Origin of the sequence: Streptomyces sp. NPDC058812 (assembly GCF_042744565.1) — a bacterium.
Lineage (GTDB): Bacteria > Actinomycetota > Actinomycetes > Streptomycetales > Streptomycetaceae > Streptomyces > Streptomyces thinghirensis.
In genome coordinates this window covers 227,198-268,607 of sequence record NZ_JBHYOB010000006.1, presented here as the reverse complement: position 1 = coordinate 268,607, position 41,410 = coordinate 227,198, and the positions used below count along the sequence as shown (strand labels likewise).

Annotated in this window: 42 protein-coding genes (1 of these 42 only partly in view); 21 read left to right on the top strand and 21 right to left on the bottom strand. The window is 74.0% G+C overall.

Annotated elements, in window-relative coordinates; all coding sequences use genetic code 11:
- Positions 1–319 precede the first annotated feature (319 nt).
- Genes ACFW48_RS15110 through ACFW48_RS15100 form a run of 3 tightly spaced genes read left to right on the top strand, consistent with a single transcriptional unit; the run spans position 320 to position 2,536 of the window.
- Entirely contained in the window at positions 320–1,036 is a 717-nt protein-coding gene (locus ACFW48_RS15110) for a glycosyltransferase family 2 protein (RefSeq protein WP_386314554.1), read from the top strand.
- 7 nt (positions 1,037–1,043) lie between these two features.
- The gene (locus ACFW48_RS15105; protein ID WP_386314552.1) at positions 1,044–1,673 is read left to right on the top strand and encodes a DUF2064 domain-containing protein; all 630 of its coding nucleotides are present in this window, start codon (positions 1,044–1,046) and stop codon (positions 1,671–1,673) included.
- Positions 1,670–2,536 carry a class I SAM-dependent methyltransferase gene (locus ACFW48_RS15100; protein ID WP_386314549.1) on the top strand — a complete coding sequence of 289 codons (867 nt, stop codon included), beginning with the start codon at positions 1,670–1,672 and terminating at the stop codon, positions 2,534–2,536. The genes ACFW48_RS15105 and ACFW48_RS15100 overlap by 4 nt, the downstream gene beginning before the upstream one ends.
- A gap of 346 nt (positions 2,537–2,882) precedes the next feature.
- Here ACFW48_RS15100 and ACFW48_RS15095 read toward each other — a convergent pair whose 3' ends face one another.
- The gene (locus ACFW48_RS15095; protein WP_386314546.1) at positions 2,883–4,121 is read right to left on the bottom strand and encodes a molybdopterin-dependent oxidoreductase; all 1,239 of its coding nucleotides are present in this window, start codon (positions 4,119–4,121) and stop codon (positions 2,883–2,885) included.
- Positions 4,122–4,234: 113 nt separating this feature from the next.
- Between ACFW48_RS15095 and ACFW48_RS15090 the strand changes: the two genes are divergently transcribed.
- Positions 4,235–5,578, top strand: a complete 1,344-nt coding sequence (locus ACFW48_RS15090) for a hypothetical protein (protein ID WP_386314544.1) — start codon at positions 4,235–4,237, stop codon at positions 5,576–5,578.
- 75 nt (positions 5,579–5,653) lie between these two features.
- Here ACFW48_RS15090 and ACFW48_RS15085 read toward each other — a convergent pair whose 3' ends face one another.
- Entirely contained in the window at positions 5,654–5,857 is a 204-nt protein-coding gene (locus ACFW48_RS15085) for a cold-shock protein (protein WP_121748131.1), read from the bottom strand.
- Between the two features lie 238 nt (positions 5,858–6,095).
- Positions 6,096–6,476, bottom strand: coding sequence for a MerR family transcriptional regulator (locus tag ACFW48_RS15080; protein ID WP_386314541.1), 381 nt, complete (start codon positions 6,474–6,476; stop codon positions 6,096–6,098).
- A gap of 226 nt (positions 6,477–6,702) precedes the next feature.
- Between ACFW48_RS15080 and ACFW48_RS15075 the strand changes: the two genes are divergently transcribed.
- Entirely contained in the window at positions 6,703–8,457 is a 1,755-nt protein-coding gene (locus tag ACFW48_RS15075; RefSeq protein ID WP_386314538.1) for a SpoIIE family protein phosphatase, read from the top strand.
- A 36-nt stretch (positions 8,458–8,493) separates the two neighbouring features.
- Here the strand turns inward: ACFW48_RS15075 and ACFW48_RS15070 are convergent, their stop codons facing one another.
- From ACFW48_RS15070 to ACFW48_RS15060, 3 genes are all read right to left on the bottom strand, one after another.
- Positions 8,494–9,165 carry a hypothetical protein gene (locus tag ACFW48_RS15070; RefSeq protein ID WP_386314536.1) on the bottom strand — a complete coding sequence of 224 codons (672 nt, stop codon included), beginning with the start codon at positions 9,163–9,165 and terminating at the stop codon, positions 8,494–8,496.
- Positions 9,166–9,439: 274 nt separating this feature from the next.
- Positions 9,440–9,979, bottom strand: coding sequence for a GNAT family N-acetyltransferase (locus ACFW48_RS15065; protein ID WP_386314534.1), 540 nt, complete (start codon positions 9,977–9,979; stop codon positions 9,440–9,442).
- Positions 9,964–11,229 (bottom strand): XRE family transcriptional regulator, encoded by a 1,266-nt coding sequence (locus ACFW48_RS15060; protein WP_386314531.1) that lies wholly within the window; start codon positions 11,227–11,229, stop codon positions 9,964–9,966. Before ACFW48_RS15060 ends, ACFW48_RS15065 begins: the two co-directional genes overlap by 16 nt.
- Positions 11,230–11,450: 221 nt before the next feature.
- Here ACFW48_RS15060 and ACFW48_RS15055 point away from each other — a divergent pair, with 221 nt between their 5' ends.
- From ACFW48_RS15055 to tgmC, 5 genes are all read left to right on the top strand, one after another.
- Positions 11,451–11,810 (top strand): ATP-binding protein, encoded by a 360-nt coding sequence (locus ACFW48_RS15055; RefSeq protein WP_386314528.1) that lies wholly within the window; start codon positions 11,451–11,453, stop codon positions 11,808–11,810.
- Complete coding sequence (locus ACFW48_RS15050; RefSeq protein ID WP_386314525.1) at positions 11,807–12,016, top strand: hypothetical protein; 210 nt, start codon at positions 11,807–11,809, stop codon at positions 12,014–12,016. Before ACFW48_RS15055 ends, ACFW48_RS15050 begins: the two co-directional genes overlap by 4 nt.
- A gap of 166 nt (positions 12,017–12,182) precedes the next feature.
- The gene (gene tgmA / locus ACFW48_RS15045) at positions 12,183–12,455 is read left to right on the top strand and encodes a putative ATP-grasp-modified RiPP (RefSeq protein ID WP_386314522.1); all 273 of its coding nucleotides are present in this window, start codon (positions 12,183–12,185) and stop codon (positions 12,453–12,455) included.
- 10 nt (positions 12,456–12,465) lie between these two features.
- The gene (gene tgmB / locus ACFW48_RS15040) at positions 12,466–13,452 is read left to right on the top strand and encodes an ATP-grasp ribosomal peptide maturase (protein WP_386314520.1); all 987 of its coding nucleotides are present in this window, start codon (positions 12,466–12,468) and stop codon (positions 13,450–13,452) included.
- Complete coding sequence (gene tgmC, locus ACFW48_RS15035) at positions 13,445–14,566, top strand: ATP-grasp peptide maturase system methyltransferase (protein WP_386314518.1); 1,122 nt, start codon at positions 13,445–13,447, stop codon at positions 14,564–14,566. The genes tgmB and tgmC overlap by 8 nt, the downstream gene beginning before the upstream one ends.
- A gap of 129 nt (positions 14,567–14,695) precedes the next feature.
- On the opposite strand, the gene ACFW48_RS15030 is transcribed toward tgmC, so the two are convergent.
- The 3 genes from ACFW48_RS15030 to ACFW48_RS15020 all read right to left on the bottom strand — a co-directional run bounded on the left by ACFW48_RS15030 (position 14,696) and on the right by ACFW48_RS15020 (position 17,644).
- Positions 14,696–15,208: a hypothetical protein gene (locus ACFW48_RS15030; RefSeq protein ID WP_386314515.1), complete on the bottom strand. Its 513-nt coding sequence runs from the start codon at positions 15,206–15,208 to the stop codon at positions 14,696–14,698.
- A 76-nt stretch (positions 15,209–15,284) separates the two neighbouring features.
- Positions 15,285–16,307: a hemolysin family protein gene (locus ACFW48_RS15025; RefSeq protein WP_386314512.1), complete on the bottom strand. Its 1,023-nt coding sequence runs from the start codon at positions 16,305–16,307 to the stop codon at positions 15,285–15,287.
- Positions 16,304–17,644 carry a hemolysin family protein gene (locus ACFW48_RS15020; RefSeq protein WP_386314509.1) on the bottom strand — a complete coding sequence of 447 codons (1,341 nt, stop codon included), beginning with the start codon at positions 17,642–17,644 and terminating at the stop codon, positions 16,304–16,306. Before ACFW48_RS15020 ends, ACFW48_RS15025 begins: the two co-directional genes overlap by 4 nt.
- 306 nt (positions 17,645–17,950) lie before the next feature.
- Here ACFW48_RS15020 and ACFW48_RS15015 point away from each other — a divergent pair, with 306 nt between their 5' ends.
- The 3 genes from ACFW48_RS15015 (at position 17,951) to ACFW48_RS15005 (ending at position 19,804) form a co-directional block, all read left to right on the top strand.
- Entirely contained in the window at positions 17,951–18,958 is a 1,008-nt protein-coding gene (locus ACFW48_RS15015) for a sporulation protein (protein WP_386314506.1), read from the top strand.
- Positions 18,959–19,011: 53 nt separating this feature from the next.
- On the top strand, positions 19,012–19,467 hold the full coding sequence (locus tag ACFW48_RS15010; RefSeq protein WP_121748125.1) for a tellurite resistance TerB family protein: 456 nt from the start codon (positions 19,012–19,014) through the stop codon (positions 19,465–19,467).
- A gap of 85 nt (positions 19,468–19,552) precedes the next feature.
- Positions 19,553–19,804, top strand: a complete 252-nt coding sequence (locus ACFW48_RS15005) for a twin-arginine translocase TatA/TatE family subunit (RefSeq protein ID WP_386314503.1) — start codon at positions 19,553–19,555, stop codon at positions 19,802–19,804.
- An 11-nt stretch (positions 19,805–19,815) separates the two neighbouring features.
- Here ACFW48_RS15005 and ACFW48_RS15000 read toward each other — a convergent pair whose 3' ends face one another.
- Positions 19,816–20,511, bottom strand: coding sequence for a TetR/AcrR family transcriptional regulator (locus ACFW48_RS15000; RefSeq protein WP_386314501.1), 696 nt, complete (start codon positions 20,509–20,511; stop codon positions 19,816–19,818).
- Positions 20,512–20,681: 170 nt separating this feature from the next.
- Here ACFW48_RS15000 and ACFW48_RS14995 point away from each other — a divergent pair, with 170 nt between their 5' ends.
- Positions 20,682–21,821 carry a cytochrome P450 gene (locus tag ACFW48_RS14995; RefSeq protein ID WP_386314499.1) on the top strand — a complete coding sequence of 380 codons (1,140 nt, stop codon included), beginning with the start codon at positions 20,682–20,684 and terminating at the stop codon, positions 21,819–21,821.
- A gap of 24 nt (positions 21,822–21,845) precedes the next feature.
- Here ACFW48_RS14995 and ACFW48_RS14990 read toward each other — a convergent pair whose 3' ends face one another.
- Positions 21,846–23,489 carry a penicillin-binding transpeptidase domain-containing protein gene (locus ACFW48_RS14990; RefSeq protein WP_386314497.1) on the bottom strand — a complete coding sequence of 548 codons (1,644 nt, stop codon included), beginning with the start codon at positions 23,487–23,489 and terminating at the stop codon, positions 21,846–21,848.
- Between the two features lie 62 nt (positions 23,490–23,551).
- Positions 23,552–24,580: an alpha/beta hydrolase family esterase gene (locus ACFW48_RS14985; protein WP_386314494.1), complete on the bottom strand. Its 1,029-nt coding sequence runs from the start codon at positions 24,578–24,580 to the stop codon at positions 23,552–23,554.
- 115 nt (positions 24,581–24,695) lie between these two features.
- Between ACFW48_RS14985 and ACFW48_RS14980 the strand changes: the two genes are divergently transcribed.
- Positions 24,696–25,628 carry a LysR family transcriptional regulator gene (locus tag ACFW48_RS14980; RefSeq protein WP_386314491.1) on the top strand — a complete coding sequence of 311 codons (933 nt, stop codon included), beginning with the start codon at positions 24,696–24,698 and terminating at the stop codon, positions 25,626–25,628.
- Positions 25,625–26,500, top strand: a complete 876-nt coding sequence (locus ACFW48_RS14975; protein ID WP_386314488.1) for a serine hydrolase — start codon at positions 25,625–25,627, stop codon at positions 26,498–26,500. Before ACFW48_RS14980 ends, ACFW48_RS14975 begins: the two co-directional genes overlap by 4 nt.
- Before the next feature lie 35 nt (positions 26,501–26,535).
- On the opposite strand, the gene ACFW48_RS14970 is transcribed toward ACFW48_RS14975, so the two are convergent.
- Positions 26,536–28,200, bottom strand: coding sequence for a right-handed parallel beta-helix repeat-containing protein (locus tag ACFW48_RS14970; protein ID WP_386314485.1), 1,665 nt, complete (start codon positions 28,198–28,200; stop codon positions 26,536–26,538).
- Positions 28,201–28,376: 176 nt separating this feature from the next.
- On the opposite strand from ACFW48_RS14970, the gene ACFW48_RS14965 reads away from it, so the two are divergent.
- The 3 genes from ACFW48_RS14965 to ACFW48_RS14955 all read left to right on the top strand — a co-directional run bounded on the left by ACFW48_RS14965 (position 28,377) and on the right by ACFW48_RS14955 (position 30,562).
- Complete coding sequence (locus ACFW48_RS14965) at positions 28,377–28,748, top strand: DUF6479 family protein (protein ID WP_386314483.1); 372 nt, start codon at positions 28,377–28,379, stop codon at positions 28,746–28,748.
- Positions 28,749–28,913: 165 nt separating this feature from the next.
- Positions 28,914–29,414, top strand: a complete 501-nt coding sequence (locus ACFW48_RS14960; RefSeq protein WP_386314480.1) for an FxLYD domain-containing protein — start codon at positions 28,914–28,916, stop codon at positions 29,412–29,414.
- Between the two features lie 5 nt (positions 29,415–29,419).
- Positions 29,420–30,562 carry an aminopeptidase P family protein gene (locus tag ACFW48_RS14955; RefSeq protein ID WP_386314478.1) on the top strand — a complete coding sequence of 381 codons (1,143 nt, stop codon included), beginning with the start codon at positions 29,420–29,422 and terminating at the stop codon, positions 30,560–30,562.
- Between the two features lie 33 nt (positions 30,563–30,595).
- On the opposite strand, the gene ACFW48_RS14950 is transcribed toward ACFW48_RS14955, so the two are convergent.
- The 3 genes from ACFW48_RS14950 to thrS all read right to left on the bottom strand — a co-directional run bounded on the left by ACFW48_RS14950 (position 30,596) and on the right by thrS (position 34,649).
- Positions 30,596–32,266 carry a glycoside hydrolase family 13 protein gene (locus tag ACFW48_RS14950; protein ID WP_386314475.1) on the bottom strand — a complete coding sequence of 557 codons (1,671 nt, stop codon included), beginning with the start codon at positions 32,264–32,266 and terminating at the stop codon, positions 30,596–30,598.
- Positions 32,267–32,358: 92 nt separating this feature from the next.
- Positions 32,359–33,339: a nucleoside hydrolase gene (locus ACFW48_RS14945; RefSeq protein WP_386314473.1), complete on the bottom strand. Its 981-nt coding sequence runs from the start codon at positions 33,337–33,339 to the stop codon at positions 32,359–32,361.
- Positions 33,340–33,395: 56 nt separating this feature from the next.
- Positions 33,396–34,649: a threonine--tRNA ligase gene (gene thrS / locus ACFW48_RS14940; RefSeq protein ID WP_386314470.1), complete on the bottom strand. Its 1,254-nt coding sequence runs from the start codon at positions 34,647–34,649 to the stop codon at positions 33,396–33,398.
- A gap of 310 nt (positions 34,650–34,959) precedes the next feature.
- Here thrS and ACFW48_RS14935 point away from each other — a divergent pair, with 310 nt between their 5' ends.
- On the top strand, positions 34,960–35,727 hold the full coding sequence (locus tag ACFW48_RS14935) for a hypothetical protein (protein ID WP_386314468.1): 768 nt from the start codon (positions 34,960–34,962) through the stop codon (positions 35,725–35,727).
- 368 nt (positions 35,728–36,095) lie between these two features.
- On the opposite strand, the gene ACFW48_RS14930 is transcribed toward ACFW48_RS14935, so the two are convergent.
- The 4 genes from ACFW48_RS14930 to ACFW48_RS14915 form a co-directional block, all read right to left on the bottom strand.
- Complete coding sequence (locus ACFW48_RS14930; protein ID WP_386314465.1) at positions 36,096–36,815, bottom strand: GAF and ANTAR domain-containing protein; 720 nt, start codon at positions 36,813–36,815, stop codon at positions 36,096–36,098.
- 93 nt (positions 36,816–36,908) lie between these two features.
- Positions 36,909–37,631, bottom strand: coding sequence for a TIGR03943 family putative permease subunit (locus ACFW48_RS14925; protein ID WP_386314909.1), 723 nt, complete (start codon positions 37,629–37,631; stop codon positions 36,909–36,911).
- Positions 37,628–38,638, bottom strand: coding sequence for a permease (locus ACFW48_RS14920; protein WP_386314463.1), 1,011 nt, complete (start codon positions 38,636–38,638; stop codon positions 37,628–37,630). Before ACFW48_RS14920 ends, ACFW48_RS14925 begins: the two co-directional genes overlap by 4 nt.
- 73 nt (positions 38,639–38,711) lie before the next feature.
- Entirely contained in the window at positions 38,712–40,061 is a 1,350-nt protein-coding gene (locus tag ACFW48_RS14915) for a helix-turn-helix domain-containing protein (protein ID WP_386314461.1), read from the bottom strand.
- Between the two features lie 114 nt (positions 40,062–40,175).
- On the opposite strand from ACFW48_RS14915, the gene ACFW48_RS14910 reads away from it, so the two are divergent.
- Positions 40,176–40,370, top strand: coding sequence for a hypothetical protein (locus ACFW48_RS14910; RefSeq protein ID WP_386314459.1), 195 nt, complete (start codon positions 40,176–40,178; stop codon positions 40,368–40,370).
- A gap of 18 nt (positions 40,371–40,388) precedes the next feature.
- Here the strand turns inward: ACFW48_RS14910 and ACFW48_RS14905 are convergent, their stop codons facing one another.
- Positions 40,389–41,410, bottom strand: partial view of an extracellular solute-binding protein gene (locus ACFW48_RS14905; RefSeq protein WP_386314906.1) — the 3' portion only. Its footprint extends 337 nt past the window's final position; the window shows 1,022 of its 1,359 coding nt (coding positions 338–1,359); its start codon lies beyond the right edge, outside the window — the gene reads right to left on this strand; the stop codon is at positions 40,389–40,391.

The window sequence follows — 41,410 nt, the reverse complement described above, 5'->3', positions numbered from 1 at the left end:
CGGGCCGGGCCCCACCCGGAGACGCACCCGGAAGCGCGGCCGGGAACACGTCCGGGAGCGCGTCCCACGGCGCATCCGAAGACCCGACCGAAGACCCAGGCCGGGGCACGCCCAAAGACGCGGCCGGTGACCCGGCGCGGGGCCCGGCCGAAGGCCCGGCCGGTGGCCCGTTCCAGGGCGCGGACTCGTACGGCTGCTGCTGCATGCGCCCAGCCTCGCACCGTGCCCCCGTCGGCGGCGTCCCCCGGGGTCGCCGGACCCGCGACGTCCGCGTTTCGTAAGGAGCGGAAGTCCGATTCGCCCGATTCGGGTTCGTAGGGTGAAAGCCGTGACCACCTCGCCCGCTCCGGACGTCGACCTCGTGCTCCCGTGCCTGAACGAGGTCGGGGCCCTCCCCTGGGTCCTGGCCCGTGTCCCGGCCGGCTGGCGCGCGCTCGTCGTCGACAACGGCTCCACCGACGGCTCGGCGGACGTCGCCCGCGGGCTCGGCGCCACGGTCGTGACCGAGGCGCGCCGCGGTTTCGGCGCCGCCTGCCACGCCGGGCTGACCGCCGCCACCGCCGACGTCGTCTGCTTCTGCGACTGCGACGCCTCCCTCGACCCGGCCCTGCTGGCACCCTTCGTGCGCGAGATCCGCGCCGGCACGGCCGACCTGGTGCTCGGCCGCAGGCGTCCGCAGGGCCGGGGCGCGTGGCCCGTGCACGCCCGCGCGGGCAACCTCGCGCTCGCCCGGATGCTGCGCCGCCGCACCGGCCTCGGCCTGCACGACCTCGGGCCGCTGCGCGCCGCCCGCCGCGAGTCGCTGCTCGCCCTCGGTCTCACCGACCGGCGCAGCGGCTACCCGCTGCAGATGGTGGTGCGCGCCGCCGACGCGGGCTGGCGGATCACCGAGCACGACGTGCCCTACCTGCCCCGCACCGGCGCCTCGAAGGTGACGGGGACCTGGCGCGGCACCTGGGACGCGGTACGGGACATGCGCCGTGTCCTGGCCGAGGCGCCGGCCGACGGTCCGGCCCGCGAAGAGAGCCCGAGGTGAGCGGCACGTGACCACCCTTCTCGTCATCGCCAAGGAACCCCGTCCCGGCCGGGTCAAGACCCGGCTCACCCCGCCCTTCACGCCGGTTCAGGCGGCCGCGCTCGCCGAGGCGGCCCTCGCCGACACCCTGCGCGCCGTGGCCGCGACGCCCGCGCGGCGCCGGGTGCTGGTGCTCGACGGCGCCCCCGGCCCCTGGCTGCCGCCCGGCATCGATGTCGTACCGCAGTGCGCGGGCGGCCTCGACGAACGGCTCGCGGACGCCTTCGCCGGATGCGCCGGGCCCGCCCTGCTGATCGGGATGGACACCCCGCAGGTGACGCCGGAGCTGCTCACTGTGGACTTCACCGGCTGCGACGCGTACGTCGGTCCGGCCGAGGACGGCGGCTTCTGGGCTCTTGGCCTGGCCCGCCCCGACCCCGCGCTGCTGCGGGGCGTGCCCATGTCGACGCCGGTGACGGGGGAGGTGCAGCGGGCGCGGCTCCTCGCGGCGGGGCTGCGGGTGCGCGACCTGCCGCGCCTGCGCGACGTCGACACCGCCGCCGACGCGTCGGCCGTGGCCGCACTGGCCCCGCACGGCCGGTTCGCCGCCCGGCTGGCCGCGTGCACGGAGGTCACGGGCCGACGGGCGGGCCGATGAGCAGGGCTACGGGCGGGCGGGCGAGCGGCCGGTTGGGCAGCGCCTCCGGCCGTGTCGGGGTACCCGCCCCGCGAGGCACCGCGCCCGGCCCCTGGGCCGCCTCCGACCCCTACTCCGCCGCCCTGCGCGCCGGCCGCGGTCCGCTGTTCCTGCGCCGGGTGGACGGCTGGCTGCTGCCGCTGGAGGTCGAGCGCTGGTGTGCGCGGGCCGACGCGGTCGACCTGGAGGTGCTGGACCGGTGCGAGGGCGCCGTACTCGACGTGGGCTGCGGACCCGGTCGGCTGGTGGCGGAACTCGCCGCCCGGGGCCGGACCGTCCTCGGCATCGACGTCAGCGAGGCCGCCGTCGCCCGCACCCTGCGGCTCGGGGGCCAGTCGCTGCGGCGCTCGGTCTTCGAGCCCCTGCCGGGCGAGGGCCGGTGGGGCACCGCCCTCCTCATGGACGGCAACGTCGGCATCGGCGGCGACCCCCGTGCCCTGCTCGTCCGCGTCGCCGCCCTGCTCGCGCCCGGCGGCCTGCTGATCGCCGAGACGGCCCCGGTGGACGTCGACGAACGCACCCACGTGCAGGTCGTCGACGTCACCGACGCCCACGCCGCCGACCGCCCCTTTCCCTGGGCGCGGATCGGCACGCCCGCCCTGCTGCGCCACGCGGGTACCGCCGGCCTGCGGACCGTCGCTCAGTGGACGTCGGGGGAACGCCGCTTCGTCGCCCTGCGCAGTGACCGCCGCGACCGCCGCGAGCGCCGCGACCGCAGCGACCGCAGCGCCAGCAACAGCGCCGAGCCGCCGAACAGCGCGGCCGTGATCAGCAGCCAGCGGGCGAGGAACCCGTCCGCCGACAGCGCGGCGACCGACCGGTAACGCGCGTCCACCCGGCCGCTGATCAACGGGAACCAGACCAGCAGGAGCAGCCCGGAGAAGGCGGCGGGGACCCGCACGTACAGCGCCCAGGCGCGGTGTCCGGCCGCCCCCAGCCCGCGCAGGACCGCCCGGTCGGCCACCGCGTACAGGGGCAGCAGCACCAGGTCGTGCAGCAGCGCCGCCCCCACGAACCACAGCACCACGCCGAGCCAGTCGCCGGCGAGCAGCCGCACACCCGCGTAACCCGCGAGCGCGAACGAGCAGGCGAGCAGGAGAATCCGGAAGGGACCGTCGATCACGCCGAGCCTGCCGGTCGCGGGGCGCGGGAGCCCGCGCACAGGGTTCATCACAGGTCTCCGAACGTCATCCGGGCCACCCACTTGGTGTTCAGCACGCCGGGCGCGGCGGGCACGATGATCCGCGCCGGGTAGCCGTGGTCCGGGCTCAGCGCCTCGCCGTTGACGTACAGGGCGAGCAGCGAGCGCGAGTCGGCGACCTGGTTGGCGCGCAGCGCCCCGCTGCGGAAGGCGCCCCGGCGCTGGAGGGACTCGACGAACACGTCCGGCGGGTCGTCCTCGAAGCCCACGAGCGCGGCGAGGTCCCGCAGCCGCACCCCGCGCCACCACTGGTCGGACGTCGACCAGCCCTCGACACAGGCGATGGGCAGCGCCGCGCTGTACTGCTCCATGCGCAGCAGCTCGGCCCGGCCGAGCCGGACGTCCCCCGTGCGTCCCGTGACGACGAGCCGCCAGGCGTCCTCGCTCGTCTCGGCCGGGTCGATGCCCGCGTAGGCGGCCGTCTTGTTGATCTGGAAGCCGTTGGGCCCGTTCCCCGGTTCGGGGCCGCCGTGCGGCGAGAGCACGGCCGTCTCCCGCAGCGGCCCGTCGAAGCTGCGGCCGGCGTTCGTGGCGAACATCAGCAGCGAGCCGCCGCCCACCAGCCACAGCGCCCCGCGCCGCGAGACGGTGGGCGGGTCGGGCCGCGGGGCGACCAGGTCGTCGTCGCGCTCCTCGCGCATCGCCCGGAGGTTGCGCAGCGCCACCGGCACCTTGAGCGCGGCGTGCGCGACGAACGCGGCGAAGAAGACCCAGGCCCCGTAGAAGTGCAGCGGGTAGAAGGAGCCGGGGAAGACGTAGTCGAGCTGGATGTTGAGCACACCCGTCAGGAACGTGAACAGCGCGCCCCCGACCAGCAGCAGCAGCGAGATCCGCTCCAGCGCGTGCGCGAGCGAGCGGGCCGGCGGCAGCGTGAAGAGCCTCGGCACGACCGACCACAGCTTGGCCAGCAGCACCGGGATCAGGGTGAGGCCGAGGGTGACGTGGACGCCCTGGGTGAGGCGGTACAGCCAGTCCGGGTCGGTCGGCCACGCGAAGAGGTGGAAGCCGAGGAGTCCCTTGTCCGGGGTCTTGTCGTTGACCGGGTCCAGGTCGGGGTTGTACGCGGCGTACGAGAGCAGGCCCGTCACGAACAGCACGGTGATGCCGACGAGCAGGACGAGGCCGAGCACCGCCGTGAACCGGGGGCCGCGCAGGGGGCTGCGCCAGAAGCCCGGGGAGGACGGGAGCCGTGAGGCGAGGTCGCGCATGTCCCGACGGTAGGCCGGGACCGGCGCCGGAGACGGTCCCCGACCCATGACGAAACGCTGACGTCCGCCGCGTGCGGCATCCCGTGGGCGATCTCCCGGCCTACGGTGCCGACGTGACCCGCCTGCGCTCCCTCCCTCGCGACCTCTACGCCGTCGCGGCCGCCGTGCTGCTCGTCGCCGCCGCCATCCTGGTCGGCCGCAACGCGTACACCTACGACACCCTGATCGTCGGCTGGCCGCCGCTGCTCGGCCGCTGGGGTCCGCATCTGGGCCCCGGCACCCCGGCGGCCGTCCTGGTGGCCGCGGCGACCGCGGCGTACGGACCGGCCGTCGCCGCCCGCCTGCCGTGGCGCGCGCTGCTCCCCGCGGCCTGGGGCGCCGCGATGGCCTGGACCTGGTCGCTGGCCCTGATCGACGGCTGGCACCGGGGCATCGCCGGCCGGCTCACCACCAGTCAGGAGTACCTCTCGGTCATCGGCCGCTGGCACGACGTACCGGCGACCCTGCGCGATTTCAACGGGCACATCCTTCTCCACTCCCCCGACAACTGGCCCGCCCATGTCGCCGGTCACCCGCCGGGGGCCACGCTCACCTTCGTGCTGCTCGACCGGATCGGGCTGGGCGGCGGGGGCTGGGCCGGGGTCTGGTGCATCACGGTGGGCGCGACGGCGTGCGTGGCGGTGCTGGTGGCGGTGCGGGCGCTGGCCGGCGAGCGGCTCGCCCGGCGGGCGGCGCCCTTCCTGGTCCTGGCGCCGGCCGCGGTGTGGATGGGCACGTCGGCCGACGGCTACTTCGCGGCGGTCGCCGCGTGGGCGGTGGCGCTGCTGGCCCTCGCGGTCACCGGACGCTCGCTGTGGTGGGCGGCGGGGTCGGGGCTGCTGTTCGGCCTGACCTGCTATCTCTCGTACGGCCTGACACTGTTCGCGGTGATCGGGGCGGCGGTGCTGTGGCTCGGCCGGCGCGGGGTGCGGGAGCGTCCCGTGCTGTTCGTGCCGCTGCTGGCGGGGATGGCGGTGGTGCCGGTGGCGTTCACCGCGGCCGGGTTCGACTGGTGGGAGGCGTACCACCTGCTGGTCGAGCGGTACTACCAGGGCGCGGCCGGCGTCCGCCCCTACGGCTACTGGGTGTGGGCGAACCTCGCCTGCACGGTGCTCATCACGGGTCTGGCGACGGTGGCGGGCCTGCGGCGGACCGCGGGTGTGCTGGTCCGGCGGCGGCGTGACGACGCCGTGAGAGCCGAGGACGCCCGCCTGGCGTTCCTGGTGGCGGCCGGGCTGCTCGCCCTGCTGGTCGCCGACCTGTCCGGCATGAGCAAGGCGGAGACGGAACGCATCTGGCTCCCCTTCGCCCTGTGGCTGCTCCCGGCCTGCGCGTTCCTCGGCCGCCCGCGCGTGTGGCTGGCGGCGCAGGCCGTACTGGCCCTGCTCCTCAACCACCTGCTGGCGACCGGCTGGTGAGCGAACGGGCCGCCGGGCGCACGCATGAGGGCCCGCACCTTGCGGTGCGGGCCCTCATGAGCGGTTCGCGCGCGATTACTCGGGAACGATGTTCTCCGCCTGCGGGCCCTTCTGGCCCTGCGTGACGTCGAAGTTGACCCGCTGGCCCTCCTGGAGCTCGCGGAAGCCCTGGGTGGCGATGTTCGAGTAGTGGGCGAAGACGTCGGCGCCGCCGCCGTCCTGCGCGATGAAACCGAAGCCCTTTTCGGCGTTGAACCACTTCACGGTACCGGAAGCCATGTCTTTTACTCCTAGGCAGTGCTGGAGGCCCACACCGTGCGGACCTTCCCATCGCTGCGATGATCACCTGCCCGGAAAACCGGTAACACAAATGGCAACCACAACTGCAACTGATGCCCAGCCTAGCACGATAGGAATCGGCGCCACGCGAAATGAATCGCACGGAATGGCGCTCCGATTTACCGCAGAATTGTTTTTCCGGCGTTCGGCGAATATCTGCTTCACCGGAGGCAGTTTTTCACTCGCGGCGCCGTGCTCCGTTCCCTCCGTCGCCGGACGGCTCGGCCTCGCGGCGGAGCGCCTCGTTCATGCGCAGCGCCGCCTCCAGATCGTCCTCCAGGCGGACGATACGGCAGGCGGCCTCGATGGGCGTTCCCTGGCCGACCAGCTCGCGGGCGCGGGCGGCACGGCGCAGTTGCTGGCGCGAGTAGCGGCGGTGCCCGCCTTCCGAACGCTTCGGGCTGATCAGTCCCACCTCACCGAGGGCGCGGAGGAAACCGGGCGTGGCTCCGATCAGCTCGGCCGCCCTGCCCATGGTGTACGCCGGGTACTGATCGTCGTCGAGCCGGTCGGCGGCCTGCGGCCGACCTTCGGCGTTCAGCCTGCTCTCCGGGGGCATGCATACCTTCCTGCGAACCGCTGGGGACACGGCCCGCCGCAGGGGAATCCGGTTCCCCCGCACCTGAACTCTAGTCGCGCCTGTCGGATACCTGTCGCGGCGAACACATATCCGCAGGGTTCCGGCCACGGTGCCGGGGCAGTCGACGCGTGTCGGCGGGCGGCCGTGATCCCGTCCGGGGACGATCGGACCATCGGACCACTGATGGCGGAAGTGGAGGGGCGACGTGGCGAACGGTGTGGGGCCCGGTGCGCAGGACGCGGGACCGCGGTGGGCCGCGGAACCGGACTTCTGGCAGCGGGTCGCCGAGCAACTGGGCGCCGCCCTGACCGTGATCGACACGGCCGGGCGGATCGTCGCGGTCAACCCGGCCGCCGAACTGCTGCTGGACCGTGCGGCGGCGACGATGCTCGGCGCGGACGCCCATGACCTGCTCCACCGGGGCGCGGACGGTGGCAGGATCCCGCGGGACCAGTGCCCGCTCCTCCAGGCGCTGGCCCGAGGGACCGCCGCGCGCGGCGAGGGCGACTGCTATCTGCGCGGTGACGGCGGCCTGACCGCGGTGTCCTGGTCCGCGTCCCCCCTGACGGACGACGGATCCGCGAGGGGCACCGCCCTGCTGTTCACCGGCATCGCGTCGGACGCCGCCGCCGACCGCGGGGCGCGCCGGGAGCGCTCCGCCTACACCAGCGCCCTGGAGGATCTGACGGAGCGGCTGACGCTGGTCGCGGAGATCACTGACGTACTGGGGCAGACGCTGGAGACCGACGAGGCCCTGGCCCGGCTGGGCCGCCTTCTGGTGCCCCGCCTGGCGGACTGGGCGGCGGTGGACCTGCTGACCGGCTCCGGGCAGGTGCACCGGGTGGCGGTGACCGGACCCGCGGGCCGGGACACGGCGCGGGGGGACTGGCGCGGTCCGGTGCCGAAGACCGGAAGCGCGGCCCTGTCACCGCTGGCGCGGGTGCTGAACGAGGGCGAGCCCGTACTGCGGAAGGAGGGGCAGAGGCCTGAGAGGGACGAGGAAGCCGCCCGGCGCGATTCCCCCCTGGCCGCCGTGCACAGCGACTTCCTGCGGAGCGTGGGCGCGACCTCCGTCCTCACGGTGCCGCTGGGCGCCCACCGGCAGGTCACCGGCGCCCTGACCCTGGTGCGCACCAATCCGGCGCACCCCTTCGACGCGGGCGACCTGGAGGTGGTGAGCGACATCGGCCGCCGGGTCGGGCTGGTCATCGACAACGCGCGCCGGTACGGCCGCCAGCGCGCCGTCGCCGAAGCCATGCAGCGCAACCTGCTCGCTCCGCTGCCCCAGCCGGGCCCGCTGCGGCTGGCCGCCCGCTACCAGCCCGCCCCGGCCGGCTCCCAGGTCGGCGGCGACTGGTACGACGCGTTCGAGCTGAGGGACGGCGCGCTCGCGCTGGTCATCGGTGACGTGGTCGGGCACGACCTGGCGGCCGCCGGAGGCATGGCCCAGCTGCACGGGGTACTGCGCTCACTGGCCTGGGACCGCTCCGAACCGCCCGGCGCCATCGTCGACCGCCTCGACGACGCCATGCAGGCCGTCACGACCGTCTCCATGGCCACCCTCGTCCTCGCCCGCGTCGAAGGCCCGCGCGCCGGGCCGTGGACCCTGCGGTGGACGAGCGCCGGCCACCCACCGCCCCTCCTGCTGACCCCGGACGGAGGCGCGCGATACCTGGAGGCCGGGCAGGGACTGCTGCTCGGCGCCCGCCTGGGAGCGGGCGGCCGCCGGCCGGACGCCACGGTGCCGCTGCCACCGGGATCCACGCTGCTGCTCTACACGGACGGCCTGGTCGAGGTACCGGGCAGCGACCTGGACACCGGCCTCGGCCGACTGCGCCGCAACGCCCTCGCGCTCGTCCACGAGCCACTGGACGCCCTGTGCGACGAGGTGCTGGCCCGGATGCCGCCCGGCAGCAGCGACGACATCGCCCTGCTCGCCCTTCGCCTGCCGGCGCCCTGACGCGGGGCACGGCGGCACGAGACGGCGCGGGGCGGCTCAGGGCCCGAGCAGGAGGACGCCGTACGGGCCGAGCAGGGACGCCTGGAGCGTGTCGCCCTCGGCGTAGCGCCAGCCCCAGGAGCGCAACGCGTGGACGGTCGCGGCGTCGGTCCGGTCCACCAGCGTGACGCCGAGGGCGGCGTCGTGCTCGGTGAGCAGTCGCTTCTGCAGGCGCCGGGCGAGGTTCCAGGCGCGGTCCTGGTTCCGCCTGCGCACGCGGGCCGGGACGATGATCCCGGAGACCAGGAAGAGCCGTCCGGAGGCGGCGACGGGCAGCACGCTCCTCGGCAGACAGGCGTCCAGGCCCCGCACTCCCCCGGCACCACCGCCGGGTACGGGATAGCCGTAGGCGCAGCCGGTCAGGACGGTGCTCTCCGCTATCAGCAGCGAGAACCCCGGTCGCCGTACGTCGGCCGCCAGCTGCCGCAGGAAGGCGCCACGGGCCTCGTTCCACGCCCGCGGGCCGCCGCCGGAGGTCTGCGCGTACAGGTCGCCGAGGTCCCCGAAACGGTCCTCGATCTGGCGTCGGCTGAGCGGCCGGACGCGTTCCCCGGCCTGGGGCGAGGAGCCCCGTTCCGGCCGCTGCTCGCGCGAGCCCGGCCGGTCCGGCCCGGCGTGCCGCTCGTAGCGTTCTGTGGTCGTCGGCCGCACCGGCACGTTCACGGTCATGAGGCGAGTCCTGCCCCGGGCTCGGGCGGTCCGGCCCGGTGTCGTCGATCGCCGGGAGCGGCACCGGTGTCGGGGCCGGTGCACGGCGGGCCCCCGGTTCCTCCACGGTACTCCCGGGCCCCGGGCTGTCGGGCGCCGCCGGACGCCGGGGTCGGCCCATCGGCGGGTGCGGAGCCGGTCCCTTCGGCATGATTGGAGCGAATGTCCCGGCGACACGCCGCCTGTGCGCTGTGCTTCCGGAACGTTCGCTCCAATCTCGGCCACGGGGCGGGTGCTACTTCAGGGGCAAGTCGGCCAGCATCACGGCATACACCGGTGAGTCCGGGAAGGGCTGACGGTCTCCGACCTTCCGGAAACCCCAGGACTCGTACAGCGCTTCGACCCGGGGGTGTTCAAGGTCGACGAGCAGGACCGCGAGGTCTTCGTCCCTGCTCCCCAGGAGCGTCCGGCTCACCAGCTCGGCCGTCCCGGTCTTACGCCACTTCCTGCGAACGGCCAGCTCGGAGAAGGAGAACGTCCGGCTCTTCTCCGGAGCGGGCTTCAGGTGCTCGCGCCACCACTCCCGATCCGGGTTCGCCGGGGCGCCGTAGGCGAAGGCCACCGGCTCCTCGCCGTCGAAGGCGATCACGCAGGCGAACTCGGGGTGACCGCCCCAGTGGTCCACGAACCAGGGGAAGCGCTGGTTGAACTCGTCATGCATCGCATCGGCATAGGCGTCGGCGTGCACGTCGATCAGGGCCTGGCGGATCCGCGGGAGGTCCTTGTGCGCGAAGCGGCGGACGTCCAGATCGGCGGCGCTCAAGCTCGCCTCCATTCGGCTCGATAGCGGTCTCCCCACTCTCGTGCGAGTGCCGCGTCCGGCGCAAGAGTGATCAAGTCGCGGTAGTAGTCGCCGAGGAGTGACCGCATCCTTCCTGGCAGCGGCGAGCCCTCCATCAGCTCGAAGACACTGGAGGCCGTGGCACACGCCTGATCGATGTCCCGCTGGTGGAGCTGCGCCAGGGCGAGTCGTGCGGTGGCCAAGGCGCGGTTCCTGCGGAACTGCTCGGGAATCGTCCCCAGGGCCTTGTGCGAGGCGGCCTCGGCATCTGCGAAGTCCCCGATCCGGTCTCGGACGATCGCCGTCATGGCCGTCAGCTCAGCCTGCCCGAAGAAGGCCATCCAGCTCGGCCGAGCGTGATTCTGCTCCGCCTTGCCCAGGGCCTCCTGGGCATGCCCCAGGGAGCGGATGGCGGCTTGGCGATCACCGAGGTTCGAGTGGCTGACGGCCGTACGGGCGTGGGCCAGAGAGGCGAAGAGCGGGTCACGTTTGGTGATCGAGGCGGACTGCGCGGCCTGCGCGGAGTCGACAGCTTCCGTGTGCTCCCCACGCTGGTGGGCAAGCATGGCGTACGAGTTCCAGACTCGCAGCTCCGCCACAGGGTCTTGAGCCATCCCTGCCAAGTACAGCGCCTTTCCCAGCAGGGCGTGGGCGCGGTCCGACTGTCGGGCGTCGAGGGCACTCCAGGCGGCCGTAGCGGTGTAGTCGGCGGCGACGGAGAAGAGGCGAAAGCGGATGCGCTGGGTGGCCCCGAGCTTCTGCTTCTCCAGGGCCTCGGCGGCACCGGCCAACGCGGCCCGCTCCAGGTCTTCGTGGCCTCCTCGGGTGTCGTCCAAAGCCATCAGGGCATCCAGCCCGCTGCGCAGCCGGAGGACGTCGGAGGTGCCCACCCGGGGCGGTGCGCCGACGTAGGGAACCGCCACCGCGGTCGTCGCGCCACTGGCGGCTGTGAGGAAGTCGCGGCGCCTCACGGGATCCTCCGCAGGGTTCGGGATGTGTCGTCTTCGCGGCGGTGGGTTGAAGCCCAACTCTTCGGCAGTACAGCCGAATACTGCCTCCAAAGCCTCACGTTGTCTGCGATGGGGCCAGGTCGTTCTTCCGGTCAACCAGTTGCGGACTGTGCGGTCGCTGACCGTTCCCGCGTGTCCCTCACCGATCAGGTGAGCGTTCACCTTGTCGGCCAACTCGCCCTGCGCGAGGCCGCTCTCCTGCATGGCGCTGTTGAGGCTCTCGTTGCCCTGCACATACCCACGGTAGTGACTGACTGCCCATCAGCAGTAGTGAAGGCAGAGCAATTTCCGGTCGGTCCCGAAGCACACGCCCCGCGCTTTTCCTGCCCCTGCGCGGCCTGGAGCCGTTCACTCAAGTAGGGCCACACCGCAACCGCACCTACGAGGTTCTGATGACTGTGATGGCAACGCCACGCCCCACGGGGCACCCCGGATACTCCGAGACGCTCCCCCGCGTGGCGGAGAGTGCAGCCGTCGCCCGCAGGCTCGTGCGGACCGCTCTGGCCGCCTGGGACCTGGAAGACCGGATCGACGACGCCGTGGTGATCATCACCGAGTTGGTCTCCAACGCCGTGGACCACGGCCGCCTCGCCTCGATCCGCGTGGTCCTTTCGCGGCCCACCGAGGGCTGGGTGCGGCTCGGAGTGGTCGACCGCTCGACGGCCATCCCGATGTTGCGGACCGACTCCAACGGCGATCAGCTCCGGGGCCGTGGGCTTCTGCTGGTCGACCACCTGACTGAGCGCTGGGGGACCGATCTCTACCAGTGGGGCAAGCAGGTCTGGGCCGACCTGCAGTGCGAGTCGGCCCGATGACCGAGAAGGAGGCACCGTGGGTCGGTGACCAGGTCTATGACGCCGATACGGGCAAGGAATGCGTTGTCAGCGACGTGAGGAGGGACGGTACGTACATCCTGCGTGAGATGTACTCCTGGGCCCTTACCTGGACGGTCCCGAACGCGGAGAAGCTGTCGGTCACCGTGGCGCGCGAGGAGCGGATCGAGAGGGAGCGGAAGGCTTGAGCGTGCGGAGCGGCGCTTCCCACGTTCTCTCATGGAGTCAAGCAGTAGATGCGCTTCGCGGATTCACGGTCGGTCCCGCGATGTGGCCGCGCCCCCTGGGCAGGAAAGCGCCGGCCGGGGCGGATCCTGCAAGACCATCAACGTACGAAGCAACCAAGGAGGAGACTTGCAAACGAATCTCGCAGGTACGGAGACCGCCGCACCGACCCCGTGGGGGCTGCGCCGTATGACTCCGTTGCGCAACGGTTCTCCCTCGCCGTGGCGGTATGCGGGCATCGAACCGACCACGCAGACCGGCCGATGGATCGGGGAGGACGGGGCGGTGACACCGGCCGAACTCGGCAAGCACGGCACGAGCGTGAACACCTACCCGCCCACACAGGTCGGCAAGGACGGCAAGGTAGACGCCGACTCCGGCCACGACGCGACGCAGGACTAGGAGTAGCGCCATGGACGGACGCCCGGTGCTGGTCTGCACGGAGTACGAGGACGCAACCGCTGATCTGGTCATCGCGGAACTGAACCGACGCCGGGTGCCCGTCCTCCGATTCGACCCAGGGCGCGACTTTCCGGCGTCCATGGCGCTTGTCGCGCACATCGGTGCTGGGGGCACCTCCCGAACGAAGTCTGGGGAAGGCTGGAACGGGCGGCTGACGGTCGGGGACCGTACAGCCGAACTCTCCGCCGTACGCGCCCTGTATCACCGTCGGCCGAGCCCCTACCCGACGGAGGGAGGTGGGCAGGCGGACCGGTTCGCCGCACAGGAGAACCGGCGCGGCTTTGGCGGCGTGCTGGGTGCGCTGCCGGGGTGCCTGTATCTGAGCCACCCGCAGGCGATCGCGCGGGCGGAGTACAAGCCCGCGCAGTTGGACGCGGCGGCCCGGGCAGGGCTCACGGTCCCGGCCACCCTGATCTCGAACGATCCGGGGGAGGCCAGACAGTTCTGTACCGAACAGACCACCATCTACAAGCCGTTGCACGCCGGGGCGTACGACGTTGAGGGTGAACCTGCCGGAATCTGGGCAGCCCCGGTCGAGGCGGGCGAGGTCGACGGCGCGGTGCGCCACAGCGCGCACCTGTTCCAAGCCCGGGTGCCCAAGGTGGCGGACGTGCGGGCGGTCGTCGTCGGCGAGCAGGTGTTCAGCGCCCGGATTACCGCCCCTCCCGGGGTTGTGGACTGGAGATCCGAGTACCAGAGCCTCACCTATGAGCCGGTCGCCTGCCCGGACGAGATGCGCGGGGCGTTGGTGCGGTTCCTCGCCGCCTTCGGGCTGAACTTCGGCGCATTCGACTTCGCCGTGACAGCGGACGGCGCATGGTGGTTCCTGGAATGCAACCCCAATGGCCAGTGGGCGTGGCTCGAAGACGCGGCCGGACTGCCGATCACACACGCAATCGCAGACCTGTTGGAGAACGGAGCGAGCCGTCATGACTGACCCCCTGCACTCGGAACACCTACGGGCCGACCTCGCGCGGCGTCTGTCCAAGTCCGGCACCCTGCGCAGCCCCGAATGGGAGGCGGCCGTCATGTCGGTGCCCCGCGAGGCGTTCCTCTCGCGCGGCTGGTTCGAGTACGAAGACGGCGGCTGGTACCGGCCTGCGGCCGGGAACTCCGCGGAAGGACTCACGCGGATTTACGAAGACGACTCCCTCGTGACGCAGGTGGCGGGGGGCGTCTTTCCCGACCAGGTCGAGGGGCGCCTCGCCGCGGCCCCCTCGTCGTCGTCCACCCTCCCGAGCCTGGTCGTGCGGATGCTCGAAGACCTGCGGGCGACCGAGGGGACGCGCGTCCTGGAGATCGGCACGGGCACGGGTTACTCAACCGCGCTGCTCTGCCATGTCGTCGGCGAGGAGAACGTGACCACGGCCGAGGTCGACGCCGAGGTGTCCGCCCGTGCTGGAATGGCCCTCGCGGGCGCCGGGTACTGGCCTACCCGCGTGGTCGGTGACGGACTGGCCGGCTACAAGGCGGGCAGTCCGTACGACCGAGTGATCGCCACATGCGGTGTGCACACCGTGCCGACCGTCTGGCTCGCTCAGACGCGCCCCGGGGGTGAGGTCCTGGTCACGGTCGGCGGGTGGATGCACGCGTCCGAACTCGTACGGCTCACGGTCGCCGACGACGGCACGGCAAGCGGCCCGGTTCTCGGCGGACAGGTCTCATTCATGCTGGCCCGTCCCCACCTTCCGCCCCCGCTGGGCATCCTGCCGAACCTCAGTGAGGGCGACGCGGTGCCCGCGAAGCTGGGCGCGGATGCGCTCGATGACTGGACGGCCCGGTTCGTCGCACAGTTCGCCGTGCCGCGCGCACAACGGCTCATGCTGGAGCGTGAGGGGCGGACGGAACACGTCCTGATCGACGTGGACGCCGAGGCGTGGGCGGTCGTCTTCCAAGCCGACGGACGGTGGATGGCCCGGCAGGGCGGCACGGCGCGTCTGTGGGACGCGGTCACCCAGCGTGTCATGCAGTGGCAGGGGGACGGGCGCCCGTCGGCCGACCGTATGAGACTTCATGTCGGCCCCGACGGGCAACACCTCACCTGGGCGTGAGAGCGGATGACGGTCTCCGACACGTTTCTCGGCGGCCTCGGCGAGCAACGGGGCCACGTTCTCGCCGAAACGGTCCCGCGTGGCTGCCGGCCTGCGCCCGCATGAGCTAGCTGGGCGAAGTGTGGTGGGTCAGGCCGGGGGCGTCGTCCAATGCCGCAGGAGTGCCAGTTGTTCGTCCCTGGTCGGGGCGACGTCCTCGGGCTCGTCCCGGCGCCAGGCGAGGAGGTCCTCGACGGACGTGTCACCGGCGGCGAGGCGGGTGAGGAGGGTGCGGGAGAGGTCGTACTCCTCCGGGGTGTGGATGCCTCCGGGGGCGGCGGCCAGGGCGGTCGTCTCCACCGGGCCGTCGTTCTCGGTCTCCACCCGCACCGTGAAGGCCGGCGGGTGTTCGCCGTCGCCGGTGACCAGGACGACCAGCGAGTCGAACGCCATCGAGGCCAGCCGCCGCACCGTGGAGCGCACGGCCACGTCCCGTACGTCGATGCCGCCGACCGAGGCCCAGGGCCAGGAGCGGCCACCCTGGTCCGACCCCAGGGTCTCGACCCCGTCCTTGGTCAGCCGTACGCCGGGCGCCGTACCGGTGGGTTCGGCGCCCACGTACACGCAGTCCTCGGTGATCCAGAACAGGCCGACCATGGCCATGCGCGCCTCCCACAGCGGTACCGGTGTCGCTGTGGGAGACGGTCGTGGTCGTGCGGTAGTTCCCGCGTTCCCGGGGTCATGCCACCGGTGTCGTCGGGCCCACCAGTTCCGTCAGGACGTCCTCCATCGTCACGAAGCCCAGGACCGCGCCCGTCTCGCCGGTGACGGCGGCCAGGTGGCTGTCCTCGGTGCGCAGGGCGGTGAGGGTGTCGTCCAGGGGGGTGTCGATGCGGACGCGGGTGACGCGGTGCAGGGCCGCGCGCGGGAAGGGGCGGTCGCGGTCGGTCAGGCCCAGGGTGTCCTTGATGTGCAGGTAGCCGAGGACGGTGCCGCCCGGGCCGGTGACCGGGAAGCGGGAGTAGCCCGCCTCGGCGGCCATGCGCTCCAGCTCGGCCGGAGTGACCGTGTGGTCGACCGTGCGCATCTTCTGGGCCGGGACCAGGATCTCGCCGACCGGGCGGGTGCCCAGTTCCAGCGCGTCGCGCAGGCGCTCGCCGTCGGCCGGGGTGAGCAGTCCGGCCTCGCTCGCGTCGACGACCATGCGGGCCAGCTGGTCGTCGGTGAAGACCGCCTCGACCTCGTCCTTCGGCTCCACCCGCAGCAGCTTGAGGAGCGTGTTGGCGAAGGCGTTGATGCCGAAGATGACCGGCTTCAGCGCCCGGGTGAGGGCGACCAGCGGCGGGCCGAGGACCAGCGCGGTGGTCGCCGGGGCGGCCAGCGCGATGTTCTTCGGGATCATCTCGCCGATCAGCATGTGCAGGTACGTCGCCAGGGCCAGGGCGATCGCGAAGGCGATCGGGTGGACCAGCGCGTGCGGCATGTGGACCGCCTCGAACACCGGCTCCATCAGGTGCGCGATGGCCGGTTCCGCGACCGCGCCGAGGACGAGGGAGGAGACGGTGATGCCGAGCTGGGCCGTGGCCATCATCGCGGAGATGTGTTCCAGGCCCCACAGGGTCATCCGGGCGCGCTTGTCGCCCGTCTTCGCGCGCGGCTCGATCTGACTGCGGCGTACCGAGATCATGGCGAACTCGGCACCGACGAAGAACGCGTTGGTCAGCAGCGTCAGGGCGCCGATGAGGAGCTGTACGGCGGTCATCGGGCCACCTCCGGCGTCCGGTCGGCGGACGGGGCCGGCGCGGGTGCGGTGACCCGCAGGCGGTCGGCGCGGTGGTGGTCGACGTCGAGGACGTCCAGGCGCCAGCCGTCCAGGTCGATGACGTCGCCCTTGGCGGGGATGCGTGCCAGGTGGGTGGCGACCAGGCCGGCCAGGGTCTCGTACGGCCCGTCCGGTGCGGTCAGGCCGATGCGCGCGAGACGGTCCAGGCGGAGCGAGCCGTCGGCCTCCCAGGCCGTGCGGCCGTCCGTCTCGGCGGGGGCGGGCAGCAGGTCCGGTATCTCGACCGGGTCGTGCTCGTCGCGCACCTCGCCGACGACCTCCTCCACGATGTCCTCGACGGTCGCCACGCCCGCCGTACCGCCGTACTCGTCGATGACGACGGCCATGGTGCGGGTGGAGCGCATGCGCTCCAGGAGGCGGTCCGCGGGCAGGCTGTCCGGCACCAGGAGCGGCGCGGTGGCCAGCTCGGTGACGGGGGTGGCGGTGCGCCGCTCCGGCTCCAGGGCCAGGACGTCGCGGATGTGCACGGTGCCGATGACCTCGTCCAGGCTCTCCCGGTAGACCGGGAAGCGGGACAGGCCGGTGGCGTGCGAGAGGTTCGCGGCGTCGGCGGCGGTGGCGTGGGCCTCCAGGGCCTTGACGTCCACGCGCGGCGTCATGACGTTCTCCGCGGTCAGCTCGCCCAGGTGCAGGGTGCGCACGAACAGCTCGGCCGAGTCCGCCTCCAGGGCACCCTCGGCGGCCGAGTGCTGGGCCAGGGCGACCAGTTCCTCGGGGCTGCGGGCGGACGCCAGCTCCTCGGCCGGTTCCAGGCCGAAGCGGCGTACGCAGCGGTTCGCGGTGTCGTTCAGGTGCCGGATGAAGGGGCCGAACGCGGTGGTGAAGCCGCGCTGCGGACCCGCGACGACCTTGGCGACGGCCAGCGGGCGGGAGATCGCCCAGTTCTTGGGGACCAGCTCGCCGACGACCATCAGGACGACGGTGGAGACGACCACGCCGAGCACGGTCGCCACCGTCGAGGCGGCACCGCCCAGGCCGATCGCCCGCAGCGGGCCGCGCAGCAGCACCGCGAGGGACGGTTCGGCCAGCATGCCGATGACCAGCGAGGTCACGGTGATGCCGAGCTGGGCGCCGGAGAGCTGGAGGGTCAGGGACCGTACGGCCTTCAGGGCGCCGTCGGCGCCGCGCTCGCCGGACTCGGCGGCACGTTCCAGGTCACCGCGCTCGACGGTGGTGAGGGAGAACTCGGCCGCCACGAAGAGGGCGCAGGCCAGGGTGAGGAGGAGGGCCAGCAGGAGCAGCAGGACCTCGGTCACCGTGCCACCCCGCTTCCCTCACGCACATACGGCTCACGCACATACAGGAAGGACTGCGGGCCGGCCATGGCACGGCCGGTACTGGGAGGCTCCATTACGGAACGGGACTCCTTAACGGGTCGGCGGGCGCCGGTACCTGCCGGTCGCCCGAGGATTTCCCTCTCATGGTAAAGGACGAGCAAAAGCATGGGGAGTCCTCAATGTCCTCGGACCCCTATGCTTCTACTCGCCTGTAGAGAACGGCCGGACGGTTTCGGTTGTTCCCCGGACGAACGTGAGATCGAACGTGAAGGAGTGAACGCCTCGATGGTGTTCAAGCGGCTGCTCGGTTCCCTCGGCGTGGGCGGGCCCACGGTGGACACGGTCCTCGACCCGGGCGCCGCCCGGCCGGGGAGCGCGCTGCCGGGTCACGTCCATCTCGTCGGCGGCACCGCCGACCACGATGTCGAGCACGTCGCGCTGGAACTGGTGGCCCGTGTCGAGGCCGAGCGGGGCGACCACGGGGAGGGCGAGGGCGTCGTCTTCGGGCGGCACACCGTCGGCGGGGACTTCCGGCTCGCGGCGGGCGAGCGGCGCAGTGTGCCGTTCACGGTGCCGCTGCCCTGGGAGACACCGGTCACCGAACTCTACGGGCAGCCACTGGGCATCGTGCTCGGCGTGCGCACCGAGCTGGCGGTCGCCGACGCCAGGGACAAGGGCGACCTGGACCCGCTGACCGTGGCACCCCTGCCCGCGCAGGAGGCCGTCCTGGAGGCCTTCGGGCAGCTCGGCTTCGGCTTCCGCTCCGCCGACCTGGAGTACGGCCGCATCGGCGGCACCGGGCAGCAGCTGCCCTTCTACCAGGAGATCGAGCTCACCCCGCCCCCGCGCTACGCCGACCAGGTCAACGAGATCGAGCTGACCTTCCTGGCCGTGTCCGGCGCCCTTGAGGTGGTGCTGGAGGCGGACAAGCGCGGCGGCCCGTTCTCCGACGGCCACGACGCCCTCAGCCGCTTCACCGTCCCCCACGAGGGGCCGACCGGGCCGCAGGACTGGAACGCCCTCGTCGACGGCTGGGTCCAGGAGCTGGTCGAGCACCGGGCGTCCTACGGCTCCCACGCCGTGTACGGGCACGAGTCCGGGGCCCTGTCCGGCGGTTCCGGCACCGGCACCGACACCGCCGTCGCGGCGGGCGCGGCGAGCGCGGCGGGGCTCGCGGTGGGGGTCGCCGGCGGGATGGTGGCGGCCGAGGTCGTCGACGAGGTGGGGGACTTCTTCGAGGACGAGTCCGAGGACGGCTTCGAGGACGGCTTCGAGGGTGACGGGGACGCCTGATAACTTCTACACGGGTGTAGAACCTCGCCCCTCCCGACCCGTACGGAGTTCTCATGGCCCTGTGGGACCGCTTCAAGGAGTCCGCGTCGCAGATGCAGACGCAGCTCGTGGCGAAGAAGAACGACCTCAAGAGCGGCGCCTTCCGCGACGCGAGCATGGCGATGTGCGCGCTGGTCGCCGCCGCCGACGGCAGCGTCGACCCGTCCGAGCGGCAGCGCGTGGCCCAGCTGATCGGGACCAACGAGGTGCTGCAGAACTTCCCCGCCGACGACCTGCGCCGCCGCTTCGAGGCCAACCTGGACAAGCTGACCGCCGACTTCGCCTTCGGCAAGGTCGGCGTCCTCCAGGAGATCGCCAAGGCGAAGAAGAAGCCCGCCGAGGCACGGGCCGTGGTGCAGATCGGCATCGTGATCGGCGGCGCCGACGGGGACTTCGACAAGGACGAGCGGGCCGTGGTCCGCGAGGCGTGCTACGCCCTGGACCTGCCGCCGCACGAGTTCGACCTCTGAGGGGCCCTGGCCCCGCCGACTTTGCCGTAGATTCCGTGCGGGCCCGTGCCGCGGGCCCGCACCGTACGTCCACAGGGGAGCGCCGATGTTCGGACTGAGCGAGCTCGCGATCATTCTCATCGTCGTCATCGCCGTTCTCGCCGCCAAGAAACTCCCCGAGCTGACCCGCTCGGCGGGCAAGTCGGCCCGCATCCTCAAGGCCGAGGCCCGCGCGATGAAGGACGAGGAGCGGACGCCGGCGGAGGACCGGGAGGCGCCGCGCGTCATCCGGGGTGAGGCGGTCCGCCGCGAGGGCACCGGGGGCGGCGGGCCCGCGACGCCCACTTCCCGGGGCTGAACCGGCTCACCTCACGCGTCGGCCACGCGGCCGCCACCGCGTGTGCGGTGCGGGCCCATCTCCCGCAGGACGTCGCCGAGTTCGGCGGCGGTGAGCGCGGGGGCGGGCAGGGGCGGCGGGCCCGGCACCGTGCGCAGGCCGCCGAGGAGCAGGGCCAGGGGGCGGCGCCAGGCGTCCGGCGCGGTCGCGGCGGTCAGGGCCGGGACGGCACGGCCCAGTGCCGCGAGCGCGAACAGGACGTCCTCGGTGGTGACGTCGGCGCGGACGGTCCCCTCGTCGCGGCAGCGGGACAGCAGGGAGTCCACGGTCCGGCGGTTGTGCTCGTGCACGGCCTCCAGGCTGTCGACGCCCCGCAGGTGCGTGGTCATGAGGTCGTTGGTGCCGCGGTCGGCGGCCAGGGTCTCGAAGACGGCGTCGAGATAGGCGGTCAGGCCCGCCCACGCGTCCGTGGCGTTCCTGGCCCGTTCCCCGGCGTCCATCGTGCCCGTCAGCGAGTCGCGGAAGACGGCGTCCACGAGCGTGGCGCGGGTGGGGAAGTGGCGGTAGAGCGTCGCGTTGCCGACGCCCGCCCGGCGCGCGATCACGTCCAGCGGCGCGTCCAGGCCCTCCTCGGTGAACACCTCGTGGGCCGCCTCCAGCAGAAGCTCCCGGTTGCGCCGCGCGTCGCGTCGCTGCCGGGGCGCTCCGTCGCGTGCGCCGACGGTCATCCCTCACCCTCCGGGTCGTACGAACCGGGGAGTGCTCCCCGAGCCAGCGATGCCGATGCTATCGTCGGGACCACAAATGGGGAGCGCTCCCCGTTTAATTGACCCGCTGACCCACTGACCCGCTGATCCACCGTTTGACCGTTTGACCGTTTCCTGCGCCGGGAGGCCCCATGACCGCGCCCACCCTCGAGGAACTGGCCGCCCTGCGGGCCCGGGGCGCCGTGCACCGGGTGTTCGTGCCGGGCAGCGGGGAGAGCCGGCTGGTCGTGACGCGTGACGCGGCGCGGGCCGCGCTCACCGACCCGCGGCTGCGCAACGACATCCGGCACTCCGCGTCCTGGCGCACCGACGGCGGGCACGCCATCGGCCGCAACATGCTCCAGAGCGACCCGCCGCAGCACACCCGGCTCCGGCGACTCGTGGCCGGCCACTTCACGGCGGGACGGATCGCCGCACTGCGCCCGCGCGTCGAGCGCGTCGCGGGCGACCTGCTGGCGGCGCTGCCGCGGCAGGGCACGGCGGACCTGGTCGGCCGGTACGCGCTGCCGCTGCCGGTCACGGTGATCTGCGACCTGCTGGGCGTCCCGGAGACCGACCGCGAGGGCTTCCACACCTGGTCGAACGAGCTGGTGATGCCCACCTCCCCCGAGGCGGCGGCATCGGCGGCCGGCGCGCTGACCGGGTACCTCACCGAACTGACCGACCACAAGCGCCGCACCCCGGACGACACCCTGCTCAGCGACCTGGTCGCGGCCGCGGACGGCGGCGCCCTCACCGCCGAGGAACTGCTCGGCATGGCCTTCCTCATCCTCGTCGCCGGCCACGAGACGACCGTCAACCTGATCTCCGCCACCGTCCACAGCCTGCTCACCCATCCCGACCAGCTCGCCCGGCTGCGCGCCGAGCCGGAACTGACCGAGCGTGCCGTCGAGGAGTCGCTGCGGTACAACTCCCCCGTACACGCCACCGCGTTCCGCTTCGCGGCCGAGCCGCTGGAGCTGGCGGGCACCCGGATCGCCGCGGGCGACTCGGTACTCGTCTCCCTCGCCGCCGCCTCCCGCGACCCCGGCCACTTCCCCGACCCCGACCGCTTCGACATCGGCCGCCGGGCGCAGGGCCACCTCGGCTTCGGCCACGGCCTCCACCACTGTCTCGGCGCCCCGCTGGCCCGCGTCGAGGCCGCCGTCGCCGTACGGCTGCTCCTCGGGCGGCACCCCGCCCTCGCCCTCGCCGCCGACCCGGCGACGCTCACCTGGCGCACCAGCACCCTGCTGCGCGGCCTGGCGGAACTGCCGGTGCGCCTCGGCTGACCCGCCCGCCACGTCCCGGACGGCTCAGGACGGGTCCTCCGGGACGGCGGACAGCAGGCTGTGCACGACCGGTCCCGCCGAGCCGCCGCCCGTGACGCCCTCCTCGACCACCACGGCGACGGCCACGTTGCCGCGGTGGGCGACGAGCCAACCGTTGTTGTCCTGGTCCTCGGAGACTTCGGCGGTACCGGTCTTCGCGCCGATCTCGCCGGGCAGGTCGGCCAGGACGTGCGCGGTGCCGTCGGTGACGGTGGCCCGCATCAGCTCGCGCAGCCGGGTGACGACCTCGTCGGGGAGCGGCTCGGTGCGGGTCTCGTCCGTGTTTCCGGAGGTACCGGCGGTGACGGACGGCTGGTGGAACTCGCCGGAGACCGCGGTGGCCGTCACCGACGCCATGATCAGCGGGTTGGCCTGGACGCGGCCCTGCCCGATCATCGACGCGGCCTTCTCCGTCTCGTCCTTGGGCACCGGCACGGAGCCGTCGTACGTCGGGATGCCGATGTGCCACTCCTGGCCGACCCCGAAGTAGGTGCGGGCGACCTTGCCCAGTTCCCCGTCGTCCAGCTTGCCGCGCAGGCTGATGAACGCGGTGTTGCACGACTCCGTGAAGTCCTTGCGGAAGGTGGCGCCGGGGTACTCGGACGTCTCGACGTTGTGGAACTCCTTCCCGACGGTCAGGTACTTGGGGCAGTCCACCACGTCGTCGGGCTCGACGGCGCCCTTGAGCAGCAGGGCGCTGCTGGTGACGATCTTCCAGGTGGAGCCGGGCGCGTAGGTGCCGGAGGCGGCGCGGTTGAAGCCGGTGGAGGGGGAGTTGGCGAGGGCGAGGACCTCGCCGTTGTCGACGCGCAGGGCGACGAGGGCGGCGTTCTTGCCGTCGGCCTCGGTGAGGGCCTGCTCGGCGGCGGACTGCCAGGTGGCGTCCAGGGTGGTGCGGACGGGCCTGCCGTCCGTCGCCGGGTCGGGTTTCTTCCCGAAGGTCGCCTCGGTGCGCACGGTCTCGCCGGTGGCCCGGTCGATCAGCTCGACCGCGCCGCGCGGTCCGCCACCGGTGCTGTCGGCGAGCCGGCCGAGGAGCGGAGTCAGGGACGGGTACGCGCCGCCCGAGAGAGAGGTCCCGTCGCGGGCGGTGACGTTCGGCGGGGTCGTCTCCTCGCGCTCCAGCCGGAACTTCTCCGTGTCGCTCAGCCGCGGGTGCACCAGGGACAGCCGCCAGTCCACCTTCCAGCCGCCGTCGTCCTGTTCGCGCAGCGGCAGTCGCGACTCGTACGTCCAGGTGCCCAGGCCCGTGATCGGCATCTTCGCGGTGAAGGGGACGCCGAGGGTGCCGTCCTCGGCCTCCTTCGCCTCCCCTGCCGCCGTCAGCTTCGGCTTGCCGATGTCGAGGCCCGCGGTGAAGCTCTGCAGCACCTCCTGCGCCGTGCCGGGTCTGGTGGTGCGGCCGGCCGCGCTCGGCAGGCGCCCGGCGGCCCAGTCGGCGAGGAACGCGCGCGCCTGCTTCAGCGCGGCGGGGTCGGGACCGTCGTCGCCGCGTGCGAAGGGCCCGAGCCCGGCGGCGTACGAGCCGCCCGCGGCGACGGCGAGCACGACCCCCACCGCGGCGACGGCCCGCACACCGTTGCGCGGCCCGCGGCGGCGCGGAGGGGTGAAGTAGGGAGAGTCCGGCATCGGGGTTCCTGTCTGTGGGTCGGGTCTGTGGGTCGGCTCCGCGGGTCGGGCCGCGTCGTCGGTCAGCCGGCGGCGAAGAAGTCGAGGATCGTGTCGGTGGCGTTCAGGGCCTTGCTGGTGGGGCCGAACCCCTTGGGCGGGGTGACCGGCGAGCCCGGCCAGGTGTGACCGGCGTCGTCGACGACCAGGAGCTGGACGGTGGCCTCCCGGCCTTCGCCGGGGGATCCGGTGGCGCCGGGGGCGTCCTTCAGGCGCCAGACGGTTCGGTCGTAGCCCTTCCCGTTCTCCGTGACCGGCTCGCCCGCGCCGCCCGCCGCGGCGAACGCCTCCGCGCTGTCCCGGGCGGACAGGCTCGGGAGGATCGGCTCCTCGGGGTCCGGCGGCGGGGAGGGCCAGCCCGCGAGGGGGCGTACGGGGTCGTCGGCGCCGTAGACGACCATGACGGGGACGGGCCCCGTGGGCTCGACCGCGGCGGCGCCCGCGGGCAGTTGCCCGGAGACCGAGGCCGCTCCCGCCAGCAGGCCGGGACACTGGGCGGCCATGCGCAGCGCCATCGAGCCGCCGTTGGAGAATCCGGCGACGTAGACCCGCTCGGGGTCGGCCCGTTCGGTGCGCACCAGGTGCTTGATCAGTGCCTCGGTGAACCGCACGTCGAGGTCGGGATCCGGGCGCCGCTCGGTCGCCTGCTTGCCCGCGCCCCAGCCGTTGTCGAGTCCCTCGGGGTAGGCGACCAGCATGCCGCGGGCCCCGGCGGCCTTCTCCAGCCGGCTCTTCTCGCGCATCTCGGCGGCGTCGGCGCCGCGGCCGTGGAAGGCGATGACAAGGGGCCTCGGGCCGTCGGCGGCGGCGGGCCGGTGCAGGAGGTACCGACGGGTGTGGCCGTCGGCCCGCAGCTGTGCGCGGACCCCCTCCGGTGCCGATGCCGTGGCACCGGCCGGGGACGTGCTGCTCGCCGACGGCGCCGAGTCCGGGCGCCCGGGTTCGCGGCTCCCGGACTCGGTGGCGCAGCCGGCCAAGGGGAGAGTGAGGGCCAGGGCGAGCGCGGCGGGCCACCGGCACGGGCGGAGCGAGAGGTCGCGGAAGGAACGCATGTCCCGAGGACAGCAACACCACCGGGTCCCTGTCCAAGATTGATATGGATGTTGGATCGATCAATCCCCGATATGATTACTGCTCGTGGACCTGGTGCGGCACCTGGAGTGCTTTGTGGCTGTTGCAGAAGAGTCACACTTCGGGCGTGCCGCCGCCCGCCTCGGCATGGCCCAGCCGCCCCTGTCGCAGCGCATCCAGCGGCTGGAGAAGGAACTGGGCGTCCGGCTCTTCGAGCGCACCAGCCGCCAGGTGGCGATCACCGAGGCGGGCACGCTGCTGCTCGCCGAGGCCCGTGAGCTGCTCGCCCGCTCCGAGTCCTTCCGGGCCGCCGCGCGCCGTATCCGGGACGGCGAGACCGGCCTGCTGCGCGCCGCCCTGTCACCCGACATCTCCGGTGAGACCGTCGCCGCGCTCCTGGCGGACTTCCGGCGCCGGCACGCCGGCCTCGAGCTGGAGCTGCACGAGCTGTCCACCGCCCAGCAGCTCGCCGCCTTCGCGGCGCACGAGCTGGACGTCGGCCTCATCCACCACCCCTGCGACGTCACCGGCCTGGAGCTGGGCCCGGTCCTGCGCCGCGACCTCGGCGTGCTGCTGCCGCGCGGGGCCGCCCAGGCACGGCTCGACGAGGTGCCGCTCGCCTCCCTCACCGGCTACGACCTGGTCCTCTTCCCGCGCGCCGGCGCCCCCGCGGTCTACGACGACCTGCTCACCGCGTGCGCGCGGGGCGGCTACACGCCCGCCGCCGTACGGCACGGCCAGGGCGCCAGCTTCGTACGCGGCCTGGTGCTGTCGTCCGGGGCCGTGGCCCTGGGCCCCCGCGACACCCAGCTCGCCGCCCCCGCCGGCGGGGACCTGGTCTGGCGCCCCCTGGCCGGGGCGCCGCTGGCCTGGCGGCACTCCGTGGCCTGGCCCAAGGGGCGCGGCGACGCCGCCGTCGGCGCCTTCGCGGACGCGGCCACCCACGCCCTGCGCACCACGGCCGGCGCCCGCTCGGAGGCCCCCGCCCGGCCACTGCACCTTCGCCCGGCATCGGAGTTCTGGCTGTGACCGACATCGTGACCGGACGCCTCCAGGCCGCCTTCGCCGACGCCGGGGTCACCGGGTGGCTGCACGCCGTCGACATCGACTCCGGCGCACAGGTCGAGACCGGGGCGGACCAGCCGGTGTGCACGGCCAGTGTCCACAAGGTGTGTGTGCTGGTGACGCTGCACGAGCTGGCGGCGGCCGGGGCGCTGGACCTCACCGAGCAGGTCGAGTGCCCGCCGGCCGGACGCACCCCGGGGCCCACGGGGCTGGCGGCCATGCTGGACCCGGTCCGGCTGTCGCTGCGCGACGCGGCGTTCCTGATGATGTCCGTCAGCGACAACACCGCCGCCGACCTGCTGCTGCGCCGGGTCGGTCTGGACGCCGTCAACCGCACCACGGACCGGCTGGGCCTCACCCGCACGCGGGCGGTGCACGGCTTCGGCGAGATGCTCGCCACCATGCGCGAGGACGCCGGGCCGGCCGGTACCCGGGCGCTGACCGACCCGCACGTCATCACCCGGCTCCGCGCCCTGGACCCGGCCCGCACCAACCGCAGCACCCCCCGCGACATGACCCGCCTGCTCACCGCCCTCTGGCGGGACGAGGCCTGCCCGCCCGAGTACGGCGCCGCCGCGCGCCGCGTCATGGGCCTCCAGGTCTGGCCGCACCGCCTGGCCTCGGGGTTCCCCTTCGACGACGTCCACGTGGCCGGCAAGACCGGCAGCCTGCCGACCCTGCGCAACGAGGTCGGCGTCGTCGAATACCCCGACGGCGGCCGCTACGCGGTGGCCGTCTTCACCCGCACCGCCCACACGGCGGCCGTCCTCCCGGCGGCGGACGCGGTGATCGGCAGGGCGGCCCGGATCGCGGTGGACGCGCTGCGGGCACCGTAGGCGGCCGGTGAGGCTCTCGGCCCCGGCCGACCGCGTCAGCCGTCGTTGTCCCGCCAGCGACCGCCGCTCGGCGCCGAGTCGAAGCGGGTCGCCGCCGACGCGTTGCCGCTGAAATCGTTGCCGGAGACCCGGCCGCCGGTCCAGGTGGCCTCGTGCGCGATCCACACGGCGTGCGTCTGGGTGCGCGGGCGCCCGTCGTCCCGGACGCGGTTGCCGTGCACGTACGGGTGGGTCACGGCGGCGGCGGCGGCGGTGAGGCCGGTGCGCGGGGCCGGGGAGTCCGGGAGGCGGTAGGCGGCGCCGGGCCCGGGGGTGCCGCCCGGCCAGGCCGTCTCCGCGCCGGGTCGTTCGGGGGCGAGGGTGAGTTGGGTGGCGGTGTTGTCGGTGACCACGGCGGTGACCTGGGCGTCGGCCTCGGCGGTGACTTCGGCGCCGGCCTCGGCGTTTCGGGCGCCGACCGTCAGCCGCTTGCCGCGGTGGCCGCCCGGCAGCCAGTCGGCGTTCTCGTCGGTCAGGGACAGCGGCCCGCAGTGGACGCCCTCGCCGCCCCCGTGCGTCTGGGGCGCGGCGCGGCGGCCGTTGTTCCGGACCCGGTTGCCGAAGATCGCCGGTTCGTGCAGCGGGGCGTCGACGCGGATGCCGTCCAGGGCGTTGTCGTGGATGTCGTTCGACTCCAGGACGATGTCGGTGGCGGGCTCCTGGTCGCCGCCGGCCAGGTTGTGCTGCCAGTAGCCGTACCGCCCGTTGTTGCCGATCCGGTTGCCGCGGAAGGCGTACGGCCCCGGCGTGTTGCCGAGCGCTATCCCGTCCCCCGCGTTGCCGTCGATCACGCACCCGGTGACGATGCCGCCGCGCCCGCCGACGCTGGTGGTGCCCTGCGCCGACACGTCGAACCCGGCGACGTGGTTGCCGAGCATCGTGCAGCCGGTGACCAGCAGACCGTCGGCGCCCCAGTCGGAGATGCCGTAGCGGTTGCCCTCGGTGTGGCAGGCGGTGACGCGGATGCCGCGGGGCGGGACCCAGTCGTCCTGCTGGAGTTCGAGGAAGATGCCGTTGGTGCCGTTCCCGGTGGCCGTGCAGTCGGTCACCGCCAGCCGTTCGACCGGCCCCCAGCCGCCGACCCCGATCCCGATGCCCGCGCCGCCCATCTTCTCGCCGGGGTCCTGCCGCCCGCACCGTTCGGCGAGCACGCCCTCGACGACGGTGTCCTGGAGGAAGTCGCACCCGAAGCCGGTGGCGGCGGTGTCGTGGATGTACAGGTCGCTGAAGCGCCCGCGCAGCACGTACTGGAGGCCCAGCCCCTTGGCCAGCACCTCGTACTCCTCGGTCTCCACCCCGGAGCCGTCGATCTCGAAGTGGGCGAAGGTGACGTCGGCGATGTGGTTGTCCCGCCCGGCGCCGTGCTGGGCGGTGGTGAACCAGGCCAGCGGGACCGGCTGCGCCGGGGCGCCCGGGTTGGCGAGCGCGAAGCAGGTGGCACCGCGTCCGGCGCCGATCAGCGAGACGCCGCTGCGCCAGAGCACGGGCCGGTCCCGGATCAGGTACCGCCCGGCGGGCACGCGCACGGTGCGCGGCCGCCCGTCGGCGGCGGTGGCGTCGCCCAGCGCGTCCACCAGCTTCTGCAGGGCCGGCCGGTCGTCGGCGGTGCCGTCCCCGGCCAGGCCGTGGTCATGGGCGTCGGCCGTCAACGGCGCGGTCATGGGGCGCTCCTTCCACCGGCGGCGCGGGAGCGGCGGGCTCGGGGACGGCGCCGCCGCGGTGTGCCGGGTACCAGCCACCGGCCGCTCTCAATCACGGCGGGCGCTCCTGGAGCCCCCGGGAGACCACTCCGGACATTCCTGGCGCTTTATCTCATTTGGGGGTACATAATCAGAACATGAGTACGGCAACGTATGAACTGCTGGCCGCGTCCTCGCACGCGCTCAACCTGACGATCGCCTTCATCGGCGGGCTGGTGATCGCCGGCGCGCTGATCTGGGCCGTACGCATGGGCATGGGGGTCATGGAACGCGAATCCGAACGCCCGCACGCCGACGAGCACGGCAAACTCCCCGCGACCGGCGCCGTCCACGAGGAACGGGAGGCGCGGGAACCCGACGAGATCCCGCTCGCGGCGGACGGAAGCCCACGGCTCATGCCGTACCAGCTCCACCACTCGGGCAGCCGCCGGGGCGAGGACCAGAGCCGCCACCGCTGGCTGCCGGGATCGAGCGGATCCTTCGGCAGCGGCGGTCCGGGACACGTGTGACCCGGCCACCCGACGGGCTCCCGCCCCGGAGCGGGTAGCCCGCGGGCCGACGGGAGCCCCCCGTTCGGCCGAACGCCGGTGTGCGCGCAGGCCTCCGCGGACCTTCACTGGAGAGGTCCCGCGTGCTCACGCGGGACGTGTACTCACCAGGTCCCTGGAGGCGACATGGCCGGTCACCGGGTACGCGGGGCAGTCGGCGTGGTGGTGCTGGCGGGCGCCGTGCTGACCGGTTGCTCCGACGGCGGCGGCGACGGTGACGCACCCTCGGACGCCGGCAGCGCGGCGGCCAGCCGGGCCGCGTCGGCCGCCTCCTCGCTGGCCTCCCAGGGCGCGGACGCCGTGGCGTCGGCCACCGCGGAGGCCGGACGCTGGCTGGAGGACATCCGGGAGGGCGCCGACGTCGAGGGCGACGTGGAACTGGGCGGTCCGAAGACCGACGCCGACGGACGCACCACCGTCGAGGTCACCGTCCGCAACACCGCCGACTCGACGAAGTCCTTCGCGGTGCAGGTGAACTACACGGACCCCGGCGGCGCCCTGCTCGACACGGCCGTCGTCACCGTCCCCGACGTCCCCGCCGGAAAGACCGCCCGTGCCACCGCACGCAGCAGCCACGACCTGTCCGGGGACGTGCGCGCGGCGGTGGCCCGGGCGGTGCGCTACTGACGCCCATGAGCGACCCGGGCGCCGACGCCGGCACCCTCGGCGCCTTCACGGACCAGGACTACGCGGCCCGCATGGAACGGGCCGCGTACGAGGCCGCCGCCCTCGGGCTCGCCGGTGTGCTGGTCACCCCGGGTCCCGACCTGGAGTGGCTGTGCGGCTACCGGCCCGCCAACCCCGCCGAGCGCCTCACCCTCCTCGTCCTCACCGCCGACGCCCAGCCCCGGCTGCTGGTCCCCGGGCTGGAACGCCCGGACGCGGAGGCGGCACCCGGCGCGGGCGCGCTGCGGGTCTTCGAGTGGTGGGACGGCCAGAACCCGCACACCGCGGCGGCCGGGCTGCTGCGCCCGCACGGCCGGTACGGCGTCTCCGACGGAACCTGGGCGCTGCACCTGCTCTGCCTCCAGCAGGCGATGCCGCTCGCCACCTACCAGCCCCTGTCCGCCGTGCTGCCGATGCTGCGCGCGGTGAAGGACGAGCACGAGGTGGCCCGGCTGGCGGCCGCGGCCGCGGCGGCGGACGGCGTGTACGAGGAGGCCCTCGGGCTGCGCTTCGGCGGCCGCCGCGAACGCGACCTGGCCGCCGACCTGGCCCGGCTGCTGCGCGAGCACGGCCACAGCCACGTCGGCTTCACGGCCGTCGGCTCCGGACCCCGCGGCGCCGACCCGCACCACCGGGCCGGCGACCGGGTCATCGCGGACGGCGACATGGTGGTCCTGGACTTCGGCGGCCTCAAGAACGGCTACGGCTCCGACACCACCCGCACCGTCCACGTCGGCGCGCCGACCAGCGAGGAGCGCCGGGTCCACGAGACCGTCCGCAGGGCCCAGCAGGCGGCCTTCGAGGCGGTGCGGCCCGGGGTGTCCTGCCAGGAGATCGACCGGGCGGCCCGCGCGGTGATGGAGGAGGCCGGCCACGCCGAGCACTTCCCGCACCGCACCGGCCACGGTGTCGGCGTCACCAACCACGAGCCGCCCTACCTGGTGGAGGGCGAGGAGCAGCCGCTCGTACCGGGCATGTGCTTCTCCATCGCGCCCGGCATCTACCTCCCCGACCGCTACGGCGTCCGCATCGAGGACGTCGTGACCTGCACGGAGGACGGGGGCCGCCGGCTCAACACCACCTCGCACGAAATGGCGATCGTGGACTGACCGCCGCCGGCCCCGGACATCCCCGCGGACCGCCTACAGCGCCAGCCACACCGTCGTGTCGGGGCCCAGGCGGCCGTCGTCCAGCGGTGCGCTGCTCAGCAGCACCTCCCCGGCCGGCAGGTCGACCGTCGTGCCGGAGAGATTGGTGACGCAGCGCCACCTGTCCGAGCGGTCGAACCGGAGGACCCCGGCCGGGACGTCGTCCGCCCAGGTCAGCGACTCGCCGTCGAGCAGCTTGCGGCGCAGGCGCAGGGCCGTGCGGTACAGCTCCAGGGTCGAGCCCTCCACTCCGTCCTGTGCCTGGACGGAGTACGACGCGAAGTCCGGCGGCTGCGGCAGCCACGCCGCGCCCGCGCCGAAGCCGTACGACGGCCCGCCCGTCGTCCACGGCAGCGGCACCCGGCATCCGTCGCGGCCCTTGCGGACGTGCCCGGTCTGCTCCCAGATCGGGTCCTGGAGCACCTCGGTGGGCAGGTCGGCCACCTCGGGCAGGCCCAGCTCCTCGCCCTGGTAGACGTACGCCGAGCCGGGCAGCGCCAGCATCAGCAGCGTCGCCGCGCGGGCCCGGCGCAGACCCGCCCGCTCGTCGACGGCCGGGGCGCGGCCGCCGGACAGCAGCCAGGCGTCGGTGTCGGTGCCCGGCGGCAGGACCAGCCGGGTGGCGTGGCGGACCACGTCGTGGTTGGACAGCACCCAGGTCGCCGAGGCACCGGCGGCGTGCGCGTCGGCCAGGGAACCGGTGATGATCTCGCGCAGCTCCGCCGCGTCCCAGCCGCCCTGGAGGTATTCGAAGTTGAACGCCTGCCCCAGCTCGTCCGGGCGGGCGTACAGCGCGCGCCGGGCGCCCGGCACCCACGCCTCGGCCACCGCCATGCGGGGCGGGGAGTAGGCGTCGAGGATCTTGCGCCAGTCGCGGTAGACCTCGTGGACGTCGTCGCGGTCGTAGAACGGGTGGGTGCCGGGAGCGAACTCCGTGAGCGCCGCCTCGCTGCTCAGCTCGGGGGAGCCGAGGTCGCGCAGCGGCTCGGTCAGGTCCTTGACCAGCGCGTGCGCCACGTCGACGCGGAAGCCGTCGACGCCCCGGTCACACCAGAACTTCAGCGTGGTGCGGAAGTCGGCGCGGACCTGCTCGTTCTCCCAGTTCAGGTCCGGCTGCTCGGGTGTGAAGAGGTGGAGGTACCACTGCCCGTCGGGCACCCGCTTCCAGGCGCTGCCGCCGAAGACGGACTGCCAGTCGGTGGGCGGGAGTTCTCCCCGCTCGCCGCGGCCGTCCCGGAAGACGTAGCGGTCGCGGGCCGCGGAACCCGGGCCCGCGGCCAGGGCCTCCCGGAACCACGCGTGGCGGTGCGAGGTGTGGTTGGGGACCAGGTCGACGATCACCTTCAGGCCCAGCCGGTGGGCTTCGGCGGCCATCGCGTCGAAGTCGTCCAGGGAGCCCAGGCGCGGGTCGACGTCGCGGTAGTCGTCGACGTCGTAGCCGCCGTCGGCGAGTTCGGACGGGTAGAACGGGCTGAGCCACAGGGCGTCGACGCCCAGGGTCGCCAGATGGGTCAGGCGCTGGGTGATGCCGCGCAGGTCACCGAGCCCGTCGCCGTCGGCGTCGGCGAAGCTGCGGGGGTAGACCTGGTAGATGACGGCCTGCCGCCACCAGTTGGGGTCCTTGGACGACAGGTCGGGCGTGCGGGTGGTGCTGCGTACGGTCACGCGGTCTCCTTCGCGATGCGTGCGGGCGACACGAATAGATCTGTCCACATCACCCGAAAAGCGAACCCGCGCGCCCGCGACGCGCCGGTGCGCTACGCCCCGGTGCGCTCGACCGCCCCCAGGTACAGCCTCACGTACCGCGCCACGTCCACGTCCAACGCGACGTCCACCAGCGGCTGTTCGCGGGTTCCCTCGTGCAGCTCGGACTCCCCGGGGCGGACCCGGCGGTCGACGAGGGTCTGGCCGCGAGCCGGTCCCGGTGCCAGGGACACCTCGACGGGCAGCCGGTGCGTGCTCAGGCCCTCCGGGTCGAGCACCGCGCAGACCGCGCCCGCGTCGCCGAGGCCGCCGCCGGGGTCCGCCTCGTCGGTGGCGGGGCCGCGGTGGGCGAGCAGCTCACCGGCGAGCCGGGTGCCGGGCTCGGCGCTCGCCCGCAGACGGCGCACGTCCGGCCCCGGGACGATCACCCGCTGGAACACGTCCAGCCCGTACATGGTGATCGGTACCCCGGCGGTGAGCAGGATCGCGGCGGCCTCCGGGTCGTGCCACACGTTGAACTCGGCGACCGGCGTCGCGTTCCCGGTGGCCACCGCGCCGCCCATGAACACGATCCGCTCGATGTGGGCGGTGACCTCCGGGTGGGTGCGCAGCAGCAGCGCGATGTTGGTCGCCGGAGCGGTGGGGACCAGGGTGACCGGGCGCGGGGAGGCGAGGATCTCGCGGCGCAGCAGGGTCACCGCGTCGACGTCGACGGGGGCGCGGGTGGGGGCGGGCAGGCCGAGGTCGCCCATGCCGTCGTGGCCGTGCACGTGCCGGGCGGTGCGCACGCCCTCGATCAGCGGGCGCTCGGCGCCCCGGGCGACGGGGACGTCCGGGGCGCCGGCCTGCTCCAGCACGGTCAGCGTGTTCCGTACGACGCCCTCCACGTCGGTGTTCCCGGCCACGCAGGTGACAGCGCGCAGGTCGAGCCCCGGGTGGCGGACCGCCAGCAGCAGGGCCAGCGCGTCGTCGATGCCGGTGTCGCAGTCGATGATCACCGGGATGGGCTGCCGGTCGTCGGAGGCGGTCGTCACTGCGGGGGCTCCTCGGGCTCAGCGGAGGGATCGGGTCCCGGTGACCCTACGCGGGCTCACGCGGGCTCCCACAGCTCGGGGCCGCGCGCCCGCACCCGGCCGGCGATCCGCCGCAGCAGCTCCGCGCCGGACACCCGCCCGGGCCGGCGCCCGTCCCGCAGCCGCACGTCCGCCAGGTCGGCGCCCGCCGCCTCCCGCGCGCCGATCACCGCCTGGTACGGCACCTTCCGCGCCGCCCGGACGCGGGCGCCGAGGCTCCCCCGCTCCGGCCCGGCGACCTCGGCGCGCAGCCCCAGGTCACCGGCGCGCCGTACGAGGTCGTACGCCGGGTCCTGCTGCGCCTCACCGACCGGCAGCACCACCAGCTGCACCGGCGCCAGCCACGCCGGGAACGCCCCGCCGTGCGCCTCGATCAGGTGCGCGACCACCCGCTCCACGCTGCCGATGACGCTGCGGTGCACCATGACCGGGCGGTGCCGGGCGCCGTCGGGGCCGGTGTAGCGCAGGCCGAAGCGCTCGGGCTGGTGGAAGTCGATCTGGACGGTGGAGAGGGTGGACTCGCGCCCGGCGGCGTCCGCGACCTGCACGTCGATCTTCGGTCCGTAGAAGGCGGCCTCACCCTCCACCGCCTCGTACGGCAGCCCGTCCAGGGCCTCCTCCAGCAGTGCGGTGGCCCGCCGCCACAGCTCCGGGTCGGCCACGTACTTGCCGCCCGGGCCGGGCAGCGAGAGGCGGTAGCGGGCGGCCCGGACGCCGAGGTCGGCGTGGGCGCGGCGGATGAGGCCGAGGGCGGCGCGGGCCTCGGCGGCGGCCTGGTCCGGGGTGCAGAAGATGTGCGCGTCGTTGAGGTGGATGGCCCGCACGCGGGTCAGGCCGCCCAGCACGCCGGAAGGTTCGGAGCGGTACATGGCGCCCAGCTCGGCGATCCGCAGGGGCAGTTCCCGGTAGCTGTGGGAGCGGGAGCGGTAGACCAGGGCGTGGTGGGGGCACAGGCTCGGGCGGAGCACGACCTCCTCCGCGCCCAGCTCCATCGGCGGGAACATGTCGTCCCGGTAGTGCTCCCAGTGACCCGAGATCTCGTACAGCTCGCGTTTGCCGAGGACGGGCGAGTACACGTGCCGGTAGCCGGCCCGGCGCTCCGCCTCGCGGACGTACTCCTCCAGGGTGTGGCGGACGATCGCCCCGTCGGGCAGCCAGTACGGCAGGCCCGCGCCCATCAGGGGATCGGTGTCGAACAGCCCGAGTTCGCGGCCGAGCCGCCGGTGGTCGTGGTCCGGGCCGGGGATTCGGTCCTGCTCCTGGTCGTGCACGGTGGTCTCCTCTGGACGGAGGACGAGCACCACGCGAAGAAGCCCCGGGGCGCTCGCCCCGGGGCTTCGGACTCTGCTCAGCAGTCAGCGCGCCGGGACACTCCCCGGCGTCGTCATCAGGAAATGGCGCGCGCGCTTCATGGAACGGGACGGTACCCGCGGGCGGACGCCGCCGCGAGCCGTTTTCCGCCGGGCGCCTCACCCGGACGGCCCCGCACGCTGGTGGTGGGGCGGGGGCGGTGGTGCCGTGGAGGGTGCGACCGACCGATCCTGAACGGCGCCGGTCGCCCCGGCCCGCCAGGAGGCACCTGTGCAGCATGCCCCCGCCGCCCGTCCCCTGCTCGTCTCCGCGCTCTCGGCGGCGCTGACGCTGACGGTGGCCGCCTGCTCCGCGGGCGGCCGGGCGGCGGACCCGCCCGTCGGCACCGCGCCCGCGACCGCGCAGTCCCCGGCCACGCTTCCCTCGCCCGCCGTGCCGCCCGTACTCACCCGGGGGCAGGCGCGGGCGGCCCTGATCACGGCGGCCGACCTGGGGGAGGCGTGGGAGCCGACGCGAGGTGCCGCGACCTGGCGGGACCAGGTACTCAAGGCCACCGCCGAGCGGCCCGACTGCGGGCGGCTGCTGGACGTCCTCTACACCGAGGAGCTGTTCGGCGCCGCCACCGCCCCCAGGGCCACGGCCGCCCTGGACGACGCGGCCGGCGGGGCCCAGCTGCACTACCGGATCACCTCGTACCGCGCGGCCGACATCGACCGGGCGCTGACCTGGCTCGGGACGCTGCCGGACACGTGCGGGCGGTTCACGGCCCGGGCCGCCCGCGGCACCGCCCTGGACGTCCGGGTCGCCGACCTGGCACCGCCGAAGGCGGGGGACGCCCGGCAGGGCCTGCGGGTGACGGTGAACGCCGAGGGCGCCGTCCTCACCGTGGACCTCGTCGCCGTACGCGTGGGCGACGACGCGATCAGCCTCACCAACGGCGTCCCCGGCGAACCGGCCGAAGCCGCCACCCGTACGGCCGTCGAGGTGGGGACGCGGCGGCTGACGGAGGCCCGGCGGCAGGGGCGGGCGCAGGTCTAGCGAACGGACGGACCGGGTCGGGACCTGTCGGCCGGGCCGAGCCTCGCCGTACGTCGCGCGGCGCCGGCCCCCGGGTACGCGGCGCGACACGTGCGAGGCGAGACCGCGACGAACATCGCCGGGGACCCGCCCGCCGACGGCCGTCGGCAATGCCCCTGGGGCACCGCCTACTAGGTGTGCTGTCCGGCGGATCAGGTCGCAGGAAAGCGACGGCGCCTCATCAGCGCGGGTGAGCGGGGGCTGGTGCGTCCAGCTGCAGGGCGGAGGAGGGCGACAGGGCGGAGCCCCGGCAACCGACGACAACGCCGCAGATGGGCGTGCCGGCCCCCGCGTCCGCGGCATGATCCGCCGGACAGGCCCCTAGCTAGCTAGTCGTCGCGGTCGAAGCGCCGGCGGTGGGTGAGCACGGCGCGGGCCACGTCGTGGGCGGTGCGGCCGCACACGAACGCGTCGGCGCGCAGCCGGGCCAGGGCCTCGTCGGCGCCGACCCCCAGCTGGGCCATGATCATGCCGACGGCCTGGTAGACCTCGTCGTGGTCACCGGCCAGCTGGTCCAACCAGGCCTCCTCCCCGCGCGGCAGCGCCATCAGCGCCGTCGTCATGACCCCGGCCACGCGCCGCGCCAGGCTCAGCTGCGGCCCGGCCAGCGGGCCGGGGGTGTCCCGGTAGAGGTCGAGGGTGCCCAGGCAACCGGCGGCGCTGCCCAGCGGCAGCGCGTAGACCGCCCGTACGCCGACGGCCGTCGCCTGCTGGGCGAAGACGGGCCACCGGCCGGCGTCGGCACCGGCCGTCAGATCGCAGGCGAGCACCGGGGCGCCCGACTCGGCGGCGCTCACACAGGGGCCGTCCCCCAGCGTGGCCTGGAGCTCGGCCAGGTACGTCGCCCGGTCACCGCTGGCACACAGCCGTACCGGCACGCCCTCGCCGCGCAGCGACGCGCTCGCCCCGGTCACCGGCAGGAGCCGTACGGCCGCCCGGCACAGTCGTCCCGGCACCTCGTCCGGCGGAGCGCCCCGTACTTGGGCGGCGATCACCTCGGCGGCGCGTGCCCCGTCCGAGGACCACCCGGGTTCGTCGCTGGGCCGCACGCGCACCGCCTCCTTCACTCACGCGGCCGCAGGCTCGACTACCCGTGCCCGACCGGGGGAAACCAGGGCGGGCCGCAGGTCGTGGACGGGTGCTCAGCGCTTCTCGTACGGGTTCGCGGGCTGCTCCACCCGACGTACGTCCGTCGCGTCGAGGACCGGCGGCCAGGCCGCGTCCGAGCCGAGTTCGCCCTCCGGGTGCCAGCCGCCGGTGACCGTGACCCACGTGTCGACGGGCGGGGCGCCGGCCCCGCGGATCTCGGCCTTGCCGGTGGTGGCGTCGGCGGCGCAGCAGGAGACGAGGAGCCTGGTGACGTACCAGGTGCCGTCCTCGCCGTGGGTGACGAAGCCGGTGAGGCGGACGGTACGGCCGGTCAGCGACCGTTCGCTGTCGTAGAGCGCGCGGGAGCCGAACTCGGCGAGGGTCAGCTCCACCGGGTCCCCGGACGGCAGCGCCGGGAAGGTGCCGACCCCCCGCGCCGCACGCTGCGCCGCCTCGCGGCCCGCGCTGTAGGAGCCGAGCGCGGGCGGCGGGAACAGCAGCAGGGCGAGGGCGGGCAGGGTGAGCAGCCAGGCGACGCGGGGGCCGGCGGGGCCGTGGCTGTGGCCGTGGGCGTCCGTCTCCTCGTCCGCCTCCCCACGGCCGTGCCGGGCGAGGGCCGTCGCCGCCGCGAGCAGCACCAGCACCGCCCCGGACACGATCAGGTACGGCCGCAGGCCCGGCTGTACGTACCGCAGGTAGAGGTCGCCGAAGAGCGAGACGCGCAGCACCGCCGCGCCGGTCAGCGCGAGCAGGACCGCCGGTCCGTACCGCCTCACAGCAGCCACCACCCCACCAGCACGCTGCTCGCCACGGCCACCACCCAGGTCACCGACGCGAACCGCACCGCGAAGGCCCGGCCGAAGGTCCCGGTCTGCAGCGCGATCAGCTTCAGGTCGACCATCGGCCCCACCACCATGAACGCCAGCCGCGCGGTCGGCGAGAACCCGCTCAGCGAGGCGGCGACGAACGCGTCCGCCTCGCTGCACACGCACAGCACCACCGCGAGGACCGCGAGCAGCAGCACGGACAGCCAGGCGGAGGCGGTGAAGACGTCCAGCACGGACTGGGGGACGGCGACGTTGAAGGCGGCGGCCGCACCCGCGCCGACGACGAGGAAGCCGCCCGCGTGCAGGAAGTCGTGCCGCAGCCCGGAGACGAAGCCGGTCCAGCCGTACGACGCCGCTCCGGGCGCCGTACGGCTCTTCGGCAGGCGCAGCCACTCGTCCTTCCCGAACCGGACCCACAGCCAGCCCATCACCACCGCGGCCGTGAGCGAGGCGAGCAGGCGGGCGGCGACCATGGCGGGCTGCCCGGGGAACGCGATCGACGTGGCCACCAGCACCACCGGGTTGATCGCGGGCGCCGACAGGAGGAACGCGAGGGCCGCCGCCGGGGCGACCCCGCGCCGCATCAGGCTCCCGGCCACCGGCACCGACGCGCACTCGCAGCCGGGCAGCACCACCCCCGCCGCCCCCGCGACGGGCACGGCGAGGGCCTGGTTGCGGGGCAGGAGGCGGCTGAAGGCGCGCTCCGGCACGAACGCCCCGATCGCCGCCGAGACGACCGTGCCGAGCAGCAGGAAGGGCACGCCCTGGACGACGACGGCGGTGAACACCGTCCACCAGGCCGCCACCGGGGGCGTGTAGAGGTCGAGCGCCAGGGCCGGGCCCAGTACCGAGACCACGGTGGCGATGGCGAGCAGCGCGGTGCCGCCGAGCACGGCGTACACCAGCGCGCGCACGGCGAGCCGCACACCGTCGGCCACGGTCCGTCGGTCGTCCACGTTCCTCGCACCCCGCTCGTCCCTGCCCCCGCGGGCACTCTGACCGGCGCCGCTGTGCGCAGCCCAGGATTCCCTACAGCGGCGGCTGTGCGGGCGCCGGGCCCAGGGTCGTCGTGCCGGGTGCCGTGCGGTGTCCGAGGCCGGTGCGGTAGGCGTCGAGGGCCGCCTCCACCCGGCCGGTGCGGCGCAGCAGGTCGCCGAGGAGCCGGCACAGGTCGGCCAGGTCGCCGGCGGCGCCGGCCCGTTCGAGCAGGCTGAGGGCGCGGACGTAGTGCTCCTCGGCGGCCTCGGTGTCCCGGGCGTCCTCGGCAATGATGCCGAGCAGCCGGTGCGCGCCCGCGGAGTGCACGGCGCCGCGTTCGGAGGAGAGGTCGTCCAGTACCCCGTGCAGCAGTTCCGCGGCCTCCTCGGACTTGCCGCGCCGGTGCAGTACGTCGGCCAGCTCGACGGCGACCTGGCTGCTGTAGAGGGCGGCGCGGGTGGCGGAGAGCATGCCGAGGGCCTCCCGCATCTCCTCCTCGGCGCGCGGGAGTTCGCCGTTCTGGGCGCAGACGTAGCCGCGCATCCAGTGGCAGTTGGCCAACTCGGTGCGGAGTTGCAGCGTGCGGTACAGCTCGGCCGCCTTGGCGAGCGAGGCGTCGGCCTCGGTGAGGCGGCCCTCGGCGAGCAGGGTGCGGGCGACGGAGCGGTGCATGCGGGCCACCAGCGCGGGGTCGCCGGCGCTGGGGGCGAGGGAGAGGGCGAGTTCGGCGGCCTGGGCGGCGCGCGCGTGGGCGCCCATGTCCATGTACGGGCCGATGGCGCTGGCGTAGAGCAGGAGCAGCGCGTCGGGGTCGTGCAGGCCGCCGCGGTTCAGCTCGTCGAGGGTGGTCTCCAGGAGGTAGACGGCGTACCGCAGTTCACCGGCGAGGTAGTGGGCGAGGGCGCGTCCGCGCAGGGCCGGGACGCGGGCGGGCAGCGGGGCACCGGCGTCGGCGAGGCACTGTTCGGCCCGCTCGAAGTACTGGCGCCCGGAGGCCAGTTCGCCGGTCTCCACGGCGCACTCCCCGAGTCCGAGCAGCGCGGCGGCCCGTTCCTCGGGCAGCTCGTGGGTCTCGGCCTCGGCGAGCAGTTCGGTGTACTGCCCGGCCGCCTGTTCGGCGCCGTCGGTGGCGAGCGTGCGCCGCGCCTCGGTGAGCCTGAGCCGCAGATCGGTGGCGAGCCTGGCCGGGCGTCCGGTGGCCAGCTCCTCGTAGCCGACGCCGAGCCGTTCGGCGAGATGCCGCAGCGCCTCGTCGGAGGGGCGGACGCGGCCGGCCTCCAGGGTGGAGATGTAGGCGGGGGTGTAGGCCGGTTCCGCGAGCTGGCGCTGGGTCATCCCGCGCTCGGCCCGCAGTCGCTGCACCCGGCGGCCGATGGCCACCCGGTCGTCACGGTCCCCCACTGCCAACTCCCTCTGCGGCTCTTGCCGTTCGACTCCGGCGACTCTAGGTTAAACCGCGGATTAAGCGCGCTTAACAGCGCTTGGCACAATCCGTACGATCCCGCAGAGGACACCGTGCCCGAACGCACACGCACCGCCGAACGCTACGCCAGAGCCCTCGCCGCGGCCGTCGCCGCCGTGGCCTGCCTGCTGCTGGCCGCGAACGCGGGACCGACGGACACGGCACACCCGCCGGCGCCCGCCACGGAACGGGACACCACGCCGGTCACGGACTCGGTCACGGACTCACTGGTCACCGTGAGCCGCTGAGGCGGCCGGGTCGGCTGGTCAGTCCGGCAGGGCGCGTCCGAGGGCCTCGTCCAGTCGCCGCGCCAGTTCAGCGTCGCCCGGTGGATCGTCGGCGAACAGGGCACCCAGCACGGTGGTGAAGGTCTGGGTGAAGGCGCCGTACAGCGGCGTGCGCGGGCGGTGGACCGCCTCCCGAAGGGCGGGCAGCAGGATGTCGCGGGCGTACTCCGGCCGGCCGGCGGCGTCGCGGGGCACGGTGTCGGCGCCCTCACCGGTCGGGGCCGCCGAAGGCGTCGCGGCGCCCGCCGCGCACGTCACGGCGTCGTCCGTGTACGCGGAGGTGCGCGTCGCCGCGAAACCGGCGTCCAGCAGGCAGCGCTCGCTCTCCTTGCCGGTCAGGTACCTGATCAGGTCGGTCGCCTTGGCCCTCCGCTGGGACGCCGCGGTCACGGCGAGGTTCTGGCCGCCGAGCACGGCCCGCCCCGGCAACGCGGCCACCCCGAGCCGGTCGTCGTCGGGGAACGACTGGTGCAGGGCGGGGTACACGTACGGCCAGTGCCGCAGGAAGGTGGTGCGGCCGGCGGCGAAGTCGCCCAGGGAGGCCGCCTCGTCGGAGCGGAACGCGTCCGGGAGCACGTAGGACGCCTCGGTGCGGCGGCGCAGCTCGTCGATGCCCTTCGTCAGCTCCTCGACGGTGGCGTCGTAGTCCCCGTCCTCGTCGGTGAGCGCGAAGTCCGGTACGGCCGACGCGAACGCCTCCACCGCGTTGACCGTGCGCCCCTCGTACGCGGCGAGCTGGGTCGTCCAGCCCTTCTCGTAACCGGCGGGCTTGTGCTCGTCGATGGTGGTGATCAGCTTCTTCAGCTCCGGCCAGTCCAGGCCGCCCGTCAGGTCGGGGCGCTCGACACCCGCCTGCCGCAGGTGGTCGCGCCGGTAGTAGAGCAGGCCGACGTCGCTGTTGAAGGGCGCGGCGTACACCTCGCCGTTCCAGCGGGCCGTGCTCGCCACGGGCGCGATGACGTCGTCGTCGAGCAGCGTCCTCGGCAGCGGGCTGATCAGGT

Coding starts and splice junctions, on each gene's coding strand:
- ACFW48_RS15085 (WP_121748131.1), bottom strand. CDS start 5,857: ATGGCTTCCGGTACCGTGAAGTGGTTCAACGCCGAAAAGGGCTTCGGT.
- ACFW48_RS15050 (WP_386314525.1), top strand. CDS start 11,807: ATGACCGAGAAGGAGGCACCGTGGGTCGGTGACCAGGTCTATGACGCC.
- ACFW48_RS15010 (WP_121748125.1), top strand. CDS start 19,012: ATGGCCCTGTGGGACCGCTTCAAGGAGTCCGCGTCGCAGATGCAGACG.
- tgmC (WP_386314518.1), top strand. CDS start 13,445: ATGACTGACCCCCTGCACTCGGAACACCTACGGGCCGACCTCGCGCGG.
- ACFW48_RS14965 (WP_386314483.1), top strand. CDS start 28,377: ATGAGTACGGCAACGTATGAACTGCTGGCCGCGTCCTCGCACGCGCTC.
- ACFW48_RS15065 (WP_386314534.1), bottom strand. CDS start 9,979: ATGGAGGCGAGCTTGAGCGCCGCCGATCTGGACGTCCGCCGCTTCGCG.
- ACFW48_RS15000 (WP_386314501.1), bottom strand. CDS start 20,511: ATGACCGTCGGCGCACGCGACGGAGCGCCCCGGCAGCGACGCGACGCG.
- ACFW48_RS15015 (WP_386314506.1), top strand. CDS start 17,951: ATGGTGTTCAAGCGGCTGCTCGGTTCCCTCGGCGTGGGCGGGCCCACG.
- ACFW48_RS14990 (WP_386314497.1), bottom strand. CDS start 23,489: ATGCCGGACTCTCCCTACTTCACCCCTCCGCGCCGCCGCGGGCCGCGC.
- ACFW48_RS15025 (WP_386314512.1), bottom strand. CDS start 16,307: ATGACCGCCGTACAGCTCCTCATCGGCGCCCTGACGCTGCTGACCAAC.
- ACFW48_RS14970 (WP_386314485.1), bottom strand. CDS start 28,200: ATGACCGCGCCGTTGACGGCCGACGCCCATGACCACGGCCTGGCCGGG.
- tgmB (WP_386314520.1), top strand. CDS start 12,466: ATGGACGGACGCCCGGTGCTGGTCTGCACGGAGTACGAGGACGCAACC.
- ACFW48_RS15070 (WP_386314536.1), bottom strand. CDS start 9,165: ATGACCGTGAACGTGCCGGTGCGGCCGACGACCACAGAACGCTACGAG.
- ACFW48_RS14960 (WP_386314480.1), top strand. CDS start 28,914: ATGGCCGGTCACCGGGTACGCGGGGCAGTCGGCGTGGTGGTGCTGGCG.
- ACFW48_RS14995 (WP_386314499.1), top strand. CDS start 20,682: ATGACCGCGCCCACCCTCGAGGAACTGGCCGCCCTGCGGGCCCGGGGC.
- ACFW48_RS15100 (WP_386314549.1), top strand. CDS start 1,670: ATGAGCAGGGCTACGGGCGGGCGGGCGAGCGGCCGGTTGGGCAGCGCC.
- ACFW48_RS14985 (WP_386314494.1), bottom strand. CDS start 24,580: ATGCGTTCCTTCCGCGACCTCTCGCTCCGCCCGTGCCGGTGGCCCGCC.
- ACFW48_RS14955 (WP_386314478.1), top strand. CDS start 29,420: ATGAGCGACCCGGGCGCCGACGCCGGCACCCTCGGCGCCTTCACGGAC.
- ACFW48_RS15030 (WP_386314515.1), bottom strand. CDS start 15,208: ATGGCCATGGTCGGCCTGTTCTGGATCACCGAGGACTGCGTGTACGTG.
- ACFW48_RS15095 (WP_386314546.1), bottom strand. CDS start 4,121: ATGCGCGACCTCGCCTCACGGCTCCCGTCCTCCCCGGGCTTCTGGCGC.
- ACFW48_RS15005 (WP_386314503.1), top strand. CDS start 19,553: ATGTTCGGACTGAGCGAGCTCGCGATCATTCTCATCGTCGTCATCGCC.
- ACFW48_RS15080 (WP_386314541.1), bottom strand. CDS start 6,476: ATGCCCCCGGAGAGCAGGCTGAACGCCGAAGGTCGGCCGCAGGCCGCC.